Source organism: Pseudoalteromonas sp. S4492 (assembly GCF_005886115.1).
GTDB classification, from domain to species: Bacteria; Pseudomonadota; Gammaproteobacteria; order Enterobacterales; family Alteromonadaceae; genus Pseudoalteromonas; species Pseudoalteromonas gelatinilytica.
Genome location: NZ_PNCP01000028.1, coordinates 1 through 57,671, shown reverse-complemented (window position 1 = coordinate 57,671; position 57,671 = coordinate 1). Strand labels below are relative to the sequence as shown.

Genomic DNA, 57,671 nt, shown 5'->3' with positions numbered 1-57,671 from the left:
TAGTTAAAACCTATCACAACGATAGAAACAATCAGTTTTACCAAATCAAAACACCTTCATATAATGGCTGCAACAAAACGCCAATGCCATGGCGACTTATGAAGAGGTTTATTATGAAATTTAATCGCACACTGACTTTAAGCACACTGACTTTAAGCACACTTGCTCTTGCAATCAGCCTTCCGGCATCCGCTGCTACACTTACCAAAGACAATGGTGCAGCTGTAGGTGATAACCAAAACTCTATTACAGCTGGCCCGCGTGGCAGCGTTTTACTTGAAGACGTTCATCTAATTCAAAAACTGCAACGTTTTGCTCGCGAACGAATTCCTGAGCGTGTTGTTCATGCGCGCGGTACAGGTGCACATGGTGTGTTTGTTGCGAGTAAAAATCTTGAAGACCTAACCATTGCTGCGCCATTTGCACAAGCAGGCAAAGAAACAGAGGTATTCGTTCGTTTTTCATCGGTTATTCACGGTAAAGGTAGCCCTGAAACTCTACGTGACCCACGCGGTTTTGCTACTAAATTTTATACAGATCAAGGTAACTGGGACTTAGTGGGTAACAACTTACCGGTATTCTTTATTCGTGATGCGATTAAATTTCCAGATATGGTGCATTCATTAAAACCATCTCCGGTTGATAACATTCAAGATCCAAATCGCTTTTTTGATTTTTTCTCACATGAACCAGGTTCAACACATATGCTGACATGGGTTTATAGTGACCATGGAACACCAGCAAGCCTGCGTAAAATGGATGGCTTTGGGGTGCATTCTTATAAAATGGTCAACAAAGACGGTGACGTAAAATACGTAAAATTTCATTGGCTTAGCCAGCAAGGCATTGAAAACTTAAATGCTAAGCAAGTTGCTGAAGTACAAGGTAAAGATTTTCAGCATTTAACCCGTGATCTGTACCAAGAAATCAATAACGGTAATTTCCCGAAATGGGATTTATATATCAAAGTATTAGACCCATCTGAACTGGATGACTTTGATTACAACCCGTTAGATGCAACAAAAATGTGGTTAGGTGTTAAAGAGACCAAAGTAGGTACCATGACACTAAACCGTATGCCGGGCAACTTCTTCCAAGCAACAGAACAAGTCGCTATGGCCCCTGCGAATATCATTCCGGGTATTGAACCATCAGAAGATCGTTTATTACAAGGCCGTGTGTTTTCATATGCCGACACCCAAATGTATCGCCTAGGTGCAAACCACCAGCAGTTGCCAATTAACCGCGCCAAAGTAGAAGTGGTTAATTACAACCAAGACGGTGCGATGAACTTTGGCCATACTACTAGCAATGTGAACTATCAGCCAAGCCATGAAAACGTGCAAGAAAACCCAGTTGCTCGTAAGGCACAAACTAAGCTGGCTGGCTATGTTCAACAAGCAGCGATTAAAAAGCAGCAAAACTTTGCTCAAGCTGGCGTGTTATATCAAAGCTTTACTAAACAACAGCGTACTAACCTGATCAACAACTTAGCGGGTGATTTAGGGAAGGTAAAAGATAGCAAGGTAAAGCACATTATGCTCAGCCACTTTTACAAAGCAGACAGCGAATACGGTACGCGCTTAACCAAAGCCGTCGGCGGTAACCTAACAACCGTGAAAAAACTAGCAAACTCACTTTAATTCACTCTCCCAACCTTGATGAGGAAGGCATACCCTTCCTCTTTTTTAGGAGTTAACTATGCGTATTTTTGCTTTTCTACTGCTGAGCCTTTTATTAACAAGCAACCCAGTAAATGCTGAACAGCAAACCGATTCACAAACACAGTATCAAACCTTACTTGCCTATTATTTTGCTGCTGCGCGAACCGCAGAGAACGACATCATTGAACAATTTGTTGAGGCCGGATTACCAATCAACAGTGTTAATGAGAAAGGCTATACCGCGCTGATGATTGCCACTTACCATGGTCACAAACAAACGGTAAACCAACTGTTAGCATTAGGCGCCAATGCTTGCCTTGAAGATAAACGCGGCAACACCGCATTGATGGCCGCAATTTTTAGAGGTGAATTTAGCATCGCTAAAACGTTAATGAAACAAGACTGTGACACAGAGCATGCGAATAAAGCAGGGCAAACCGCCGAAGCATTTGCAGCACAATTTGGTCAACAGCATGTACTCGCTTTACTTACGCAATATAAGAAAGCGAAACAATAAAAAAAGCCCAGTGGGGAAACTGGGCTTTGAGCAGTGAAACAATGTTAGTCGAAGGACACTGTCACTGGGTTAGAACAAACAGTATCAGATACACACACTTGATATTCATAGCTTGGTAACTCAGCTTTACGCTCTACATCGCGATAGAAACCACGATCAGCGACTGTTTCAAGTAGTTCACCATTACGGTAGATGCTTACTTGATCAGCCACAGTTTGCCAGCTTAAATCAACACGCATAGTACCTAAACGCGTTTTGTTAGCACGTTTAACCGATAGCTCAATTTCAACATCAGATACCACAACCGTTTGCGTGAACGTATCTGTTTGACCTTCACTATCTGTCGCAGTTAACGTCACTTCATAGCTGCCTGCTTGTGCGTAAGTATGCATAGGATCAGCATCTGTTGATGATGCACCGTCACCAAAATCCCACGCCCAAGCAACGATATCGTCATTGCTATCTGTGCTGGTGTTAGTGAAAGTGACATTTAAGCCTGATGTTTCAAATGCAAAGCCTGCTTGTGGCGGCTGCGGGCTCACTTCACCAATGGCGCTAAACGTCAGTGACCAGCTGTTTAAAGTACCGGTATCAGCAGACAGTACGTCTTTGACATTAAGTACCCAATCACCTGTCGCAACTTCGCCATTAAAGTTAGCCAGCGAGTAGCTTTGTACTAAGTCATCTGCACCACCGCCAGACTGGCTGTGAAGTGTTGCCGTTGTACCTTGCGGCGACGTTAATGTAACGATTAAATCACCAATGTAAGTATGAGCAATATCAATACTTGCATCCGTTGAGAACACAGTAAGCTCATCAGCTACCGTAATCACTGAATCAATACCCGTGTCATTGTTATCTGGGATAGACACTGGTGTTTCATTTGAGAAAGTAAAGTCATTTAAGCCAACAGGGTTAACAAACAATGACGCACTGCTTTGTTTCGCTAACTCACCTGATGTAGCATCAACAACAAAACTATAACTACCCCATGCTGTTGCTTCTTGTGTTGGTACGGTAAGTGTAACTACATCACCTGGTACAGCTTCTGTTTGCGATAGTGTAGCGCCCGCTAAATCAGTTTGAAGAGCTAGGCTAACGACGCCTTCCCACTGGGCGATTGAACCGATTTCAAAGGTATAGGTTGCTGTTTCACCAGCGGTAATTTGCTGTGAACTTGGCGACACTGAAATTTTGAAGCTCGGTGTTGGATCAGCTTGCTCAAGCGCTTTATTTACATTTAAGCGGTTGCCAGATACTGTTTTGCCTTGCAGCGCTTCATTTTGGTCGCCGCTATTCATTAGCAACTCTTTAAGTTCAAGCGCTGATAAATCAGGGTTGATCGAAAGCACTAATGCAGCTGCACCAGCAACATGCGGTGTTGCCATTGATGTACCAGAATAGCTAGCGTAACCATTGCCCGGTACCGTTGATAAAATTGCACTACCTGGTGCGCCTAAATCAACACTTGTTAAACCCCATTGTGAAAAGCTCGACATGTTATCTCTGTTGTCAGTACTGGCAACTGATAACACGCTGTCATGCTCGTAGTTTGACGGATAGTGAGGGTTTTGATCGTTATCAACCGCATCGTTACCCGCTGCCGCTACAAATAGAATATCAGCTTGTTCACTTGCCGTAATAGCATCTGCCAGTGCTTGGCTAAAGCCACCGCCACCCCAGCTGTTATTTAACACACGTACATTTACGCCTTGGTTTTTAAGATCAACCATGTAATCGATACATTTAATTGCATCAGAAGTTGAACCCGTACCATCTGCACTTAAGAATTTACAACCCACGATTGATACTTCGTGGTTTACACCGACAACACCCGTGCCGTTGTTACCAGACGCACCGATTGTGCCCGATACGTGAGTACCATGGCCTTGGTCATCCATTGGATCACCTGAGTCGGTAATCGCATTAATACCGTGCACGTCATCAATATAACCATTACCATCATTATCGATACCATCCCCCGGGATTTCGCCAGGATTGATCCATGCGTTATCAGCTAAATCTTCGTGGCTATAATCAACACCGGTATCAATTACACCAACAACAACTTCGCGGCTACCGGTTGAGATTGACCATGCTTCAACTGCATCAATGTCAGCATCGACGACACCACCTGTTTGACCTTCGTTGTGTAAACCCCACAGCGACGAAAAATCAGGATCATTAGGTACACTCGCAATCGATACACGGTAGTCAGGCTCTACATATTCAATAGCAGCATGGTTTTGTAGACGCTTGATAGCTTCTTTGCTGCTCATACCTGCAATTTTAAATTTAGCTAAACGGCCAGACAAAATGGCTGAATAGTTATCATCGACGCCATCTTTGTTGATATCGCTGATGGTGGCTTTAACTAAGCTACGAGCATGGGCACGCATTGCAGCAGAGGTGCCTTTTTTATACATAACAAGTACAGAGTCTTCACTTGCACCAACGACGGTTGTTTTTGCTGGTGTGCTGACTTGTGCAGCACCTAAACATGGTAATAAGGCTAGGCTTAATACAGATAATTTAGTTTTCATATTTACTATCCATAATTAGTTGAACTGATCGAATCGCTATGACTCGACCACCAAAGCTCATTACTTCTGAATGATGAATATCACGTGGCATATTTCATAAATGGCAAATTGCAGATAACAGGCAAGAAAAAAAATGATGCTAAGTTTAAATCCATACTTTTTTGCTGATTGAATCAATAAAAATACGTCCAATTCACACTTTTTTGTGAAAAAAGCACCCTTAATGATCCATTAATATTTCTCCAACTTTTTTACTGCTTTTAAATAAAAAACCATACTAAAACCTATACAAACACACATAACCAATTGAAAATAAATAATTTATAAAAACCACAAAAACTGATGATTTTATATTATTCCAAATCTGTCTAAAGTAATTTCCTTGTTATTTGTATGACCTCATAGTCACAAATAACAACGTTGCTTCATTCACTTCTGATTGTTAGCTAACAGTTGAATATCACATAAATTAATCCGGCAAGGCATGCTGGTACATGGTTCTAAAAGCGAAAATAATAATTTTAGAGCTTTGATTAATAATAATTTAAAGGAAATAATCATGAAGTTAAGAAAGTCTCTACTCACCTGTGCAATCACTATTGCGTTAGGTTCAAGCTTCGCAGCAAGTGCAAACACAGATGATAAAGCTCAATCTAGCTCGGAGCTTGCAAGCCAAGTATCAACACTGGGTGTGTCAAACTCAATTACCCTAGATCAAGTATCGGTTACCGGTGTTGGTAACGAGGCGGTTATTGCTCAACAAGGTACAGGTCATCGTGCAGAAACAGTCAGTGTGGGTGATGGCAACATGGTTGAAGTAAGCCAAGCACAAACATCAAACTTATCTCTTATCTACAACACAGGTGACGATAATACGGTTTCGCACAGCCAAAACGGCACCATGAATGGCGCATTGTCTGAAACCGTTGGTATCGGTAATGCTATTCGCGTTGAACAACAAGGCGCTGGCTTTTTTGGTATTAATAATGAAGCAATTAATATCATGGTGGGTGATGAAAATACCGCAACTGTCACCCAAGGTGATGGCGGCCATTGGTTCTACAACTTTGACTTACAAGGTAACAGCAACACAATCAGCGCAGAGCAAAGCGGCTTACTAAATGAAGCAACGTTCAATGTAATTAGAGGTGATGACAACAGCATCGAAGTCATGCAAGAAGGTGTTTTCAATGCGTTTACCTCTGATGAAGTAATTGGCAACGGCAATGAAATTACTATTGACCAAACAGGTTTCTTCAACAGCGCTGAGCTTACTTCGCTGCATGGTGATTATAACGAAGTTGAGTTTGAGCAAGATGGTGACTCTAACAGCGCATTAGTTGCAGAAATCACAGGCAATGACAACGAAGTTAAGTCTGATCAAGAAGGTAACAGCAACAGCTTTGAGTCAGGCGTGATTGTTGGCGATGGCAATACATTATTGGTCAATCAAAAGCATGACAGCAATACTGCTGGCTTAGATGCTATTGGTAACGACAACGAACTCACTGCGTTCCAAAATGGTAACGGTAATGATGTGTACTTAGGTGCAATTGGCGATAGCAATGAATTTGTTGCTAACCAAATTGGTGACGCAAACAGTGCTCACGTTGCTAACTTCAATGGTAGCGACAATAACGTCGATATCGCTCAAGGCGGCAATGAAAACACGGTTCTAGTACAGTCTTCTTACCCAGACCAATCTCTATCTTCAAACGATAATGACATTGCAATTAACCAGTTAGGTGACCTAAACGAAGCTGCGTTAACGTTTGCAAGCGTACTTGATAGCAATAGCAACCAAGTCGCTTTCACACAAGTTGGTGAACTGAATGCAATCGACCTTATTATGGAAGGTAGCAACAACTCTGTAGATATTAGCCAAACAGGCTCAGAGAACTTGGTTGCAGGTATCGGTGAAGGTGCATTCTTGCTAGGTGGTGAGGGTAACTCACTGGTCGTTGTACAAGACGGCAACGCAAACCTTGTTGAAGGCTCTATGATTGGCTCTAACAGCACAGTTGTTATCACTCAATTAGGTGATGGCAATGTCGCAACTGTAACCCAAGAATAATCGCTTAAGAGGGAGCTTTGCTCCCTCATTCCACTATGAAAATAATAAACTTACTACGTATATGTTGCATCGTGCTTGCAGCTCAAAGTACGACTAGTTTTGGTGAAGATCTCGAAATCGATGGCTTAGTACTCGATAGAAGTATTAGCCGATTTGGTCATCAATTTTATTTTGAATTTGCCAACCTATGGCGCGACTTACCTTCAACAGCAGGTTTTAATATCGAAATAAAAGAAACGGTATTACCCAGAGCGGGGACTCGACTTGCCTTAAAAATGAATAACCAAATAGTGTACGTCACTTACTTAGGACGTCGCTTAGAGCCATTAGATGAGCGTGTAAAACAAGCCATGTATAGCGTGATGGATGCCATGGCACGCAGTCAAATGCAGCAATCATCACCCGATATGGCAAAAGATGGATGGTAAAATGAAATACTTAACAACACTAATAATAATCCTCTGCCCTCTTTCTAGTTGGGCAACCGAACTCGTTTATACCCCAATTAACCCAAGCTTTGGTGGCAGCCCACTGAATGGCAGCATGCTACTTAACAAAGCGCAATCGCAAAATAAACACAAAGCGCCGGTTGTAGAACAGACCTACGGGGAAAAATTTCAAGATTCGTTAGAGCGTACCTACTTAAATAGAATGGTACGAGAAATCACAGATATGGCATTTGGTGACGAAATCGACGACAGCATCTTTAATGGTGACTCGACCTTTATGACGGGTGATTATGAAATTCAAATTATCACCAGTACCAGTGACACAATCACCGTTAGAATTACCAACACCTCTGATGGCACAGTGACAGTAATTGAAGTACCGAGGTTTGGATAATGAAGACACTCACATTAGCAGCAATGGTATTACTTCTGTCGGGTTGTTCAGCAATGAGCAATTTAATTCCACCAAGTAAGCAACTGGCAGACTCTCTTGAGCCAACCGAAACTTTCCAGGCTTTACAAGCCCTTCCTCAACCAATGGGAAGCATTCCTGTGTCAGTGTACTCATTTCGTGACCAAACTGGGCAATACAAACCACAGGCAAATGTTAGCTCGTTTTCTACCGCAGTGACCCAAGGCGCCAACTCTATTTTAGTGCAAGCATTACATGAATCTGATTGGTTTATTCCGGTAGAACGCGAAGGTCTACAAAATATCTTAACTGAGCGTAAAATTATTCGCGCTGCGCAGGCCGAAAACGATAAGCTACCTGAATTACCACCGCTCACGACAGCTAAGATAATCTTAGAAGGCGGTATCATTAGCTACGACACAAATATCAAAACCGGCGGGATTGGTATGGAATACTTTGGGATTGGCGCATCAGAGTTATACCGTGAAGATGCAATCTCAATTTATTTACGCGCTGTTGATGTTCGCACAGGCCAAGTTTTGCTATCCGTTGCGACAAGCAAAAAAGTGCTCAGCCAAGAAATGCGCGCAGGCTTCTTTCGCTATGTGAGCTACAAGCGTCTTGCAGAAGCAGAAGCCGGATTCACCGACAATGAACCTATGAGTATTTGCGTCACGCAAGCAATTGAAAAAGCGCTTAGCGACCTTGTATTAAAAGGTATTAACAAAGGCATTTGGTCTGCAAAAGCAGTCTAATTTAATGAGTATATTATTGTGGCGCTGTACATCACAGCGCCCAATTTGAACTTTCTGCTTAATTATCCATCGAAATAAATACTTATAGCATTCAGTTAATTAAGTTTTATTTATGAAATGGATTACTTTCTCCAAATGCGCTTATTCTCTTATTGTTTTAGCCGCACTGATTACCCTAGTCATCACCATTGATAATTTTGACAGTTCAAAAAGTCTGCCAATTGGTTTTGTTTTATGGGGTATTTCGCCCTATTTATTAATGGCGTGGATGGTTGAACACAGTAAAACAAGAGTGACACAAATCGCCACGTTTATTGCCACTATTATGTGTGTCTTATTTGGTACTGTGACCATAGGTTCAATCTATTTTTCTCATGATGCACAATCAGCGCTGGTGTTTCTTTTTGCGCCATTATGGCAATGGCTAGGATTATTAATACTGTGTATTCCACTGTATTTTATGAATAAGGTCACATCTAAATCGAACTGAGTATCGAATAATGTAAGCTAAACGGAAACACGATTTTGAAGGCTGCTTGCTCGAAGCCGGTTTTTTAAGCATCGAGCAAGTGGCTGAATATTCTGATCAAACACTACCACTGGGATTAAACTGGCTATAGTTTGTCACTGTGTATTTTGTAAAGACAAACTCACTGCCATGTAATTTTGTGCCCAATTAGCCAGCTCCACGCGGTTACGCGATGCCGTTTTCTTGAATGCACTGTACAGATGGGTTTTAACTGTATGGTCGCTGATATTTAAACGCTCTGCGATATCTCGATTACTCGCACCTTGGGCAAGTAAGTGAATCACTGATTTTTCTCGTTTAGTCAGTAAGCTGAGGTCAATATCTGTATTTACCGAATCGTTACTAGCATTGAATTGGCTACGAGACATTGCTGACAGCATATGATTAAACGTAGTAGAAATACTTTTACGGCTAAAAAACAGCTCGCCATTGATCACTCTGACCAGCCCTGCAAAAATATCTTCAGGTGATTGATCTGCAAAAAACACCCCTTTAATGCCATTTAAAAGTAAGTTTTTTTCGCAAATTGCATTAGCGTCCGCATTAAAAATAACCACTAAATGTTGCTTAGCAAGTTGCACTAACTCAGCAGGTAATAAGTCTTTCCAATGTGCATCAGTGCTATCAATTAAATAAAGATTAAACTCTTCGCGCATAGACTCATGAGGCAAGCTTGCATCGACTTTCACACGCATAAAAAACGCATCGAGTATTTTAATTAAATATTGATAATTTTGACTGCGGTTTTGTAACCTTGGCTGTGTTTTTAGAAATACAGAAGTTGGTTGAATCATCTCATTTCTTCCTTGAAACATTTTATTCACAATACCCAATTTGGATACATGATTCAACCATTTATAAGCCTTTATTTTGGCAATTTACAACATTGCTAACCCATTTGGATGGCTAGATGCTTGAGTTAACAGAATGTAAACCAACTATACCGCATCTCCCCTTTTACAGCGAGTCATTGAGTAGTGTGTAAAAACGTGAAGTTACACCGTTTGTCCAACCAAACCCTTGCTGTACTGTGTATTCGCCACCACCTGCACGACTGACTAATTCGCACACATTATACTTTTCAAGCAGGCACTTATCCTCTGCAAAACGCATTTCGATCATACTCAGCCAGTTTTTCATGATCGCCTGTGCCTCGCTGACAAAGCCATACTCTGTTAAACCTTTTACAGCAAACCATTGCAGCGGCGCCCAACCGTTAGGACTATCCCATTGTTGTGGTGTACTACACAATGTTGTCACTAAACCACCGGGCTTTAAAAACTCACTCATCAGTTTTTGCTTCACCTGTTGAGCTTGTTGTACAGATGCAGCGCCTACAAACAAAGGAACAGCCATTGCCATCGAATCGACACTGCTTTGCTGATTAAGTCGAATGTTGTAATCACGATAAACACCCGCCTCAGAATTCCAACAATAGGTATTAATTGCATCTAAGCGCAGTGTAGCCAGCTCAGCAATTGATTGACTCTTTTGTTCTTCACCAAGTAACCGATAAAAACGAGATAATGTATGCTCTAAGTTATACAGTAAGCTATTCAAATCAACCGGTATGATATTGGTTGTTTCAATGCTTTTTAGATCATCATGATCGCAAAGCCAACGGCTACTAAAGTCCCAGCCAGACTCGCATGCCGCACGAATATGTTGAAAATAACTTTGTTGCTGCTCAGTTGTTAGCCCTTCAGCGTCATGTAAATCTTCTTTTAATGACTCTGGACGAGGTGTTGCTGCACTATCCCAATAGCGGTTTAAAATAGCCTTATTAGGCATTTTTACAACACGCCTAATAGCAGGCGTTTCACTGCTAAGGTCGTTACAGCCTTGCATCCAAAATTGATACTCAGCTTCAAGTGCTTTGACGGCGTTTGCCAGCCAAGTTAAATCTGCTTCATGTTTATATTTAGCGTCCCATAGCATCGCTATCATTAACGCCAAAACAGGTGGTTGCGAGCGGGAGCTATAATAAACACGGTTACCATTTGGAATACAGCCATTACGTTCTTGTAGGTCTATAAAGTTATTAACCATGGCTTCAATGGTGGCTAGGTCGCCACAATCTTCTAAACCCAAAGCTGTAAAATAACTATCCCAATAATAAATTTCTTGAAAACGGCCACCCGGCACAATGTAATCAAACTGCAAAGGCATTAGTGAGCTTGCTAAATCTGTATCAGCATTGCGATGCAAATGCGGCCATAGGTCAAGAATATACTGTTTAACTGATGTGGTATCTAATTTCGCAGTCGGAATAGACTGATCAGCAAACACAAAGTTCGACATCACAAATTCACGCAGCGCATCACCTTTTAAAGGGCCTACAAGTTGATATAACTCACAAGCACTTTGCCAAGATAAGTTTGGCACTGCATCGGCAAACATTTTTGAATCAGCAAACACTTCTGCTAGCTGTACGTCTTTAAATAATTGGCTATTAACGAAGTTCATGATAATCCCTTATTCTGCGCTTGAAGCCGCTTGATACTGTGGTTTTAGAGTGATTTTCTTAAAAACTGAAACGGTGATTAATAGCAAGGCTATTGGCACTAATGTGAGATAAAATGCATGCTGACCACTAAATTTATCAAATACAAAGCCCGTAATAATTGAACCTGTTGTTCCACCTAGTGCAGAGAAAACCACAATTAAACCTGTCATAGCAGCGTGCTTGTGCTTAGCAAGTGAACTCAGCATCACAGAGTTAAGTAACGGGTAAATCGGTGCCATAAAAAAGCCAATCAACGGCAGCATGTATGCTGCAAAAGGCACATCAAACACACTTTTCACTTGGCTACCATCAACATCGTGAGTCAAAGGCAGCACCAATAATACGAGCACACCCATAGCGACCAAGCAGCCCATTAATAAACTAAACCAACTAATAAACCTAAGTACTTGCCCTGCTACCAAACGACCAAGCGCTAACGCAGCTGCAAACAAACTAGCAAGTTGAATACTGACATCAACAGGCAATTTTAAAACTTGGTTATTAAAGGTCGGTAGCCAAGTGCCCACGCCTTGCTCTATTAGTACATACATAAATGCACTAACAACAAAAATAAGCACAAGGGGTTGGTAAGTCAGCTTTAACATATCTATAAAGTCATGAAGCTGCGATTGCTGATTAGTTTTTAGTTCTGGCGATTTTATTGGTGCCGCAAGCACAGAAACAAACGCCACCGCAACAATCGCTGCAAGCAAGTAATAAACATTCAACCAGTGGCTACTTTGCGGGTCATCAGCGTCTATAAATAACGCAAAAATCCAATAACCCGACAGCACACCTAGCATAAACACCCCTTCAATGGTGTTTAATAACGCTGAATGTTTATTTGCATTATCAGTCACTTGACCAATAACAGAGTAAACAGAGATTTTCATTACTGCAAAGCTACAACCAATTGCGGCAAAGAGCGCTTTTAATACCCAAAAGTCGGCAATGCTCGGAACAACCAAGCACATCACTGCAACCAGTAATAAAGCGCCAAGCATGGCAATTTTATAGCCTATACGAGGGATAAATGACGCCACTAAAAATGACACAATGGCAATACTAAGATCCTTAAATCCTTCAAGAACAGACGCCTGAGTTTTGCTTACATCTAAGCTATTGATTGCTTGTAAAATAACAGTGCCCACACTATTAAGCATAATAGCAAAGACAAAATAGCTGCATGCCAGCGCGATAGTTATTCTTATAGGATTCATTCACTTCAACCTACGATTATTTTTATTCAGTCTAGTTTAGCGCAAAACAAAATGCAAACGTTTGCATTTAAAATTACACATATTGCTAACATTTAATAGGCTTAGCGCTGGCTCGACTGCCTATTTACTAGTTCTATTTCAACAACTTGAGATTCTACCGACTGCCCTGCTAACTGGGCTAACAACTTTTCAACAAGAATAACTGAAGCGCGTTGAGTATTTTGTTTAATACTCGACAAAGAAGGATGACTGATATCTGCCATGGCAATATCATCAAAGCCCACGAGGGCAACGTCGTTTGGAATACTAATGTAACGCTCTTTCAGGGCTTTCATCGCACCAAAAGCCACCATGTCACTACATGCCATAATGCCATCAAAGCACAGCCCTTTTTCTACCAACAATTGGTTAATTCCTTTATATGCAGCACTACTAGTAATATCGATAGAAACCACGTGAGGAGTGGCTTTGGCTTCATTAATAGCATCTAAATAACCACGGTGGCGTTCACTAATTTCAGCGTGCCCAGGGTCACCTAAAAACAAAATATTTTTAGCGCCATTTGCCAATAAGTGCTCAGTCGCTAGGCGACCACCTAAATAATTATCGCTGCCAACAATTGGGTAACTGCTGGGTGTTTTTGGATCGCCCCACACAACTAGAGGAACACCAGCACTCGCTGCAGCTTCAATATTTGCTTGGCTTTTACCTTGGCCGACCACAATAATGCCATCGGCGCGGCGGCTATTAATAAAGTAATTTGCCCAATCATCGCTGGCCATAAACGAATTAGAAAGTAATAACTCTAAGCCAAATTTATTTAGCGCTAAATTTATTTCACCAACAATTTTAAGTAAGAAAGGGTCGTTAATAGACTGTTCTGTATCACCATCGAGGTTAATAATAACCGCAACAACATTGGTTTTTTGGGTGCGAAGGCGGCTAGCAGCCGTGTTTAAACTAAAGTTATGTTTTTTTGCTAACTGTTGAAGCTTGTCGCGAGTTTCCTTCTTTATCAATGGGTTATCATTGAGCGCACGGGAAACTGTCGACGTAGAAACACCGGCTAATTTAGCAAGATCAGCTAACTTTAATTTTCTATCATTCATGATACTGAAACACTGCTTTCCTTTAAAACATATGCTGGCAATATACCACCATTTTGACCAAATCGCTGCGCCAAAGAGCATAATATTTTTTCAGTAAGCAAAACAGACCAACTCACCCTGTGGGTAAAAAAAGGACAAAAAATTGAAAAAACAAATTGCAAACGTTTGCATAAATCTTTATGGTTTATAAAAGCAAGGTGTTAACAATTGCAAAATATTCGCTAATACATTGCTTTCAACAACATAAAAAATGGGAACACACAATGACAACTACATACACACGCAGTGCGCTAGCCTCTGCAATTTTGCTAGCTTTAAGTGGCCAAACAGTTATGGCCGAAGAGCAAACTGATCAACCAGCTAAAGAAAAAGTTGAACGTATTATTGTATCGGGTACACCTGCAGGTATTGGCGTACGTAAAATTGATGCTGGCTATGCAGTAACCAATATCGATGCAGATCAAATTGTTAAATTATCGCCAAAAAGTACCGCTGATTTATTCAAAGCCGTGCCGGGTGTGTGGGTAGAAAGCTCGGGTGGTGAGTCTGGCGCGAACGTATTTGTACGTGGTTTCCCTGGTGGTGGTGATGCACCATTCTTAACATTAAGCCTTGAAGGTTCGCCAATTTACCCTGCGCCTACTTTGTCATTTTTAGAAAACTCGTCGTTATTCCGTTTAGATGAAACAATTGAAACGATGGAGGCATTACGCGGTGGTCCAAACCCTGTTGTATCAAATGGCCAACCTGGTTTAACAACTAACTTCCGCCTTAAACGTGGTAGTGAAGATACCGAAGGTGTATTCAAATACACAACTTCAGATTACGACTTACAACGCATTGATGCCGTGGTAAGTGGTGAGATTTCGGATGATTTATATTTCATGGTGGGTGGTTATGTTAAAAGCTCTCCAGGTATTCGTGATGCTGGATTCACATCAGAAAAAGGCAGCCAGTTCACAATTAATATCACTAAAGAATTAGAAAACGGCACCATTAATTTATACACCCGTCAAACCGACGACCACGGTGCTTGGTACTTACCAACACCACTTAATGTTGACGGCGTTGACGCAAGCTACACGCAGCTGGGTACTTTAAATCGCCAAGCGACTATCTACACAGGCGCAAATAATGACGAGCAACAGATCGACTTAGGTGAAGGCCGTGGTTGGAAAGGTCATGTTTCTGGCGGTAGCATCAAACTTGAATTCGATAACGGTTGGAGCTTCACAGATCGCTTCAACATCACCAAAGGTGATGCAAACACGTACGGCTTAGTACCGGCAGGCTCTGCAACAACCGTTGGTGCGGTGGCTGATAACGGTGAAACAGCAACAGGTGCAGTAACTGGCACAGAATACGATGCAGACACAGCGGTTCAACAACTTGGTCGTTGGGTGGTATTAAAAGAAATTAGCGCATTCACCAATGATTTAGCATTTGCTAAAAAGCTTGATAACTTATCACTGGCCTTTGGTTATTACACAGCCAGCACATCAGCAAATGACTGGTGGAGCTTAGGTAACACAGCGTATCACGTCCTTGAAGCAGGCGGCGAAATGCTAGACGGCATCGAGTGTAATGCAAGTGTTGATGGTTGTGACTTCAACTACGATATCAACTCTACAGGCGATGCACGTACCAATGCCTTTTACACAACAGCTCAATATAAATTCAACGATGACTTTACGCTTGATGCCGGTGTTCGTTTTGAAAACCACGAAGTGGAATACTCGGTTGATGAAGGTCTTGATGGCGTAATCGATAAGTCTGTTCAATATGACGAAAGCAAAACATCGTGGACAACGGGTATTAACTACTCAATTAACGATGACATGGGTGTATTTGCCCGCGTAAACCGTGGTTACAAAATGCCTTACTTTGACGACTTCCGCGATAACTTTAGCGCATACGAAGGTGGTGAAAAGTTAATTAAAGAAGTAACACAAGCCGAGTTTGGTTATAAGCTATTAACTGATAGCACCGATTTCTATGCAACATTCTTCACTAACGAAGTAAAAGGTGACACCTTTGTTCGTCGCCCTGGTGTACCAGCTGAAATCTTAACCAACGAAGCATACGGTATTGAGCTTGATTATAACTACAACCACGAATCTGGTTTCTCAGTTAACTTAAACTCAACGCTTCAAGAAACAGAAATCACAGAAAGCCCAAGCAACGAAGGTAACGAAAGCCAACGTCAGCCAAAATGGCAAGTACGTGTAACACCAAGCTATGACTTTGAAGTAAGCGATATGTATGCAACCTTATACGGCACAATCTCAGCGGTTGATGATCGTTGGGGCGACAACGAAAACACTGTTGTGTTAGAAGGTTACGAAAAAGTAGACATTGGCTTAATTGTTGAGCCTATGGAAGGTATTAAAGTGCAATTAGCAGTTGATAACTTAACTGACGAGCAAGGTATCACTGAAGGTGACCCTCGTAATGCTGATGCACCGAATGGTCGTTACATTATGCCTCGTACTACACGCTTAAGCATTAGCTACGAGTTTTAAGCGATTCTCCCAAACCCCTTGATTGAAAGAATCAATACCCAAGCCACAGTGTTTTATAACCTGTGGCTTTTTTGTTTTACAATCAAGAACTGTAAGTGCTCTGCTAAAGACTTATGTGATTCAAGAATTAAATGCACACCTTCTTGCTGACTAGGCGTAGCGATTGCTGTGATATCCAAAAACAGAGTTTGCTGTTTCACACACACTTCAGAAAAAGCCTCAACTAGCTCGCTAGACTTTGCAGCCGCTCCAGCATAAATAGATTGATACGCGCCAACCTCATACACCGCCGGCGGGCTTAGTATCATTAGTTTGGGCAATTCGCGGTGCAAATAGTAGTTTTTTATATCTAAAATAAGTGCTTCGAGGGCATTGGCAATATCAGCAGCCGACAGTGCAAAACGGCGCTTTAAATCATTCGTGCCGAGCTGAATAACAATCACATCTAAATGATAAGCCGCTAAGTAAGGTTCTAAGTATTTAATGCCCAGTTTATCACCACTGAAAGGCGGGTCGTTCACCAGTGTACGATTGGGCTGGCCGGCTTCAATAACTTGGTAGCCGGCACCTAATTTAATACCCAGTAAACTAGGCCAGCGCTCATCGGCTGCAAAGCGCTTACCATCGACGGGCGAAATACCATAGGTGTTTGAATCACCGAAGCATAAGATATTCATTAAAATGGATTCAATGTGTAACCTTGTTGCTGCAACTGTGCATGCGCCGTCATTGCCGATAACGCCATTTGCACACCAGGAATAAGCTGTTGCTGCTTTACCTTCATGTGCGTTGCAGACTGCCCACACACATACACAACGGTATTATGTGCCAACAATTGTGAGATCAATTGCTGATTTTTATTGTCACTGTCAAAGCGCTGTTTATAAAAACTGTTTTCCAGTACATCAACACTTGCGCCACCATGCACAACTAAAGCAAGTTGAATGTTCTCAGGCTTCACACCATGGGCTATATGCATATTAATGAACCGGGCTAATGAGTTCATTTTGTTATTCTGCGCCCCTTTTTCTGCCGCATCAGCGACATCAAATGCCACTTTGAACACCGTTTGATCAGAGATTGGCGCATGGTTTGGCACATCATAATAAAAACCAAAACCTTTGATAGCAGGCTCAGCTTGCTCTGCGTGACTAAACGAAGATAATAAGGCTAAAGATAAACCTAACAGTGTTGATTTCATAAAAGTTCCTGTTGTTTTTTACTCTAGCCTACCTTGTTTAAACCCGTTTAACTAGCATCAATATGTTGGTGCGCTTTAAAGGTCATGCCTAAGTAATTAAAGGTGTTTTTAAACATCTCGATAAACGCGTTAGGTGCGTGTGCAGATCCTGCATTTGAGAGCAATGAAAACTGCTTTTCACGCAGTGTTCTCAGTTTTGGCCTGAGTGTTTCATCATCCATGTAATCAGTGATCCGGTCTAAAAATGCTTTAAACTGCGGTGTGGTGTTATACCAATACACTGGCGATGCTAGTACCCAGTGTTGATAATTCAACAGCGCTTCAAATACCGCATAAAAATCATCATTTATATATTGCTTATCGTAGCAATAAGGCGAGATAACATAGTCATCTAGACATACTACATCGCCGCCATATTGCGCTTTATAATCATTAACTTGTAAGCTCGTGTTACCCTTTTTTCGCGCACTTGAATAAATAATTACCGTATTTGTTATTGGTTTTTGTTGCATGACTATCACTCCTTTTTTATGATGTGCGCAGCGTAAAACCTCAAGCTAACTTTAGGTCAATACCTTGGAGAAAATTATGTCAGATAAGAAACTTATTGATGCAAACCTAGCGGTTGGCTTTGTGGCAAAACGCAGTGGCGTAAAAGTTTCAACCTTGCATTTTTATGAGTCGAAAGGACTTATTCGCAGCTGGCGTAATAACGGTAACCAGCGCCGCTATAAACCCGATGTATTGCGCCGAATTGCCGTTATAAAAGCTGCGCAAACCATGGGCATAACTCTTGAAGACATTAAACAAACGTTAAGCACCCTACCCGAGCAACGCACACCCACTAAACAAGATTGGGCAGCTCTTTCAAAAGTCTGGCAAACGCAATTAGATGAACGCATTCAATACATGCAACGATTGCGCGAGCGCGTTAACGGTTGCATTGGCTGCGGCTGTTTATCAATGGCTAAATGCCCTATCTACAACAAAGATGATTATTTAGGTGAAGAGCACAGCGGCGCTGTGCTGTTAGAAAGAGATTAAAGTTAAGCTTTGCTCAGCTCACACATACCGTAAATAGCAAACGTATGCTCAGGCGCCTCTTCTATCTGAATATCAACTGTTTGTGGGCTGTTTGATAGATCGCAAACAAGATCGCCAAGCAACCCTTTAAGGGTATTACTATTTTCATGAATTGAAATACTTGTATACCAAAGCACAATACCTTCGGGAGTGCCATTTTCAAGGTAGATATGTTGAATAAGCGAGTCATTATCAAACATATTTGCAGGTTTAGCTGTTCTTATTAGCTTTTCATCAAAGCGAAAGCGGCCATTCTCATCTGTTATCGTCTTATCAATGTATTCTTTACCATAAGTAAGCGAACGGATTACTTTTTGTTTTGCCACCGGTTTACCATTATCTAGTAAAACCCCTTGAACTGGAGCAGATAACAAAAAATCACTTTTATTGAACAAACCAAACATGCCTGCGAATACCTCAGTTGAAGTAAAAAGAAAAATAGCGATAAATGCTAACCTAACAAAGTTCACTACCACACGGCCTCTCTATTTACTTGGCAATCTACTGGATCTAAATAGGGTTTTAGCTCCTCAGGGAATCCATGTTTTTCGGTTATGTCTTTATCAATTTTGAAGTAATGCTCTATCGATTGATATAAGTGAGTACCAAGCGGGATGGATGTATCCATAAAGGTCATGGCTGTGGCATATGCCAGTGAATCCCATTCACGATTTGAACCACCAACGTAAAATGTTGGCTTAGTGAAGCGATAATGTTTAGGGTATTTTAACGGCACCATGAGTGATACAAACACACGTGAGCCACCACGGGCTGAGCCGACATTACGCTGATTTGCGCCATAGCAAACAATGTCTTCGTAAGGTAAGTAAAACGGTTTTCTAAATAAGGTATGTGGTGTTTTTACAAGGCCGGTATGGCGATTAAAGTAAAACTTATCTCGGTGCGCTAATATAGCGCGATGTTTATGCATGTAAAAACCGACAATAAACATAGGTGCATATACAGCAAATGGTACCCATCGGTAGTCTCCCCACACAAAACCAATAACAACTAAATCAGCGAATAAAAACATTACGGCTGCGACCATTAGAAAGAAGCTTAGAGCAGTAAATAAGTTAGACCACCCTCCAAACCATGAAATAGCAAGTTGTTGCCCATCATTGCGAACCCAATGTCCCTCAAGTGTTGAGCCACGATTAGGGGATTCAAGCTCTGCAGTATATTGATCAGTAAAACGCTTACTTTTAAAGGTACGAGTTTTAAAGCTGCAGCCATTGAGTGCTTCTGCTTTTTTTAACCGTGTTTCATAACTGTCTTTATGTAAGTAGTCTCTTGGCAGTTGTTCGTTATAGGTTTGTCTATCCTTACGGTATTTACTTTCGTTTCTAGTTCGCTTTCTTATTTCAGCCGCTTTTTCAGGGTTATCTCTTCTAAACTCTTCTCTTCGAACCACCGCCTCTTCATCTAAGGCCAACTGTTTAATGGTTTTATCTTTAGCTCTTGTTGGGTCTCTACCAGGGTTTTCGGCGCACCACTGGTTAATTGCGTTAATACGATTTTCTCTTTTAATTTTTTCTCGTTCTTCAGGGGTTAAACCGTCGTTTTGTTCAGCAATATAGCGTTTAAGCTCCTCATCACTAATAAGATTATCAATTAAATCATCCAGCTTGCTTGATTTTACTGAGCCTTTATCATCACTATTCATTGTCATTGCTATCTACATTCCTTGTTTTAACCATTCCACTTTAAATATCTCAGACCCTAAACACCCACTGCTTTTTTGCTTACTTCGTCGAAGGTAATTTTAAGAGTGCTGTTTTTGCAAAACTGTTAACGTATCATTGGCAATGCAACTTTAGCCTTTTCACGGAAAGCCGATAAATAGCTGAAGTGAAAGGTGTTTAAGTTTATATTTCCACGTTAATTGCTCTATGCGCTCAGGCTCGGCTTTCCAATGTAGCCAAGGTTTAGTTATTTCCTCCTGCTTTCTACCTTTAAGCCAATCAAAAGGAAACGCTTGATTCAGAATTTCCTCTTCAATTTCTAATTGCTGTGAAAACGAAAATGAGGACCAAAACTCATCAGGCCGATTATTCCTCTTATCAAATTCAGCTGTAATGGGGTCTAAATGGCGGTGTTGTTCATATACCGGCACATCAGGTAACGGCTTACTTAAATCCATAAAGCGCACATAACACTCCCATAATAAATAACAATGCACAGGATTGGCTGAAAGTTCGACAACTGAACCAGTTACAGTTGTTTTAGGGTACTTATCTTGGTCTATATGGCTAATTTCTGGAAAGTAATTCATTACACCCGGCGCGCCCATTTTCGAGGTTAACCTGCAAACAATCTCTTCCCATTTAAAGCAACAGTTACCTAAGTCATCACGCCCTTCACAACCGGGAATATCAAAAGTGAACCCGACCGTTTGGTTTTGCCTGTCAAGGTACATCATCTTATCAGGAATATATCTAGCCGTTATTGGTAGTAAATTTAAGAAGAATAAGTTCCAGCAAAAGGTAACGAGTGGTATCCACCACTGAAAACGTTCACCTTCATCATAAAGTGGGATTGATAAAATACTAATTAATGTAACTAAACTTAATACTGCACCAATTGCCATTGGTCCAAATAATATGGCTTTTATAGGGTTATTGCCACAAGGCACTATTTTATATTGCTCTTTTTTATTTGCGTAAATGCGCCTATCTTGATTTAGCCAACGTCGGAAAAAACATAATCCTCTAAATTCGCTTCCTTCATTTATTATTCGGTGCGCTTCAAAAAAACGATTAAACTTCGTTTTCTTCGGCATTATTCCAACACCAAAGTAATTATTTTTTTTCATCAGATTCCTTTGCTTTAACAAGCCGAGGTGGTACATAAAAACTACAACTAAGATATTTTTATTATCAATACACTTAACCCAATACTATGCATCAAACTATCTTTTAAGGTATTCCTATAAATAATTGTAGTGCTAAGCGCTTTGCTTTGTATTTCCATGTCAGCTTTTCTATACGCTCGGGCTCACCTTTAAAATGCAACCAAGGTTTAGTGATTTCTTCGTTAGGTGTCGCTCTAAGCCAATTAAAATGCGCAGCCTCTTTATTGAATTTTCGCCAAATTTCGACTTGTTGAGCAAGCGAAAAATCACTCCAAAACTTATCGGGTCTCTTATTATGCTTGTCAAATTCAGCAGTTAACTCATCAAGATGACGGCAACTTTCATACTCAGGCACATCAGGCAATGGTTGATTGCTATCCATAAACCGAACTACACGTTCCCAATATAAATAACAGTTCATCGGGTTATTTGAGTTATCAGGCACTTGAACTGCTATTTTAGTCTCAGGGTATTTATCCTCATCAATATGACTAATAAAAGGCACAAACCCCATTACACCTGGGCGCGTTGCCACAATATCAAGATGACATACAATATCGGCCCATTTAAAACAACAATTACCCAGTTCATCGCGCTCTTCACATCCAGGTATGTCATAAGTAAAGCCGACTAACTGTTTTTTTCTATCAAAGTAGATTTGTTTTTTGGGGATATAACTCTCTGTTATTGGCAATAAATTAAGAAAAAACAGGTTCCAAGAAAAAGTAAGTATCGGCACCCACCAATGGTAAGGTTCATCCGAATATGTCATCACAATACAAGATAATAATAGTAACAAACTTAAAACAAAGCCGATTATGATTGGACCAAAAAGCAAAGCTCGAGTAGGACTATTCCCACACATTTCTATTTTAAATCGCTCTGGATGTTTTTGAATTACTGTTTGCTTTCTTGCAGGTAAATCATATAAATAGCATAAGCCTTTGAACTTCTTCTTAAGACCATTTAATCTCTCAGGGTAAAAAAAACGATTAAATCTCGTTTTTTTAGGCATGATATCAACAGTTAAGTAGTCATTGTTTTGCATTACTTTCCTTATGCAATTGCTAAATCAGGTGAGACATTTTCAATTGGCTTTTCAAACGCATCAAAATCTACCGGTAACGTTAGACTTTCGTTGTAAATAAGTGTTGCTGTTATTTCAACATTAAACACCCACTGCTATTTGCCTTAATAAAGCTTCACTATCACACGGCTTCTCTATTTACTTGGCAATCGACTGGATCTAAATAGGGTTTTAGCTCCTCAGGGAATCCGTGTTTTTCGGTTATATCTTTATCAATTTTGAAGTAATGCTCTATCGATTGATATAAGTGAGTACCAAGCGGGATGGATGTATCCATAAAGGTCATGGCTGTGGCATATGCCAGTGAATCCCATTCACGATTTGAACCACCTACATAAAAAGTGGGCTTAGTGAAGCGATAATGTTTAGGGTATTTTAACGGCACCATGAGTGACACAAATACACGTGAGCCACCGCGGGCTGAACCGACATTACGCTCATTTGCGCCATAGCAAACAATGTCTTCATACGGTAAGTAAAACGGTTTTCTAAACAAAGTATGCGGGGTTTTTACAAGGCCAGTATGGCGATTAAAGTAAAAATTATCTCGGTGCGCTAATATAGCGCGATGTTTCAGCATATAAAAACCGACAATAAACATAGGTGCATATATAGCAAATGGCACCCATCGATAGTCGCCCCACACAAAACCAATAACAACCAAATCAACGAAAAAAAACATTACGGCTGCGACCATTAGCAGGAAACTTAGAGCAGTAAATAAATTAGACCAGCCTCCAAACCATGAAATAGCCAATTGCTTACCATCATTCTCTACCCAATGCCCCTCAAGTGTTGAGCCACGATTAGGGGATTCAAGCTCTGCTGCATATTGATCCGTAAAACGCTTACTTTTAAAGGTACGTTTTTTAAAGCTACAGCCATTAAGTGCTTCTGCTTTTTTTAATCGTGTTTCATAACTATCTTGATGTAAATAGTCTCTTGGCAGTTGCTCATTATAGGTTTGTCTATCCTTACGGTATTTACTTTCGTTTCTAGTACGCTTTCTTATTTCAGCCGCTTTTTCAGGGTTATCTCTTCGAAACTCCTCTCTCCGAACCACCGCCTCTTCATCTAAGGCGAGCTGTTTAATGGTTTTATCTTTTGCTCTTGTTGGGTCTCTGCCAGGGTTTTCGGCGCACCACTGGTTAATTGCGTTAATGCGGTTTTCTCTTTTTATTTTTTCTCTTTCTTCACGAGTTAAACCGTCGTTTTGTTCAGCAATATAGCGTTTAAGCTCCTCATCACTAATAAGGTTATCAATTAAGTCATCCAGATTACTTGATTTTACTGAGCTTTTATCATCGCTACTCATAGTCATTGCTATCTACATTCCTTGTTTTTAACCATTCCACTTTAAATATCTCAGACCCTAAACACCCACTGCTATTTGTCTTAATAAGGTTTTTGTTAATCGCTTCCAATAAGGCGTTGTATCAGGCTGATTTAAGCTTTCGTCAATTGGCAATTTTTCCCAAGGCTTAGTGATTTCTTCGTTTGCCCAGCGATTAAGGTTAGTAAGTGAGCTATATTCAAATTCATTTAGAGCAATATACTGTTTAAATTTTTGTGACGCTTCGATTGCGCTGGCATTCATTTTTGCGAATCTATACGAAATAGACATTGATATCCTTATCTTTCAATGTTGCCCTAACAGTCAGTATTTACAAATCAATCATTAAAAATGAGGTGAATTTTTGCCACGCTGTTTTGCCAAACTTAATCTCACTTTCAGGTTTTATATTTTCTGCGTATTTCCAAGGAAACTTAAAGATTTCAGGTGGATTGAGCTTTTTGATTGGCTTACCCATCAGTAAATTATCTAGTTGCTCCTCATTATCAAACTCTTTACTTAACTTCAGGGCTTCTTTGTTCATTTGTTTAGCGAACTTGCGCTCAACACGGTACCAAAAATATTTTGGACGACCATTCGCTTTATCAAACTCTGCAGTTGTTTTATCAAACTCTCGATAATATTCAAATTGTGGGATATCAGCTAAAGGTTTTGTGGTATCCATGAAATTTTCAATCAGTTCCAACTCACAAAACACATCATAAATATAAGTTGGGCCTGTATAATCAAACAGTTCATCTTTTTTATAATGCAGTAGTGTAAAGCCTCTAAATGGGAAACCACTATTAGGGTTATGCACGACACGATAGTGTGCATTAAATTCATCATATTTTAAGCCAATTAACTCTTTACCATCTGAGCTAGGAACCTCAATATTACCACTTGATCGATTAAAAAATGTTTGTAATTTTAATTTTTTAAATAATCGACTTTTTCTTAAAAAAATACTAACTAACTTTGAAATTAGCCAAACTAAGAAACAAATTTTTATGAGATCAAAACTAAGCTTCTCATTTCCAAGTAACCATGCTAACAGTGGCATACTGATTAATAAAAAGATTACAGATAAATGTATATATATCCAAGCTACAATTAAAGAGGTTTTCCAGTTAGTTGGTGTTCCACCAATACCTAGTTTTAGGTGTGTATTGTCTTTTGCAATAGTATTATAAGCTCTAATTGATTCCCCATTTCTATTAAGCCGATCACTCTCTAATTGAAAGTCACTCCAAGCATTCATAACGCATTGTTCTTTTGGAAAAATAGGCATCTTGCTTTGTTCTTTACAAAAATATGAATTCCTTTCTTCAATAAATCGCTTTGATACTATTTTTTTTCTACCCCCTTTATAGCAACCATCTAAGTACGCCTTATACATATTCTATCTCCTTTATTATCCATGCTTTATCTGGCTGCTCACCTTTATCCCAGTCATTACGTTCATCACTATCTACATAGGGCAAGGTCACATTATTATCTAAGCGATATTGAACTTTTACTTTCCAATCAACCTCAAAATTTTTTGGCCACATAGACAAAATTGGTATTACATATTTATATCCGGTGATCGAGCCTGACTGAGTCTTTTCTTTTTGGGTGATTTGCCAGTTTTTATGGTCTCGGCGAAACTCTTGTTCAAAATGAAGGACTCCTTCATCTTCAATCTGGTAAACTTGAACAAGGATCTCTGATTGCCCTAGTGCAAAATTTGGTGTGTCTACATCAATGATTAGCTGGCAGTGCGCACTATTTAGCCTGTGGACCGATAAGTTCACGCTAGGGCTCATTATTGTTCCAACTAACGAGGCATAGCACTCTTTTGAATTTTTGTCCCACTTTTCGTAGTTACCAGTACATCGATCGGCTACATCCTTAGCAAATGGGCCATTCTTAGCCCACGTTTCTAACTCATTATCCGTAACTAAAATTGCAACTACCGCAACAATAAGACCTAAAGCGATAATTGCCCACCCCAATGGTGTAGTAAATAGAGCAACACCCAAATAAATAAAACCAGCAATAGCAATAGCGCCACTTAATGCATGAAAAAAGGCCGCATCCATATCATTTTTTTGTACAGACTTTATAACATCCATTGAAGTCACTGTAAGAGTTATAACAATCCCTATAACACCTAAAACTTTTGATAGGGTTGTTCTTGTAAAATATAATGCTCTTGGTTGATTCATTAAGTTTTTAAAGGATGTACTTCGCATTGTTCCTATTTCAACCATAAGGGCTGCTAAACTTTGGATTGTATTTACAGAGTCAATAACAAATTTACCATCGACTTTATCCCCTGCCTTAAACTTCTTGATCATCTCATTGGCATTAAACATTTCAAATGCCAACATAACCATAGGTAAGTTATGCTCTAAAACACGTAATCCCTTTAATTTAACAGTATCAACCGCACCTAATTTAAAGTTTGGATCGTCATAGTACATTGCATATTTATGTGATTTAGGCACAACCACTAGTTCACCGTCTATTGAGTCATAGCGACCAATAAGATCATGATAATCAGTCCAGTTTTTAGGATTAAAATAGCCTTTATTACTACCAAAAGCTTTTGGATCTTCAGCGGCGATGACTTTGTTATCGCTATCTAAAATAGTCACTGCGTGAGGGGGAGGATTTTTCACGTTTTCTCGTAATTTTGCGCGCCTCTGTTGCCTGTTAAGTTGTGTGCGCTTATAGTTTGTCACAGCGATTACCGAAGGGTTATCACCGAGTACAGCACCGGCTTTCTTTATATGTAGGTCTGCAAAGTCACTAATTTCTATTGCTTTATTGTATGACACCATTAAGTTTCTGAGCTTTACCATATGCGGTTTTAATACCCCATTTTGATACTGGCTAGCTACACGACCCCATGCACCGGTTAAATAACCAACTGCGTCTTTTGCTTTTCCGAAAAACTCTTTCAACCCTTTATTTGCTAATAAGCTTTCTTCCTCTTTTTTCTCTTCAATGAGCTTTTTATGGATCCGCTTAAACTCTTCAAACCTAAACTTTGCTTCTCCATTATTCTTCTCATTTTTAAGCTTCTTAAGAACAACGCTACCGGGCTTAGTTATGTCATAGTGCTGTTCGGGGATCATAAAGCAATCAGACATCCAATTGCTTTGTTCAAATGTAGTTTTTAAAAACTGTTCTATAGAGCTAACCGCTCTTTGCACATTTTTTTTACGTGTTTTTTCAGACTCGAGTTTCGCATTCCAAGGCCTGAAAACACCGGTGGAAATATCATCAATACTCAGAATATTTAATACATTTGTGACGAAATTAAAACCAAATAGGTAGTCAACATCCTCTAAAGCCACCCAGTCATTCATAACTGGAGCCATGCCTATATAATCTGTTTGGTATTTAGATAGTGGGCGTTCTTCGTGGTTATCTTGAATAAAATCAACAAATTCCTTTTGTGCTACTGGTAATAACATTAGGAGTCGCTCAAGCTCAGTACTAGATAAATATTTTTCTAGGTACTCTTTATCTATATGTTTTGCACCACTTCTTAAAAATTTTGCGCCTGATGATTGATCTTTATAACCCGGTTTTTGTGTTTTAATTGGCACAGACGACATGCGATGTGGAAAGAAATAGTGATCTTTCATTACCTTTTCATGCAAGTCTTCACTGAACATAGCTTGGTAAGCTAACACTCCGGAATCATAGTGCTTCTTGCTTGTGAGCTTTTGATTTTCAATTTGTAATTGTAAAAAAAGAGATTGGCACTTATTTAATAACCCTAAGGCTATACCAGCAGGATCATGAATAAAAATTTGCTTTTCATCATCAGCCTCATCTAGATCAATACGTTGGCAACGGGCAGACCTTAATCTATTTGCTAAATTTTGATCTTCAACTTGAGTTGGCGCTTTTGCGTTAGCACCTCTTTGTCTGGGGTCATCTTTATACAAACCTCCAAGGCTCACGATATACTGCCACGACCATTGCACGACTGAGTATGCAATCTCTACTGTAGGGGTTTCTAGTGCGCTAGGCTCACAATTAAGTCCATTGGTCTTTTTGGGAATAATAACGGTCTGAGTTCGTATGCCAGATGCTTTACGCTCGTTTTTACCAAACTCACGACCTAAATCAATTTCTGATAAACAACCATTATCTACTGCTGCAATTTCTCGCCATAAATGACCATTTACAAATATATAGTAAAAACCATTAGACTCAGATACAGGCCTGCCATCCTCCCCTAGTATTTGAAATTGTGCGGATCTAGCCTTTGATTTATCAAGAGATGGTTCTGTAAATAGCTTTAATTTTACGTTTATAAAATTAGGTTTATTCTCATCATCTGGCGGATTTTCTAAGGTATATGACTCTGTATATCCAAGCGGTAGTAATGAACAGCCATCAATGCCTTTAATTTCTGAATCTAATTTAAATAAGCCCATTTTACTCACCTGCTATGAAATTAATCGACGAATTTTCACCACTAGAATGGCGCTTATCAGCGATTGATGATCGTTGTTGTGATCCACCTTTAGAAAGCACTATTTGCCCTAGTGTCGCATCGTTGCAATCAACGCCTTTCACTAGTAGAGAAGCTTCATTCCCAGTACCAAGATCTTGTAAACTATCCCTAACTTGCACTCTAAGTCCCCTTGGTGCGGGGCCGCCAGACTGCATAAGTGGCATGGGTGGGGTATTTTTATTATTTGATATCATCGGGTCGCCTTGGCGAGCCGCAGGCTTGCCTTCAATCATTACGTTAAATGACCCCATGATAAATTCGGCTTTACCGTCGTTCGTTCCGCTAGCGATACCTTTTTTATCACCTGGAGAGTCACCCGAGCTTTGAGAAAAGTAACTTTTTACATTCGCAGCACCTTGACCATTCACTTTGACTGAACTTGCAACAGAGGTAACATCACTTGATTGGGCTTTATTGCCGTAGGGAATAGGCACAACACTGGTGCCAATTGTGGTTAAACACACATCGATTGTTGTTAACTTACCACCGCTATCTTGATGCACAGCGGTACGGCCATTAATAAGCACATTTTGCCCAGAGACTGTAGCGGTTTGCGGTGCCTCTGATTCTGTATCTTTAACTAATTGCTGCTCTGTACCTGCTTGCCAACCTAAATGATTCGACACTAAATCTAAAAAGGCACGAGGGTTATCGATTGGTTTGTTAACGTCCATATTGGTCTGCGGTTCGTTCCACGGCAGAATTGGCTGGTTTTTCTCGTTATCCCATTGTGGTGGCGGAATAATGTAATCTGGAATAAACCGATTAACCAGTTCACCAAGTGTATGCTCTCGGTACTTGGGTCTGGCTATTTCATCTAAAAAAGCAGATTCGCCTTCAGAGCGGTCCGAAAAAATGGCAATACCATTGGCTTTGCCAAGTGCACCGTTGCTTCGTGCACTATTGGTTAGACCAAGTAATGTCGGGTTATTATGGCGCCATGTAACACTGCCGCCGCTTCGTACGTCAGCAGTGAGTGCGTCTATGTCGTATTGTACGCTGCCTGATTCTTTGCCAGCCATGGCATTTATATATGACATTCGCTTTCACTCCTTGAAATCTTAAATAGCTGTTCAGTTGGCTGATTGAACACCACAAAAACGTGTTCAGTGTCAGCCATCAGCGGGTTATGCAAATAGCTTCCAGCTAATGCAAATGCCGCAGATTGGTTTGCCACGCCTTGATAACCCAGTACGGTATTTAGTTCGGCAAACTCTATTAGTTCGTCATCATTTTTATAGTGCTTTTGGGTATAACTAAACCACTGTTTTTGCCATTCATACGACTGCATGCCAGCAAAAATAAAGGAGTCACTAACCTGTATGTTTGCCCTTTGAAGCTGAGTAGGCATTGACTCATCAAAAGTCGTGGCTTTTAAACAACCTTGTCTGTGTACCAACAGTGCATAGCCACCTTCGCCATAAATTACGCCGCTAGGGCCATTTACAACTTGTACTGTGTGGTGTTTGGCTTGCTCAGAAACGTATTCAAAATCATTACACGAATCAACGGCAACTACGAGGGTATCGAGGTCGGTTGCTTCGAGCTGCCAATCGCTTACCTGCTCAAAGGCTGGTGTTTGCTCAGGCATTGCGTTAGTCAATAATTCACTTAATGTGTCATCATCAATCAGCGGCTCGCCATTACTGGCGTGCGGTAATATAAACTGAACTTTATTGACCCTAAATGAACAACAAAGTTTTTTTAACTCAATATTTTCAATAACATGAGACAAAATTAGCAAGCAACGAGTTTGCCTATCAAACCCAGCAAGCTCAGTCAGTTCTACAAATACATAAGGGGCATCTAAACTAATATCACAGCGGATCAGCGCTTTGCTTGGCTTTGAATACAACATTTGGTTTGCCACCGATGTATAAAAACTTTCGGTATAACACCCTGCGGCATTAACATGATAAAGAGTATCAAACTGCATCGTTACCTCCCTGCTCAGCTACAATTATATTGCTGCTACTTGCCACATTGTCACTGTTGATATGTCCGCGCCATAACAGCGAAAAGCACTGTGCGTCCGAATCAATCACTAAGGTATCGCAGTGCATGTCGATATCATGCCTCGTTAACGTATTAACCACTTGTACTATTGGCTTAAGCACAGGAAGCTCTACTGTTTGTTGTTGGCCATATTCTTGTAATGGATATAATCCGGTTAACGAAAACGCCCAGCCTTTTGTAAACACTTGCTTTGTTTGTTGATCTGCCGGGGCTGTATTATAAAAGTTGCTAGCCAATGACGTTTTGAACGGGTACTTACCAGCCATGAGCGCTTGTTCGTCAATCTCTGGCATTAATTCTATACGCGGTGACCAATGACTCGGAATTGCCGAAAAGCCAGCAACACTTACTTGATGACTTGGTTTTCTTAATACCTCGTTGGCATATTCTATCGCAGGTAAAGGCTGCCCTATTGCGTGCTTGTTTTTCAGTTTAAAGCCAACACCTATAGGATTTTCGAGGCTGTAATCGCTTTGATCATGATGTGCTTTGCCCCCAAACGAACGGCTATAGCAAACAGCTGTTGGCGTAATTGGGCTAGGATCTGTTGCGACAGGGCCAAGCAGTGAACGGCGCCATTTACGTTCGCCAGTAAGGCGTAATCGCTTTTTAATTATTGCTGTGTCGTTTGCAGCTAAACCTAGCTCAACCTCAATAACACGCGCAGTTTTGCCCTTTGGCGGGTACGCAGTAAAGTTGCCATACACTTCGAAACCTTGCTTAAATGCCACTTGTTCATTCACTGCCACCAGCGGCTCGCTAGTCGGATCACCGCTATATTCGTCGGCCATGACGATTTCAACACACGGTTCCATTAAGCTAGTATTGCCTTTTTCATCAAACTCAAAGCTCTGTTTTACCAAAACAACATGAGACGCAGTGCCATCTGCTTGCCAACCTTCAAACACGCTTGCTTGCCAAGGAGTAAAGTTATGCAGCATGTTGTGCTCCTGCTATTAACTTTTGCCACTGAACTGCTGTTTGCTGAGTATGATAAAGACCACAGGCCAGTGTTAATTCAAACTGAGGGGCAAATACTCGCTGTACAATCTCGCCTGCCAATTCTGCTAAGCCTTGCTCTGGCTGCGCTTTTGTAAAACTCACGCCTTTTAAAACACACTCTCCTTTGCTTAAAGCCAGTGCTTGCCTAACATGCTCTGCATCATGCAAGTTTATACCGGCTTGCACATGATGCTGATTTTGCGTGCTTACCAGTGTTAAGGCTTCTGCTTTTGCAAGTGGTCTATCTGTTAACGTTAGCCAAGCCTGATAAGCTGCTTGCTGTGTTTGCGCAACGCCCATAAGCTCTATCACCAATACCAGCGCTGATTTATACACAAAGTGGCTTAATACGGTTTGGCAAAATTCTGGGTGCGCTTTACAAAATAAAGCACAAGGCTCATGCCAGCGACTATCGCCAAGCAGCCCCGCTAATTGTAATAACTGCGCTTTTTGTGAAGGCTCACTGGTACTCGAAAACACTTTAAATACCTTATCACTAAGGCTGTTATCGCCTTGGCAATAGCAATTGACTAAAGCGGCAAATACCAAAGTAAAATCAGTATGAGCGAGTGCTTGTTGTAACTCAGCATCATTTAAAGGCTGCGAGAACAAAATAGTTTTAAGCTGCTGCGGTAATGACTCTTTGCCCTCTAGCACTGTGGCTCTGAGTGCTTTTTGTTCTGGGATAGACCAATACCTAAGTTGCTGCGATAACAAAGTATAAACAGGCAGAGCTTGCTGCTTTTTAAGCGCTAAAAAATAGTCACTGTTATCTTGCTCAGGTGCAGCCATTAAACGTGTTGCGCAAAGCGCAAAAATGGCGTGCTGGTCGCTCGCTAACGCGATCTCACAAAAATCATCACAGCTAAGTTCAGCAAGGTCATTAAAGCTGTTCCCATTGAAGTAGTCGCACGGTGACTGCTGCTTAAGCGATGCCAGCACATAAAGGTGATTAAGCACTTGATGCTCTAACACTTTTTGTCTTGCAAGACTATACGCCCCTGACGCAAGTAGCTTTTCACGGTGCGCCATTAAAGTGGTAACGCGCTGTTGATGCTGTTTTAACTTAGAAACCGCTGCAAACATATTAATTAAGCCTAATCGGCCAACCTGCCAAGGTAAGGTCTTGTTGGCTATTTGCAGTAATATCTTCGCCTTCAAGCACGATAGTGCCATCGGCAAATACTTCGATGCTGCCCTTTGCGGTTTGCAAGCTAACGCTTTGCTCTGCGGCAATAATAATATGCCCTGCTTCGTTGCTAATGTGAGCCGCCGGAGATTGTTCAGGTGCGGCTAAAAGTGCCGTTACAATCACACCTTGCTCACTGTGTAGCACCACAACTTGGCTACCTATTTTGCAACACGATACATGGGCAGCTTGCAAAGCAACATCAAAACGAATGTGATTAATAACCACGCTCAAAGCTTTACCCTGAGGTGACACTTCACTGACCTCTGCGAGGCTTTGTTGCTGATCAAATAACTGAGTTACTGTGGCTGTCATTTTCAGTCCTTGAAATTAGTTATTACTTATTGCATTGCCTTTAATAGCAATGTTTCTAGCCGATAGAGTGATATTGGTGGCATCGATAGTTAAATTACCCGCAGCATCAATCTCTAAACTTGCACCACCTTGGCTAAGCTGGATAGAGCCTCGACCTTCGCCTTTGATGGTGATATTTGCCCCGCTAGAGAGGTTCAAATCACCATTTTGCGCTTGAAACTCAAGGTTGCCATCGACCGAGTAGACACTAAAATCTTGCTCACTTTGCAAGTTAAGTTCTTGCGCTGCTTTCAGTTCGCTACTGCCATCAGTCGCTTCGATACGGGTATCGGCATCAGACTTTAATGTTAAGTCAGCCGCAGCCGTTACCTTAATATCACCCTCGCGTGTTTGAACTTGTAGGGTGTTTTCAACACGATTAGTAAAATCGTTGGCAGCGGTAAAAATGGCGTCATTTTCAGCAACAAACTGAAGGTTCTCTTTGGCTGAAATTTTGACGTCACCTTCCACTGATTTGAGTGTTGCTTGATGGGCATTCTCGGTGGCATCTAACAACAATTGGTTTTTATTTTCTTTATTTGCAAGGCTAATTTTTTCTTCACCGCTTTTGTCATCCATGATCAAGCTATGCCCAGCACGGGTAACAAGCTTATTCTCTGTCGGATTTTGGCTGGTAACCGGGTTTGGGCAGCTCTGATTATAAAGCGCGCCTAAAATAATCGGCCTATCTAAGTCGCCATTTTCACCGGTTACTAACACTTCGGTGCCCGTCGTTAACGGAAAATGCATACCATGGCCACTGCCACCATATTGCTGTAGTAAGCGCGTTGGGCGGCTTTCTTGGCCTTCACCGTCTTGGTTAAACGGTAAGCGCACTAAGTAATTGCCATCGTCGTCAACCTCTTGCTCAATGGTGGCATTAAATGTTGCAAATACACGACGTGCAGGAGACAGCTCAGCTCTAAACTCAACGGATGCAGGCAATAAATAGGCTTGGTTTTTATAGGTTAACCCTTTAACTTGCGAGCCATATTCTACTGCCGCAGATTGGCTGCCTTTGTGATCAACACGCGTAATTAAATACAGCCCTTTATGATCAGGGTGGTCATACACTGTCAACAACATACCGGGTCTTAAGGCACGGCAATCAGTATCAATAATTAATTGTTCACGCTGACAATCAAAGGCTTGTTGACGTACTTTAGCCAGCGAATTACCTATATTGGCATTAGGAAAGTTATCTGCATAATGACTATCATCACCAAACCCTGGGTAACTGGTATTATTTGCGGTCGACACATTTAAGTTACCTTGGGCTTTGTAGTTGTAATCATTAAGCGACACACTTTGTGGATGCAGCTGTGCTTTACGGCTTATTGCAAAAATGGTTTCGCTATTTCGAACTTGCCCTGATGGCGGCACATAGCTCAGGCTTACATCATCACATAAGGACGAAAAGTCTTTACTGCTATTACATACTTTGAAGGTGCAATCACCCCCTGTTTGCTCTACAAAACCATACACAAAGCCATACTTACGCATCAAACGCGTAACAAACTCATAGTCTGTTTCGTTGTATTGAACCGTCATTTCAAGGGTTGGGCCCGACGCTTGAATACTAAACTTTTGCATTGGAAAACCAGCTTTAGTAAATACGCTTTTTACTATGGCAGCTGGATCCATCATGGTGAAAACACGGTTAGAGTGTTGGTGCTTCAACAAGGTTAAATAAGAACTCATGGTCAGCGTATAGTGATAACCCTGATGGCTTTGCCCATGTGCAGTAAAAGCACTGATGATCCCAGAAATCGTGCGGTCGCTCATTGACCACACTAAATTGAGCTTGGCATCTTTACCTAACAGCATCTCGGCACTGAGGTGCTCTTGACTTAACACTTGAATAGAAAAAGCAAAGTCTTCACATAGGCTGTCATTGCTTGATTCAAAATCGGTCACCGAAACCATGCCATCCGGTAACCCTTGCACGCTGACACTAAAATGACTGGTGTTGGCTTTTAGTTCATTTAGGCTATCCATGAATCCCATTGTTCAAATCCTTTATGCTTGGTCCGCAAAGGTTGCGGTAATTTCATCATTCTCATCAACAGCTAGAGTGAGAATATCTGGCATGTCATCCTCTGCCATAAACTCTAAAATTGATTTCGCAATGCCTGGCAATATTTGCTGCTCTATCACCGCATTTACCATGCGCGCACCACTGTCTGATAACTGGCACTGTTCGGTCAGTTTGTTAAGTACGGTTTCATCAACACGTAGCTGCATTTTGTGATTATTCGCTAAACGCTTGGCAATACCGTCTAGTTTCAAACTGACAATAGATTGCAGTGCCTCTTTATCGAGCGCTAAATAAGGAATAACTTGCATACGCGCTAAAAGTGCCGGAGCAAAAAATTGCAGTAACTGCGGCTTAATTAGCTCTGTTAGTACTGTAATTGAAGGAACTTGCCATGGGCTGCCGTCTTCATTCAAAGGGGCTTGTTCATTATTCAATGCTGCGTTGATTTGGTCTTGATTTTCAATGTCGGCATGTTCATCGTCAGTCGGTTCAGTTAAATCAATGACATTAGGTGGCGTGCAAGCATCAATAAGCTCAGCAGATCCTAAGTTTGAGGTCATGATGATCACGGTATTTTTAAAATCGATTTCGCGACCTTCGCCATCGCGCATACTGCCACGCTCAAAAACTTGGTAGAACATGTTTAGTACATCTTTATGTGCTTTTTCTACTTCATCGAGTAAAATTACCGAGTACGGACGCTGCCTAACAGCTTCTGTTAATACCCCGCCTTCGCCGTAGCCAACGTATCCCGGTGGCGAACCTTTAAGCTGCGATACTGTATGCGCTTCTTGATACTCGCTCATGTTTATGGTGGTTAAAAACTTTTCACCACCAAATAGTTGCTTAGCTAAACATCGTGCTGTTTCGGTTTTACCCACCCCAGAAGGGCCAGCTAATAAAAACACGCCAAGCGGCCCATACTCATTGCTTATACCTGCCTTACTTACACGCAATGTTTGGGCAATTTTCGCAATGCCTGACTGCTGACCGATCACTTCTTGGCTTATGGCTTTTTCAAGGGTAATCAAATTGCTTATTTGGTCTTTCACCATCGCGCCAACAGGTACGCCTGTCCACTGAGAAATAATTTGCGCGACGGCATCGGCATCAACTTCACTGTAAAGGCCATTATCTTGGGTGTTCTGTTCTTTTAGCGTTTGTCGTAAGTTAAGTAACACAGAGCTATCTAATTCATTTTGCGAATTAGCTTGCTTAAACTCATTGATTTGGCCTAATGTCGAAATTTGTGACTCACGCGCGCTCGTCAATGTTGCTAAGTTGCTCTGCGCTGCATTTAGTTCTTGTTGTAAGTGCAGCAATTTGTCCATATCAACCGCCAAACCTTGCTCGCTTTCTGCTGCAATGCTTTGGATACGTGTTTCAAGGTAATTAATGTGCTCACGCTCAGCTTCAATGGCTGCAGGATCAGTCGCAAACGACATTCGAACTCTTGCCGCAGCGGTATCTAGCACATCAATGGCTTTATCTGGTAGTTGACGACCCGTGATATAACGTGACGACAAGACCACTGCAGCTTCTATAGCATCATCAGTTATTTGAATGTTGTGATGTTGTTGATACTTATCTTTCAAACCCGCTAACATTAGTTGAGCTGCTTGCTCCGTTGGCTCATCTACTTTAATAAGTTGAAAACGGCGCTCAAGTGCAGCATCTCGCTCAAAGTATTTTTTGTATTCACTCCACGTGGTTGCAGCGACTGTGCGTAACTCACCTCGGGCAAGCGCAGGCTTTAGCAAGTTAGCCGCATCACTCATACCAGCATCGCCACCAGCACCAATTAATGTGTGGGCTTCATCAATAAACATGATGATAGGGGTGGTTGAGTTTTTTACTTCATCGATCACAGTTTTTAAACGGCGTTCAAATTCACCTTTAACCCCTGCACCGGCTTGCAATAGGCCCATATCTAACACCAGTAATCGTACACCTTTAAGATCATCAGGAACCTGACCATCAACAATACGCTGAGCAAATCCTTCAACTACTGCCGTTTTACCTACCCCTGGCTCACCCACTAAAATTGGATTGTTTTTACGACGACGGCAAAGCACATCAACCATCATGCGAATTTCGTCATTGCGACCAAGCACTGGGTCAATTTTGCCTTGTTTCGCTTTCTCGGTAAGGTCTTCACAATACTCATCAAGAGCACCACCTTGACCACTTTGCTGCTCAGCAGCAGTATGCTGAGCACTTTGTTTTGCCTGTGGATTTAATCGCTCACTTGAGTTTTGGCAAAGCTTATCGAGGTTTTCAGCCATAAAACGGGCGTCAATTTTTTCAAGTAACGCAGGCAATTGCAGCACAGGGCTGTATGGCAATAACTCAGTTAAAGCATCAATCAACGCAGCACCAGTGATCCAGTCACTTTTGTGCTGCACATTTGCACTTAACCAAGCTCGCTCAAGCCATTCATAAAGTCGACGAGAAAAAACAGGCTTACTCTGGTTACCCGCAGGTTGGCGGTTTAAAAAGTCGAGCAGCTCATGCCACACTGCGTCTTGATTAATATTAAAAAAGTGAAAAATATGCTCTAAATCGCCGTTACTACCTTCTTCCATCAACTTAATTAATAAATGTTCAGGTAACACTTCATAGTGACTACGACTGCTTGCAAACCCTGCCGCTGACTCAAGTGCTGTTGCAGTATGGCCATTTAGTTTGTCGATAAGCTGCTTTATGCCTTTTGCATCCATGTTGTTTTCCTTAAATCCTGATTACTTTTAATGTTGATATTGTTGATGTGTGTAACTGTGCACGCTGATATTTGCTTCAGCGCATCCTAAATAAGAGTTGTGACCGAGTAGCAAATCGTTTTGCCCTAAGGCTTGCTCTGTTACTGCTTGATTAGCCACCTTAATTTGACAAATCCATTGCACATTACTAGGTAAATGAGTGCTTAACATGGCAGCCATTTTCTTGCCTTGTGAGTGCTGAGGATTAAGCGCTATCGCGGTATCAGAATCCACAGGACCAATCACTATGGTCAGTACGCTACCACTGACTAATACGCGCTCGCCAAGAACCGCTGACTCGCCTAACACCATCTGTTGATCTTGACCAAATGAACTTGGCGAGTCTATTTGTTGCCAATTTGCACGGGTGTCATCCACAGTCAGTTGCTCAACCTCTAGTGAGTGGCGAAGTAATTGCGCTAAACCCGCAGCGCTGGTTTGTTTTAAACTGGCGATACCGCACTGAACTTTTTGCTCAGTTTTGGTTGATAAGATGGCTTCGATTAAATGGTCGAATTGCTCTGCACCACGGCCTTCAACATTGATGTGCGACTTTTTCCATGCTTGAAACAATTGGCAATAAAGCACATGATTAAACATGTCTAAAAACTGCCTTACTCGGCCCCCACTTTCTTGATCACTTGCCGCCTGCTCGAGTAAATAATGTGGCATAGGTGCATCTACACCATACAAGCCTAAAAATGATGTCGACAAACTTAATCGGCCACGGCCAAGGTTATCTAATTCACAGCTGCGAACATCCGTGGCAGGAAAGCCAAGTTCTTTATAAGGCTTAAAGATAACTCGCTCGCTAATCCCTTTTTCAAGTTCTAAAGGGGTTGCCCAATGTTTTTCAATTAGGCTCATCGCCTTAAACAAATTAAACTGCCAAGGAGCTGCAATCAGCTTTTCTATTGGTTCAGGTAACTTTGCCCAAACAGGGTGATTTATTGACTCGTGCATATTCATAACTGATAACTCTTGCCCGGTTCAATTTCCCAGCAGTGGGTTTTATAACTTGGAATCGCATTGACTCGGGTCTGCACGCTCTCGTTAATTGGCGCATACATTAGAAAGAACTGATGCAGCATATTGCAAAAGTGGTATAAGTCGGCATCACAAACAAATTTGCTTTCATCAATATCAATCAGTACATCAACACCTTTAATAAAAATGCCACGCTTAATTTGACTAATCGGTGTTGCGGTAATTTTTTGAATGCTATCAATACGTAATCGGTTTTCAGCTTTTTGTGACCAATCAAATAATACCAGTAAGCGTTTTAATTCGGTGACTTGTGTAATCTGTGAAAACTTCACATTTAATAGGCTTATCAACTGCCAATGCTTTGGTTGTTCAGGGCATGGCAAATAGTTAGTCGGGCGAATTACATTTTCTACATTGGCAATGCTTGGCATATCTGGGCCGCCAATGTTTAAATCGCCCTCTTGGAGTAACTGCCTTGGCCAACCAGCATTAAAAACGGTTAAATCAACCGATAAGGTTTCTTTTTCTTCTTCAAGGTTAAATGGCAGCTGTAAATAGTGGCACGGCGCAGCCCCGCCCACATCTTTCGTTAAAACGGTAAACAGTTTCTTTTCGTCTTCAAATACGCTTTGATATCTGGGGGTGTAATCATACGATTTGCCACTTAACGAGTTGCGTCCTTTAACCTCATTAACGGTGTAACTGAAGATATGATCTGTTCTGTTTTGATCAGCGGTGATCATATAATCAGTGCGGTTTGACTCTATGCGTATTGGCTCTGCAGGTTGTGCAAACAAATTAATAGCTGGCACGCAATTGAGTAAAATATTATCGCGGCTTAATTGATGACCCGGCGGTAATTTACTACTGCCTCTAAACACTAGCTCAAATCGATCAATATGCTCAGGTAAGGTCAGATCTTTTAAACCATCAAAGCGCATAAAGTAAAAACGGTCTTTCGCGTTAAAGTAGTCTAACAGCAGCGCATAGCCCGGATGGCTTTGTTCTGCATGCGGTAATAAAGCGCCATCTATATCTAAATAAGTAGCACTACAACCTTTTACTTTTAACTTTTTATTATGTTCAAAATGCGAGGGGCCAAAATCAAGCTCTGTAAACTGCTCTGCTGTTTTTAAAAGCTTAAACAAAGAACTACATAAAGGCGTATCACCACGTAAGTAAAACTGTAAATTTGCAAGGTCGTAATTTTTGCGCTCACCTTGGCAAACAAAACGTAGGCCAATACGTAGCTCAGACCCTAAATGCGACTCTTGATAACGCACATGCTCAACATCAAGAGGACTAACTTGTAGGTCGTGCGTTGTTGTAAAGGTGATATGTTTTTTATCAACCACTGACTTATCAGCGCTTAGCGTCAGCCCTTTTTCAATAAGATGTGATTTTTGCATTGCTAGCTTAGGGCTAAACTTTACAACCGTGCTTGATGGGTAATAGCTCAATAATATAGGGCATAGCTGACGCAGCACTTGCTCTGAGACCTCAGGAACAGACTCATCTAAACGCTTTTGCGTATGCGCAGTTAAATAGGCAACACCTTCTAGTAGTCGTTCAATATGGGGGTCACGATCTTTTAGCGCATCGATATTTAACATGCCTGCGTGCTCAGGGTAATGCTGAGCAAACTGTTTGCCGGCTTGGGTTAATAAGCGCATTTGTGCATCAAAATACTGTTGCATTGAACTATCCTTTTACGCTGAATTAATCAAACTGCTTGGCATGCTCTGCCACATCGGCTTTACCACCCGACTCAAATCGGGTGTTAAGTTTGATACATTGTCCTGAGGTTAAAAATGCTTGTATATCAAGCCTAATCACGCAATTTTCTTCACGAATTTCCATAGGAATGACATTGGCATAGCGAACTCGTGGCTCGTATTTTTCTATCAATTTTTTAACTTCAAACGCCAAGGTGTGCTGTGAATACGGAAGGCCCTCGTAGATATCTTCGACATCAGGCAACCCATAATCGGCCAAATGTTTTAACACGCCACGACGCGCATTAAGTAATTCATTTAGATGTTTGCAGACACTGTTTTGCTCATCAGTTTGAAAACCTTGATGACCATTTCGTGTGACTGGTTGAGTTAAAAAATCGAATAACGCCATAAACTTACCTCTAAGAAAAGGATATGCTTTCGCATATCCTTTAATTTTGCTGACTTATCGACCTTCAGTCCAAGAGTCAGAGAACTCGATGTTGCCATCAAGGTAAGTCCACGTAATGCGCTTATAACGTAGGCTAACTGTTTCAAGGTGCGGGTAACGCTCCTTGTCTAAGTCTTTTACGTTATGCATTGTTGGTAGAATTGAGGTGATTTTTACATCTTCCAACTTGTGGCAGAAATATTCACGCTCGGTCCCTGTGTCATCAATACGGTACCATTTAAGCTCAAGTTGCTTAAGTGTTTGACCGTTTGAGCACGCTTTGTACAGGTATGGTGTTGCTGCATCAACCGCTTTTGTAATAACAAAAGGTTCGTGCTTACGAGTACCTGTTAATTCGCCTGTGTCGTTATCTGTAGGAATGCGAAGTTCATGATCAAAGTGTAGGATCTCAATTGAACCTTCACGCTCTGCAACAGTTACAGAACCTTTGATGTCATTACCTTGGTCATCCTTTAACCACATATACGCTGGAATTGCCATTTCATTATTCTCCTTTTAGAATGAATTGTTTCCTGTTTAATGGCATAGGCATAAACAACCTTGTTTATGCCCCCCAAAAAGCCCGATGCTTCATGCCACTGGGGAACATGTCCCAAGTTGGCTGCAACCAACTTGGGGCCATTCTTTTACACCAACCAGCTACTCACCAAATTGACGTCTTTACACAGCCTGCTTAAATCCGTTTCATCGGCGGCTTGGCAGTTCATTTTTCGCCAGGCATTTGCCCAACAAGCGCAAGGCGAACATCAATACCTTCAACTTGGAAGTGCGGCACAATGTAAGTGCTCACGCGGTAATAACCTGGGTTACCTGGGATCTCAGATACCGTTACTTTTGCATCTTTGAGCGGGTGTGTTGCAATTAACGACTCATCTGGGTTATTCATCTTCGTTACCAACGCACCAAGCCAATCGTTTAGCTGCTGCTCTAGCTCATGACGAGGTTTGCTCGAACCAATATTTTCACGCTGCAATACTTTTAAGTAGTGAGCAATACGCGATACTAAGAAGATATAAGGTAAACGCGAGTTAATACGGGCGTTTGCAGTTGCTTCAGCTGTTTCAAGTACTTGCGGTTTCTGGGCACTATTTGCCGAGAAGAAACACGCAAAGTCAGAGTTTTTGTAATAGCTAAGAGGAATAAAGCCTTGGTTAGCAAACTCAAGCTCTTTGGTCTCTGAGATAAGCACTTCTGTAGGGATTTTAGTTTCAGAGCCCTTACCAGCTTCAAATGAATGCAAAGGTAGATTTTCAACTTTACCACCTGATTGCGGGCCGCGAATATTCACCGACCAGCCATTATCATGGAAACTACGAATAATATTGGCAGCAAATGCAAATGTTGCATTACCCCATAAATAGCGCTCGTGATGCTGACTGTTCACATCTTCTTGGTAGTTAAAGTTACGAATTGGGTTTGTTTCACCATACGGTAAACGTAGTAAGAAACGCGGGAAAGCAAGACCAATATAACGAGAGTCTTCTGACTCGCGGAAGTTTTTCCAACGTAAGAATTCAGCACGCTCCATATAAGAGCCAATATCTTGAATTTTAGATACTTCGTCTAATGACTCTTTTAAGAAGAACTTAGGACCTACGCTGCCCATAAATGGACAATGCGCCGCTGCCGAAACGCGCGAGATTTCTTGGAGTAGTGAAACGTCTGGCGCTGAGCAATCAAACTCAAAGTTAGACACCATAGTCGATACAGGTTCGCCCCCAGGGGTATCATAATCTGATGTGTAAACATGCTTATATAACGCTGATTGTGTTGTATCTGGCGCTTCTTCAAAATCATCACGCAATGTTTCTTTATCAACATCGAGCATTTCAATTTTAATATTCGCGTTATTTGGCGTGCGGTTAATTAAATAACGCAGTGAACGCCACGCTGATTCTACTTTTTGAAAATCAGGGTGATGTAAAATTTGATCCAACTGCTGCGAAATAATGGTGTCTACTTTTGCAATATAATCATCAAGCAACAGCTTATCGATGCGAGTTACCGCTTCGCCACTGGTACCCGCCATATCTAAAAAGACATTAATAGCGGCAGTAAGGCGCTCATTCGCACGTGTTTCTGCTAGATTACCTGCATCTCTAAATGTATCTAACTTGATTTCATCGCCTACAGGGGCAATATCAACCATGTTACATAAGTTTTCATAAGTTGATAATGGCGCTTGCTCTACCGTGTGAGCAGCTACATTTAATTGTTCTTGCATTGACATAGCGGCGTCCTTATTCCGTCACAGGTTGTTTTTCGTCTTCAGAAGCAAGCGGCGCTATTTCATCTAGCTTCGCTTTTAGCTCATCAAGTTCTGGTTGGTTTTGTAAAACACGTTCCAACTCTTTTCTAAGTGATGAGTTATCAAGAAGGTTTGACTTCAAGTCACGTAACAAATTACGCATTGCCATCATTTTGTTTAATTCAGGCACCTGTGCAGCAACCTGCTCTGGATCAAACGATTTAAATGAATCAAACTGCAAATTAACATTGATATCACCGTCGCCTTTAATCTTATTTGCCACCTGAAAGTTCGCTTTTGGCGCGATATCTTTCAGTACTTGCTCAATGTTATTTTTATTGATCGTCACGCGTTCGCGCTCAGCAAGTTCTTGGCTATTCTGACCATTAGAATAGTCACCAATAACCAGCATTTTTAAAGGCAATTCGCTTTTTTGTGATGCCCCATCAGTATCAAGCTCTAACGATATGTTGATCCGAGCTCGTGGGATCTCTTTTTGAAATGTATCTGTCATGTTTCTTCCTTTGCAGTTTGTTTGTCTAACGACTAAATTCCAATTAGGCGTGTTACACCCACGCTATTGCTTGAGCCGGGTTTGTAACCATCATTCGCTGACTAATTTGCTTAGCAGCTAAACTCATGTCATCACTCTCTGTCTGAGACAAATTGGCGTAACATTGCTTGGCGAAACGCCATACTTCCATGCAAAACTGTTGTTGCCACTTCGCTAATTGATAAGTTTCAATTTGCTCGAGTAATTCGGTTAAAATTGCCAATGCGTGCTCATAATGTTCTGCTTTAAGTAACAACTTAGCTTTAAGCAATTGACTTTGAGCTTGGTCGAATCCAGTTGGCGTACTTAATTGTGCAACCAAGCTAAGGGCTGCACTTAACTGCCCTTTTGCAACTTGCTCGCTTAAGGCTATGTAATGCTCGTCAAATGGATTTGCTTGCACTTGAGTTGTTTCATTTTGCGAAGCATGTGAATTGGCAATGTCTAATAACGCTTCTTTGTTCTGTGGGCTGCATAACCCCGAACCATCGTCATATTTTAAATTGGTTAATAACGGAAATTGACTGACTAAAGAGACTAGCTGTTGCTCTAACCACTGTACTAATTTTGCTTTATTTAGCTGTTTCAGCGCTGACAAAGTAAGCATTTGCAGATTCAAATTAAACTGCATAGCGCCTTCCATAAACAAACCCTCAGCAAGTAACAATGCTTGCTCTGCTTGTTCAGTTGCCAGTGCGTTTTCAATGGGGGCGAAGGCAGCCGCACGCGGTGCTGGCAGTCTTGTTTTGCCATTTTCATTGGCAGGTAACGCTAATCCAGACCAACGTGCTGCACGCGAGAGCTTTAACACCCGTTCAATGTTGTTTTGTTCTTTATCAAAATTAAGCAGCTCACGAATTGCTGCTAGGTAAGCACTATCGCTGGCAATGTCAGCCACTTTAGGTGCAGTGGTCACTGGTTTTGCCTGAACAACTTGTTGCGCTACGGGCTCAGTCGTTGGCTCGCTGACCACTTTTGTCTGGTGTGTTTCAGGCTCTGCTTTAACTTCTGGTTCTGGCTTAGCGACAGGATTGCGAATTACTTGCTCTTTTACCCACTCATTCAGAGTTGATAAAGGCCCTGAGTCAGCATCAAGTACAGGCACTGAAACCTGATTATATTCAGCTAACACAGTCTCTAATTCAGCCCATTGCTCAGGGCTAGATGATTGAGCTTGGGCGATTCCTTTTAAGCGTTCTTGCTGCTGTAAAAACCACGTGTTAACCGCACAACGCATACGTGCTTTTAAAGGGTGAACCTGTTCACTAAACTGGCTTAATAGTTGATTAAACAGTTTTAAAGAATGAGTTAAACCCACCACGCCAAACTCACTGGTAGCCGCAAGGCACAAGTAGCTCACTATACGTAAATCTTTACTTTGGTTTTGCAAAAGATCGGTGGCTTGAATAAACATGACTTTAAAATCAACTTCGCCCACACCTGACGATGAAGCTTTAAGTGCTTTAAAGGTTTCTTCGTATTTTAGATCTTCACCACACGCTAGCCCCGAAAGTGGCTTACTAAGCTCTTCAAGCCACAGCTCCCAGCTGTTATGGGTATGCGGATTAACTACACTCATGCTTTGCACCACCTTCTGAGCGCATCGTAAACACTCACATTGTCCATATCAGCAAAATTAAGGCTGTATTCGCTCGGCACTTTGTCTAGTGACAGATTTACTAAATCAATAATGTCTTTTGACTTATCCTCAGCAAGCCACACTGAACCAAAATAAGAGGCCGGTACAGGGCGGCAAAACACCGTTAGGCTCGGTTGTGAGCTTTCATTTCCTAGCTGGTAAAAGAACCAAGGTTGCCAATTATGATCGGCAACGATCGAAGCAATTAAATGTAGCCAAAAACCTGCAACTAGGGCACTTTCGTGACTAAAGTGTGGCATGGGTAGACGAATACCAAATTGTGTACGTAGGCAACCTCTATTCGCAATCGACTTTAATACCGCTGAAAGCTCTTCAATTAAAACCGCTCGGTGATGAATGTCGTTGATCCCTAAATGCTGCCAAACCACACTCATCGGAATACTGCGTAATTTATCAAGCTCTTGATTTAGATTTGGCTGCTGCTTTAATGCATCAGCCACTTTACTATACGATTTAGCTTGCTCAGCCATCGCATCAATTGAATGTGCTTCAACGATGCGCTGATTAACCCCTAATAGGTGCTCAATAACATGACTTGCATATAAAAATAGAAAAGCAGGGTGACGTTTGTAAGTCTCAAGTCCGCTATGGATAAACGAACTAAACGGGTAAAAACGACCACTGCTATCAGTGCTTGGCTGTAAAACACCTAACAAACTACTGTCGTCACTATTACCAGATACAAAAAATAACGAAGAAACACCATTTAATGCAGTTGTTTTACCGCCAATAACACCTCGGTTTATATGCGCGAAACCTTCTTGCAACCAATGGTCTAGTGCTACTGATTCCCTAGAAGATATATTTAACTTTACAAAGTCAGGCCTAACAGGTGTTTTACCCATGTACCCATAGGTAAACTGCTTAACCAGCGTTGGCGACTTTTTCTTGGTGAACAAATTAAACATACTTGCCCCTATTGAACCGAGGCTCTACTTGCTTGCGCAAGTTGTGGCTTAGGTGCAAACAACGAATTAGGCAATGCAAAAGAGGTCAACATGTACTTTGAAAAAATACCGCTATTGCGACCAGACTTTAATGAGAACTGGACTGTTAAACTTTGCTCTGATTTATCAACTAATTCCCAGGTAGCAAGAAACTCTGTACCCTTAATCCATTTCACATTTGCTTCGTTAAGTACTTTTAATAAAGCCCATGGACCATCTTGCTCAATAGTGACTCTTCGTCCGGCGTTATCTAAACCATACAAAATAGCTTTTTCTGCTGCGCCTCTTCCTGGCCATGAGAAATTACGCCACTCTTCCGGTTCATTTCTATAACGATAACCTTGCTCAGAGAAACCTAAATACGTTTCGCGAATGCCTTTTTGTGGAACAGGCATCATTTGGAAGTTAAAACCAGCCGCGTCTGAGCCGTTCAAGAATAAAGAGCGTGTTACTTTATTTGCTTTTGTTAAACCGTCTAATAACTCTTGATTAAAGCCAATCCCCACACCGTTCCATTGCTTTTCTTCCCATACACCTCGGCGTACTTTCATGAAAGGTTTAAGTTGGCTATTAATAAAGTTCCAAAGCACCCCAGTTTCACTATTTAAGAACTCAGAAACATCGGCAATAGCAGCATCAGGGCCAGTCAAATTGAATGGGTACTTGCCAGCAATGCTGTTGCTATACATGGTATAAACTTGGTTTTCCCACTCTTCATTTAACTGGCTACGTGCTTTTGCCATGATACTTGCAATACCTGACTGCAATGGCGCTTTGAATAGCACGTCAAGCGTGTCTTTTGTTTCTGGGTCTAGCGCTCGAGTTTGGCTTTCTATAATGATCCAAGACGATTGCAATGCATTATCTTGGCTATTTCCAGACAATAAGTCTTGTACAAACACCATTGCTTGCGCATCATCTTCATTGCTAGCAGCCATCGCTTTTATATCTGAGTGAATGCTGCTCAAAGAACTAATGTACTGACTCATATAATCAGACATCTGCTTATCTTCATCATGCTGCGAGAAGCGACGCAAGTCAGCAAAACGCGTTTCAAGTTCAGGGGCTCTAACAGTACTAACTTGAGAAAAATCAGGGCGCTCTGCAACTTGTTTTGCTAACTTTCCTTTGGCCACTTTTTTAGCCGCCGTATCTGTTGCACCAGAAAGAATGGTCGCTATTTTGTCGTTGTTTGCACTTACAGCAGATGGTTTATCTGCAACAACGATGTTGTCATTCACCAACGTCATCAGATCAATGAGTGGTCCATCAGTAGACGAAAGGCGAGCAAAATTAATACTGGCATCATTTAAATCCCTAAAAGTAGGCACTTTTATACTGTTCAAAAACGCAAACCATGTATTGCCATAGTCTTTGAAGTAATAACTACGCATTGCTTTTGCCAGTGCATCAGCTTGCGCTTCATCAACCGCATTTTGACCGCTTTCATTACTTGTGCCCATTACCCAATCACCAGAGAATACCAGTCGAGAAATACGTTTAATTTCTGGATAAACATATTCTTGCCAACCTGCATTGGTATACACATAAGGAATGCTAAAGTTGCTTTTCAGTACATCGCGATTTTTCGCAGCCATAAACTGTTTAAGCTGAATCGCTTTTTTACGCTCAGCAAAGCTACTAATAATTTGTTGATATAGAGGTTCGGCTTCTGGTTGTGTGTTCAGGCTATTTCTTGCATTCAGTACAGCCGTTTCATTATTTTGCCAAAATAAAATTTCACCTGGGTTTTCTAGATCTGTGCTTATGTTCGCTAAATATAAATCAACTAAATCGTTTAATTGTGAGGTGATCGGTGAGTCAGCTTGAGCATCAATCTCAATGTTAAAGTGCTGGCTAATAAAACTAAGTATCTGCTGCTTGGCAAACTCATTGTCTTTGTGTTCAGGGTGAGCACTTAACATCAGATGTAATTTCAAAGCATCGTAATATGCCTGACGACTTGCTGCGCGAGCATCGGCATCATCTGCTGACCAAATAGCTTCAAACTCTTTCAGCTGCGCAAGCGTTTGTTTTTCTGCAGGAAGGGTGATCAACTGATTTAATTGATTAAACAAAACCTGCGAAACACTAGTTAGAGTTTCGTCACCCTCGTAAATGCCAAAAATGAAATACCATGGCAACTGCTTTTCATAATTATTAAGCGATTGATAATGTTCAAATAAATCAAGCGTAGCTGCAAGTTTTTGCTCATCTTTTGCTTTATTTACATTCGCTTCTACAATCGCTTTTACACGGGCTTCACCTTGATTCAACAACAACTGGTTACTGGTATATGAAGTAATGAGTAATGCTGTCACGGCGGCAATACTTGCCAAACCTGAAGTCACTGTTAAACCTTTTAACCAGCGGCCAACCAAGCGCTTTTTGCGGTTACCACGAGTTAGGTCTTGCAACTTGAAAATCACATCATTAAAAACACGATTGATAAAGTAGCTTTGCGTAATGCTTTCTTGTTTTTGCTCAACAACGACAGCACCAAATTGATCCCTTACCCCATTCGTAATACGTTCAATTGGTGTGCCCTCTTGCGTGCCAGAGGTAAAATATACACCAGCAAACCAAGGAACCTCTTGATACGGGTTGGCTTTAAATAACAAGTTTACAAACTCAGTCAACTTTGTTGATGCTGACTTAAATTGATTCGGGAAATCTAAAATTAACTGCTTACGGTGTTCATTACGTTCGCGAGCAACCTTGCTCAAACGTTGCTCACAAAGGCGTTGGTATAACTCCTCCATGCGCACTTCAAACATTTCAGCCGGATCATTTTGTTGATCTTCACTAATATCTAGTAAATAAGCACCAAACACTTGCTCGCGTTCTTTTTCTGTTAAGTCATTAAAAAATGGCTCAAAGCCGCTGATCAAGTCTGTTTTGGTGAAGGTTATATAAACCGGGAAGATCACCCCAAGTTGAGTAATAAGCTCTTCAATACGCTCACGAACTAATTTTACGTGTTGACGAATTTCTTCACTGTCTGAGGTTAAAACATCTGCAACACTAATCGCGACCATCACACCATTAATAGGCAGTTTAGGACGATATTTTTTGAGCAAGCTTAAAAAAGATAACCACTCTTTGTTTTCAGATTGCTCTGTTGTGTAACGCCCTGCGGTATCGATCAGAATTGCTTGATCTGAAAACCACCAGTCACAGTTACGCGTGCCACCAAAACCTTGGATGTGCAGTTCATTTGAATTTGAGTATGGAAAATGCAAGCCAGAGTTAGCAAATAATGTACTCTTTCCAGTGGCTGAAGGACCAATGATCATATACCAAGGTAGTGCATACAAAGCTGTATTACCACGGTATCCTGCGCCAAGATGGGAAGCTTTTAACGAGCTTAATGCTTCTTGCATCTTTTCTTTTATTTCATCAAGTTCAGCACTTGAACCCGCATTATGGCTCGCAAGTTCAGAGGCTAGCTTATCGCCCGAACGCTTTGTCCATAACCAACGGATAAAAATAAAAACGATAAAAACAGCTGTTACCGCAGCCATCGCGATAAGCTTTTTATCTGTCGTGTCTAAACCAACGATTCGGCCAGCAAACCAAATAATACTGAGCACAGCAATTAAGCCAATTAACTGCCCTGTTGCTCTTGATGACACTAAGCCCAGTAAAAAGTGCACTAGGCCGCTTTTGTTCACTCTTCCTTGCATTACTTTTCCTATCGAGTCTCGTTGGTTTTACTTAATTGCGTAAGTACTTCTACTTGATTATCTATACGTTGGCTGCTCTGAGTTGCTTGCTTGTTAATAACAAAATGAAAACCAGCAAAAAGCGAAACAATCGATGCCAAGCAAATTGATAAAATCACCCAATAAGGAATGTTTCGGCCTACCTTCATTGCAAACCCTTCAAGTGGCGCGCCATTATCAGATAGTTGCCCTCGTGGAGTACCGCGTACATCTTCTATTTGCGCACGTACATCAACAATTAAGGCTTTAAGTTGCTCAATTCCTTTCACTTTGTAGATACCCTCAAAGCCAAGTTGCAAACAAATGTAATACACTTCTAATGCTGCAAACTTTGGCTCACCACCGGTACGAAGTTTTGCTAATCGCTCAAAAAACTCTTCACCCGCGCGATTATTACCAAAAAACTCAAGCTGTAAGGGTCTCGACATCCAATCCATTCGAAAATGCGCGCCAGAGCTCATTACAAATTCATCACACATTGCAGTCAGGGCAAACTTAACTTCTTGCATAACACTGGTTGTTACTTGCTGGGTATAACAATTACGTTCAAACTCATCAAAACTCGTAAGTAACTGCTCTCGAAAATCGTTTAGTTCAAGATCTGTCGATTGCTTTAACTTTAAAGGGGCAAGCGCGTTTATCACTGGCGCAATACAGGCGATTAGATCAAGTTCGTTTTTTGCTTCTTGCATTGTCTTGCGTCCTAATTTCTTGCCACTGTAACGATTTCGACTTGCGCCGCTTGTAAGCCAAATGGAATAAATAAACTAAGCGATTGCTCTTCGATAATTTGCTGCCAAATAAAACCATGAGCCTCTAAACGAAAGTATTCATAGCCACTTTTGATAGCTAGTTTATTAGGTGGTCGCTGACAATGTGTTAACTGCACGCCCGCAAGAGCCGATGCAATCATAATTTCGAGCTTTTCAGTGGCGCCAACTTTGACCTGATCACTAAACGTATCAATCCACTTGGTATCTTCAGATTCAAAGTAAACGGCCAAGTAGAAGTCGTTATTATCAAAAATGGCAGAATCAATGGTGGCAACCTGATAAATGGCGTTCGATACTTTCTCAAGTTTAAGACCTGCCATTTTCTTAGGAACAACACCCTCAAGTAATTTACTCAATAAAATATCTAAGGTGCCGAAGACATGAGTCAATTGCTTATGCTGATAAGGCGGGATTTGACTTACTAAATCACTGTGCTCGAACATCGACACAGAGCTAATTAAGTCAACAAGCTCGCAATATAATCGCTCTGGATGAACTAGTTGCAAACTTTTTAAATGGTCTAAGCGTTTTGCTGATGGTGCCATTGCATTTAACAGCAAAAAGCTATTCATTTCGTTAGGTCCAAAATCAGTAACTGAACCAAAGTTCTTTCTGCGACCAAGCAACACGTTCACTTTTGCATTTACCAAGTTCGCCGTTCTATTAAGCAACTCGGTTAAATAAAACGAGGCTTGTATCGTTAATAATGGCGGCACAAACTCTTTGCTGACTTTAAACGAACCGTCTTCAGCGCGCATAATTTTGATACAAGCAAGCGTATCAAAATACGTTTTTACATCGTTATCTGTCAGCAAAATATAATTAGGTTGTGCAATTAACACTTCACGGTTTCTTGCTGCATCGTGGTGATCACTAAACTCAATGTAATCTGCTTGATAGGCACTGAGTTGGCCACTAGTTGCATAACCTTCAATGTCGCTGACAACTTTATTTGCAGCAATCGCTAAATACACAGTGACTTCATCTGTATCGGCAGCTAATTCAAGCTTTAGTTCTTCGTGATGTTGACGATCAAATTCAAGTAAACGCCCATTTTCAAGAATCGCTTTAAAGCTGATCACCTTTAAAATACCGCGAGCGAGTGCTGATTCATCAATAGTGAGGTGGTGCAAACCAAAGGCCAATGGCGAAATCAAGCCTTGTCTAACAATCTGATTTTGCTCATGGTAGTCATCAAATAACTGAAAATGCTGCTGTGCTAGCAACACGCCTTCAGCCCATACAGGTTTCATTGGCCCTTTAATGTTCATTACTCAGCCTCGTCTTCATCTGGTAATTGAACTTCGTTGTTTGTAATCAATACATCTAACGATGTAGATAATTTAACGGGCCCGTCACCGAGCGGGTAGAACGTTTTCCATTTATCACCTTGGCGATCTCTAAAAAGGGCGACAATGGCAACAAAACGCGCATTTTCTGCTTGTTCAAATTCTATTTTTGTTTTCTCAGCGGGGTTAATTGTTTTTTCTTCTACGGTGATCAACGTATTTGACAGAACTGACTTATCTGATTTCCACAAATCTTCAAACGTAGCTGTTTTAAAGCTCTGTATATCCGAAAGTTGATACACTCTGAGTACCACAGGCAAAGCTTCATCAAATTGGTTCAAATTAAGATTATCTGTCGCAGTGATATCTAGCTCTACATTTGTACTCATACATGCTGTTAAAGACATAAACAAAGTAATTAGCACTGCCTTTTTAATTGCAAAACGCATTCAAAACCCCATTGATTTATTAGATTAATTAATTTTTACAAAGAACTTCTTCGTAAACAGGACAGATTACTCGATTAAATCGCATTGATGCGCAATCGGACCATTTATGACTATTGAATATTTTAGGAAAAATACCTGAACGTTTATTTTCTTGATTATCAACAGCCAGAGACTTAATAACCACATCATCTACAGAAGATATTATTTTTGTATTTAGTACAATCAACTCATCAATATAAGCACTAATATCTTCTTTAATTAAAATGATTTTACCTTCATTTTTAGGTGGACTATTCAGGAAAAAGAAAAACTGATCGATCACCGACGCTGAAAACACTCGATGTGCTGGAATACCGGTCTGATCAAGTAAGGAAGAGATACTTTTAGTAAGAGACCAAGCCAAAAAATAAAAGTTATCGACTTGATTTATAAATAATTTTTTATCCACAAAATCATCCTTGATTAACCAAAAAAAGTACAAAGCCATGTCATACTTTTGGTACATTAGTCCTTAAAACGGGGGCATAATACAAACATCCTTTCAAAAAAGTCAACTCAATACAGCTCAAAAATAAAACTAATTTCGAATTAATATAAAAACTAATAAAAACGTATTAATTGGAATTTAATGGCATTATGAACAAAATTATGACGCAATTATTACGATTACAATTATTCTATTGAATATTGATTAATAAGTGTGTATTTTCCCCTTTCTTGCTACAAGACTTAGTTAAAAAAGGACAAGGATGTGTCTAATTCTCGACTATTAATTGATGTAAATAACATAACCCTAAATGTCACTCAGGTAGATGGTGTTGAGCAATTAAATCAAGGGTTTGAGTTTATTCTCATTGGTGAATCCAGCCAGCAAATTCTTTTAGAGCATCTGCTTTTACAAAGCGCATTAATTACATTCGTTAATAAAGATAATTTTTTTCGCCACCTAGCAGGGATCATTTTTGAGTGTGACAATTTAGGTACATTCAAAGGTAAATATCGATATAAAATAGTTATTAAAGATAGATTGAGTACATTAAAAAACATTACAAAAAGTAAGGTTTTTATTGGCGTTAATTTAAAAGATGTTATTTTTTATTTAGCAGGCCAAGCTGGCTACTCTCCAGGGCAAATTGATTTTCGTGTCGGCTCGTCATTGCCAGCGCTTCCACAGTGTGTGCAAGCAATGGAAACCAACTGGCATTTTCTACAACGCATACTAACCCAATTTGGCTTGTTTATTTGGTTTGAAACAAAAAATAACATTGAACTGTTAGTGATCAGTGATAGTAACTTAAACAGCCCATATTTGCAGCGCGGTGTTGTATCAGTCAAAAACTCGGCCGGTATGAATAACGATGAAAATACCGCTTATGTTGGCTTTTTTAACAGCCAAGTACATCATTCTATTTACAATGATCGCACTGACTGCGTGGCCCATGGACAATATTTAAAGGTCGCAAGTAACAGTCAATCTTACTTTGAACCATGCGCATCAACACCCAGTGCCGCCTCATTACAAGCGCAAGATTTCAGTAACGCGTTAGCCTCTCTTAATAAAACAACGCAACTAGTGGGTAATGTATGTGATTTATTTGCGGGTAGCTCAGTTGCAATTGACGATCAAACCGGCACGGGCAGTAGTGCTGATTTACTGTGTGTTAGCGTGTATCACAGCAGTGAACAACCTAATGACGAAAATAGTCACCAAGGTTTAACACGCTATAGTTGTAAAGCCCAATTTATCGAACGTGGTACGCCTTTTAAAGCCAAACCTTTGCCACATCAAGCCAAACCTATGGTCTTTCCGGCTAAGGTAGAGTCTTTAACGACTTCTAGTTTCATTGATGATTTAGGTTGCTACCGTGTGCGAACTGATTTTGACACAACAGCAAGGCCAATTGCGCAATCAAGCCAAGCAATTCAGCAACTTGCTTTATACGCATGTCAAAACCAACCTCAGGCCACTGGCTGGCACTTCCCCCTTGTTGGTGGTTCTGAGGTACTTATTGGCTGTATAAATAACGACCCCAACAACACGTTTTTAATGGGCTTTGCGATGAGTGAATCGCAGCCAAGCGTTGTCACCGCTGCAAATAATACGCAAAACAGGCTGGTCAGTGCAGCGCAAAACGAGCTGCAGTTTGATGATGACAAGCAAGCACCTAAAATCATTTTACAAACCTTAGCCGGTGAGCACTATCTTGAGCTCAATGCCAAAAAATCAGGCCGCCAATTTATAGAATGGATAAGCCAGCTCGGCACCATTAACTTACATGCAGGTAAAGACCTCTGCCTAACAACTGAGAACGACAACATTCAGTTTGTGATTAAAAATAATCAGTTTATTGATGTTAAAAACAATGTTTCGCTCAGCACTCAAAACCGCGATATCAACATGCAAAGTGCAGGTAGCCAAGCATGGCAAGGAAAAAACACCCTCATTGAATCTCGTCAAGCACTGTCGATGGTAAGTGGTCGCTCAGTTAAAGCTTTTGCGCAAAGCGATATTCAGCTTAAAACTAGCTCAAGTGACTTAACTATTTCGGCCCCCAATGGCTCAACATTTTTGCAAACTAACCAGTCAATCGCGATTACAGGCTCAGGCCGTGGTGATTTAATTCTCCATAACGAAGGCGGCGAAATTAAACTCGACAGTCAAGGAAATGTTGAGATTATTGCCACCGATGTACTCACCCTCGATGGCACATTTATAAATTTTGATGGCCCCGTTGATTACGATATTGAAAGCCCAAGTACAGCGCGTGCACAAAGCCTTAATGTGAGTCGTGCGCCTGCTATTTCATCATTTGATTTGGCTGATAGCTCACTCGATTCTACTACACTATGCACACTAGACTTAAGCTATTGCTACCTAGATGGCAGTGCTGAAGACAATATTCGTTACTCGCTTATCGATAGCCTTGGCCATGAGCACACCGGCTCACTCAGTAATGGCAAAGCGCAACTAGCCAACGTGCCGCAAGGTCAAAGTCAGGTTCGTTTTATTGCTTCATCTGATGACGACGAACAGCGATTAGTTGCACTGCGTAATGAGTTTAAGCAGACCCTAGAAGCAATGCTAAATGAAGTTCGACAAAAAGCGGCCATTGAAGATGCCTTGTTTGAACAAGAAAGCCTATTTAACCAATACATGATAGAGCTAGGTGCAAATGCCACTGGTTTTTATCAAGGTGCAAAGTCACTTATTGAGGGCGTAGCAGACCTGATCGTACTCGGTATTGATATTAATATAAGTGTGTACTCTGCTTGCTTTAGAATTATAGAAGCCATTGCTCGCGGTGATAAAGAAGCCGTTAAATATGAGCTAGAAACAATTGTTTCTTTCTCACAAAAATCAGCCCAATCACTTACTCAAGCATGTGAGTTACTTTACATTCTACTTGATGATGAACAAACCCGCTTGGCGCTAGCGCGTTTCCCTTACGAGTATATTGATGCCCACTCACACGTAGAGCAAGAACGATTAACAGGTATTTTGGCATTTGAGGTCGTATTAGCACTGCTCACAGGTGGCGTGGGTGCGGCCGCTTCACTGGCAAGTAAATCACGGTATTTAGCAAAAGCAAATAAAGCACTGACTCAGATTGCCGAAATTGTTAAACGCAGGCAGCTAAATAAACAGTTATCACACGCTGTGACGGCTGAACATCCGACTGTTTCAGCCAAAATAACCAAACCAGATACACAGTTACAGCCAAGTAAAAACCACGCTGTGGCGACGCATGTATCAGCAAAAGACCATGCTGAATATTTATTACTCACTGAATTATCTGACGATATGCGCGGCAATTACCGCGCATATACCAACGGTGAAGGTAAAGTCATTATTAGCCGCCTTGATGGCAAAAAGCCCCCTAAATTACGTTACGAAAATGGTAATTTAGTACCCGTGTCGGACCAAATAAATGTGTTTAACAAAATAGCGCAAAAATTAAAGATAAATCATGCTAATTTAAGTGACAACGTTAAACAGCGACTCAAACAGTTTGAAGCTGCACGCAATCAAGCTGTCGCCAAGCGTGATGCCGCACTTCTTGCCGGAAACGCCACTGCATTAAAAGAAGCGCAAAGTGCCATGCGCTTAGCCAGTGAAGCGCTGGGCGAAGAAGCCGCGCGCATTTATGTGAAACAAAATTACCCAGATGCCACACCACTGGCAAGCAAACTCCCCGGCAAAGGCAAACAAGGCCAATTTGACCAAGTGTATATAACAGAAGACGGTAAAGTATTAATTATCGAAGCCAAAGGCGGTAATGCCAGTTGGGGTAGTCGGAGTGCTGGTAAAGATAGAGCCCAGCAAGGCTCTGAAAAGTATATGAATTCGATAATTGACAATTACACTTCTAAGCTTGATACGCTAACAAAAGACCCACGCTACATAGCAGGCGATGAAGATTTTGTGAAAGAGGTTGAGGGCATTCAAGATATGCTGGATGAGTTTAACATTGCAAAAAGAAGGCAGAATATTGAATATATTGGGGTTCAACAAAAAGCCAATGATGCAGGGCTTATCGAAGTTATTGACGTATCGATTTTTGATATAGGATTTTAAGGAATAAATAAAATGATTGAGAGCCATTACAGCTTTGCACAAGTAAGCTACGACCGAACCATAAAGCTATATAATAGATTGCAAGTCGATGAAATTGAAATGATACAGAAAAACCCTGGGTATCAAATGCACTTTAGCTTTAATACAAACTTAATCAACACATTCCCCATGGAAGCGATTCAAAACCCTAATAGCTACCATGCTTGGCTCTATGTTATTCGCGCTTCGCAATTAGGACATGGTATTTTCCAAAGCAATGCCCATGACGGCCAACCTTTCCCTTTCTTTTACGATGATGAATATTTAGAAGTAACTGGTAAACGCGACCCTGAACATGCTGAGCACCCCGTGTGGCTACTTGCTTTGTACAGCAGTATTATTGCCCGTAACCATGATGCCATCGCTTACTTAACGGCCATCGACAATGATGTGTTTAAAACAGCTAATTATGGTAATCAACTGAGACCCTTTGATTATGCACTGTCTGACTTACTCAAAGGGTTATTTAACCCTAGTGCCGACTTAGCCCCTTTAATCGA

General features: G+C 41.1%; 46 protein-coding genes and 1 pseudogene. 11 read left to right on the top strand and 36 right to left on the bottom strand.

The annotated features are described in order from the left end of the window. The first annotated feature begins 113 nt into the window (after positions 1 to 113). Both CWC28_RS08830 and CWC28_RS08825 read left to right on the top strand, forming a co-directional pair. Positions 114 to 1,643, top strand: coding sequence for a catalase (locus CWC28_RS08830; RefSeq protein WP_138625006.1), 1,530 nt, complete (start codon positions 114 to 116; stop codon positions 1,641 to 1,643). 58 nt (positions 1,644 to 1,701) lie between these two features. Next, positions 1,702 to 2,181: an ankyrin repeat domain-containing protein gene (locus CWC28_RS08825; RefSeq protein ID WP_105181755.1), complete on the top strand. Its 480-nt coding sequence runs from the start codon at positions 1,702 to 1,704 to the stop codon at positions 2,179 to 2,181. 44 nt (positions 2,182 to 2,225) lie between these two features. Here CWC28_RS08825 and CWC28_RS08820 read toward each other — a convergent pair whose 3' ends face one another. Beyond that, positions 2,226 to 4,724, bottom strand: coding sequence for a S8 family serine peptidase (locus CWC28_RS08820; protein WP_138625005.1), 2,499 nt, complete (start codon positions 4,722 to 4,724; stop codon positions 2,226 to 2,228). Between the two features lie 559 nt (positions 4,725 to 5,283). Between CWC28_RS08820 and CWC28_RS08815 the strand changes: the two genes are divergently transcribed. From CWC28_RS08815 to CWC28_RS08795, 5 genes are all read left to right on the top strand, one after another. Beyond that, a complete protein-coding gene (locus tag CWC28_RS08815) occupies positions 5,284 to 6,798 on the top strand; it encodes a curlin (protein ID WP_063701303.1) in 1,515 nt (504 codons plus the stop codon). A 35-nt stretch (positions 6,799 to 6,833) separates the two neighbouring features. Continuing rightward, entirely contained in the window at positions 6,834 to 7,226 is a 393-nt protein-coding gene (locus CWC28_RS08810) for a curli production assembly/transport protein CsgE (protein WP_105173628.1), read from the top strand. Further along, the gene (locus tag CWC28_RS08805; RefSeq protein WP_138625004.1) at positions 7,216 to 7,641 is read left to right on the top strand and encodes a curli assembly protein CsgF; all 426 of its coding nucleotides are present in this window, start codon (positions 7,216 to 7,218) and stop codon (positions 7,639 to 7,641) included. The genes CWC28_RS08810 and CWC28_RS08805 overlap by 11 nt, the downstream gene beginning before the upstream one ends. Further along, positions 7,641 to 8,414 carry a CsgG/HfaB family protein gene (locus CWC28_RS08800; RefSeq protein WP_138625003.1) on the top strand — a complete coding sequence of 258 codons (774 nt, stop codon included), beginning with the start codon at positions 7,641 to 7,643 and terminating at the stop codon, positions 8,412 to 8,414. The genes CWC28_RS08805 and CWC28_RS08800 overlap by 1 nt, the downstream gene beginning before the upstream one ends. A 112-nt stretch (positions 8,415 to 8,526) precedes the next feature. Then, complete coding sequence (locus CWC28_RS08795) at positions 8,527 to 8,904, top strand: hypothetical protein (protein ID WP_138625002.1); 378 nt, start codon at positions 8,527 to 8,529, stop codon at positions 8,902 to 8,904. A 134-nt stretch (positions 8,905 to 9,038) separates the two neighbouring features. On the opposite strand, the gene CWC28_RS08790 is transcribed toward CWC28_RS08795, so the two are convergent. From CWC28_RS08790 to CWC28_RS08775, 4 genes are all read right to left on the bottom strand, one after another. After that, complete coding sequence (locus CWC28_RS08790) at positions 9,039 to 9,737, bottom strand: helix-turn-helix transcriptional regulator (RefSeq protein WP_138625001.1); 699 nt, start codon at positions 9,735 to 9,737, stop codon at positions 9,039 to 9,041. A gap of 163 nt (positions 9,738 to 9,900) precedes the next feature. Continuing rightward, positions 9,901 to 11,409 (bottom strand): trehalase family glycosidase, encoded by a 1,509-nt coding sequence (locus tag CWC28_RS08785; protein WP_138625000.1) that lies wholly within the window; start codon positions 11,407 to 11,409, stop codon positions 9,901 to 9,903. Positions 11,410 to 11,418: 9 nt separating this feature from the next. After that, complete coding sequence (locus CWC28_RS08780) at positions 11,419 to 12,669, bottom strand: MFS transporter (protein ID WP_063528058.1); 1,251 nt, start codon at positions 12,667 to 12,669, stop codon at positions 11,419 to 11,421. A gap of 101 nt (positions 12,670 to 12,770) precedes the next feature. Next, positions 12,771 to 13,778: a LacI family DNA-binding transcriptional regulator gene (locus CWC28_RS08775; protein ID WP_063701328.1), complete on the bottom strand. Its 1,008-nt coding sequence runs from the start codon at positions 13,776 to 13,778 to the stop codon at positions 12,771 to 12,773. A gap of 263 nt (positions 13,779 to 14,041) precedes the next feature. Here CWC28_RS08775 and CWC28_RS08770 point away from each other — a divergent pair, with 263 nt between their 5' ends. Further along, the gene (locus CWC28_RS08770) at positions 14,042 to 16,300 is read left to right on the top strand and encodes a TonB-dependent receptor (protein WP_063701331.1); all 2,259 of its coding nucleotides are present in this window, start codon (positions 14,042 to 14,044) and stop codon (positions 16,298 to 16,300) included. 53 nt (positions 16,301 to 16,353) lie between these two features. On the opposite strand, the gene CWC28_RS08765 is transcribed toward CWC28_RS08770, so the two are convergent. From CWC28_RS08765 to CWC28_RS08755, 3 genes are read right to left on the bottom strand one after another with little or no spacing between them, the layout of a single operon-like run. After that, positions 16,354 to 16,977, bottom strand: coding sequence for a GDSL-type esterase/lipase family protein (locus tag CWC28_RS08765; RefSeq protein ID WP_138624999.1), 624 nt, complete (start codon positions 16,975 to 16,977; stop codon positions 16,354 to 16,356). Next, the gene (locus tag CWC28_RS08760) at positions 16,977 to 17,501 is read right to left on the bottom strand and encodes a DsrE family protein (protein WP_138624998.1); all 525 of its coding nucleotides are present in this window, start codon (positions 17,499 to 17,501) and stop codon (positions 16,977 to 16,979) included. Before CWC28_RS08760 ends, CWC28_RS08765 begins: the two co-directional genes overlap by 1 nt. Positions 17,502 to 17,548: 47 nt before the next feature. Next, on the bottom strand, positions 17,549 to 18,013 hold the full coding sequence (locus CWC28_RS08755; protein ID WP_138624997.1) for a flavodoxin family protein: 465 nt from the start codon (positions 18,011 to 18,013) through the stop codon (positions 17,549 to 17,551). Positions 18,014 to 18,089: 76 nt separating this feature from the next. Between CWC28_RS08755 and soxR the strand changes: the two genes are divergently transcribed. Beyond that, positions 18,090 to 18,545: a redox-sensitive transcriptional activator SoxR gene (soxR, locus tag CWC28_RS08750; protein WP_054562542.1), complete on the top strand. Its 456-nt coding sequence runs from the start codon at positions 18,090 to 18,092 to the stop codon at positions 18,543 to 18,545. Between the two features lie 2 nt (positions 18,546 to 18,547). Here the strand turns inward: soxR and CWC28_RS08745 are convergent, their stop codons facing one another. From CWC28_RS08745 to CWC28_RS08610, 28 genes are all read right to left on the bottom strand, one after another. Further along, on the bottom strand, positions 18,548 to 19,054 hold the full coding sequence (locus CWC28_RS08745) for a DUF6795 domain-containing protein (protein WP_138624996.1): 507 nt from the start codon (positions 19,052 to 19,054) through the stop codon (positions 18,548 to 18,550). After that, the gene (locus CWC28_RS08740; RefSeq protein ID WP_249324956.1) at positions 19,054 to 20,256 is read right to left on the bottom strand and encodes an SKP1 family protein; all 1,203 of its coding nucleotides are present in this window, start codon (positions 20,254 to 20,256) and stop codon (positions 19,054 to 19,056) included. The genes CWC28_RS08745 and CWC28_RS08740 overlap by 1 nt, the downstream gene beginning before the upstream one ends. Positions 20,257 to 20,409: 153 nt before the next feature. Beyond that, the gene (locus tag CWC28_RS08735) at positions 20,410 to 21,399 is read right to left on the bottom strand and encodes a hypothetical protein (RefSeq protein WP_138624995.1); all 990 of its coding nucleotides are present in this window, start codon (positions 21,397 to 21,399) and stop codon (positions 20,410 to 20,412) included. 103 nt (positions 21,400 to 21,502) lie between these two features. Beyond that, on the bottom strand, positions 21,503 to 22,486 hold the full coding sequence (locus CWC28_RS08730; protein WP_063700011.1) for a hypothetical protein: 984 nt from the start codon (positions 22,484 to 22,486) through the stop codon (positions 21,503 to 21,505). A 160-nt stretch (positions 22,487 to 22,646) separates the two neighbouring features. Further along, the gene (locus tag CWC28_RS08725) at positions 22,647 to 23,846 is read right to left on the bottom strand and encodes a dolichyl-diphosphooligosaccharide--protein glycosyltransferase subunit 2 (protein ID WP_249324955.1); all 1,200 of its coding nucleotides are present in this window, start codon (positions 23,844 to 23,846) and stop codon (positions 22,647 to 22,649) included. Positions 23,847 to 23,897: 51 nt separating this feature from the next. Then, positions 23,898 to 24,149: a hypothetical protein gene (locus CWC28_RS08720; protein ID WP_138624994.1), complete on the bottom strand. Its 252-nt coding sequence runs from the start codon at positions 24,147 to 24,149 to the stop codon at positions 23,898 to 23,900. A 40-nt stretch (positions 24,150 to 24,189) separates the two neighbouring features. After that, positions 24,190 to 25,257, bottom strand: a complete 1,068-nt coding sequence (locus CWC28_RS08715) for a hypothetical protein (RefSeq protein ID WP_063704456.1) — start codon at positions 25,255 to 25,257, stop codon at positions 24,190 to 24,192. Continuing rightward, a complete protein-coding gene (locus CWC28_RS08710) occupies positions 25,250 to 28,300 on the bottom strand; it encodes a hypothetical protein (RefSeq protein ID WP_063704454.1) in 3,051 nt (1,016 codons plus the stop codon). The genes CWC28_RS08715 and CWC28_RS08710 overlap by 8 nt, the downstream gene beginning before the upstream one ends. Position 28,301: 1 nt before the next feature. Further along, entirely contained in the window at positions 28,302 to 29,420 is a 1,119-nt protein-coding gene (locus CWC28_RS08705) for a DUF4150 domain-containing protein (protein WP_138624993.1), read from the bottom strand. Further along, positions 29,408 to 30,316, bottom strand: a complete 909-nt coding sequence (locus tag CWC28_RS08700) for a hypothetical protein (RefSeq protein WP_063704449.1) — start codon at positions 30,314 to 30,316, stop codon at positions 29,408 to 29,410. Before CWC28_RS08700 ends, CWC28_RS08705 begins: the two co-directional genes overlap by 13 nt. Beyond that, entirely contained in the window at positions 30,306 to 31,337 is a 1,032-nt protein-coding gene (locus CWC28_RS08695; RefSeq protein ID WP_063704447.1) for a DUF2169 family type VI secretion system accessory protein, read from the bottom strand. The genes CWC28_RS08700 and CWC28_RS08695 overlap by 11 nt, the downstream gene beginning before the upstream one ends. Beyond that, entirely contained in the window at positions 31,327 to 32,559 is a 1,233-nt protein-coding gene (locus CWC28_RS08690; protein ID WP_240494371.1) for a hypothetical protein, read from the bottom strand. Before CWC28_RS08690 ends, CWC28_RS08695 begins: the two co-directional genes overlap by 11 nt. Beyond that, on the bottom strand, positions 32,486 to 32,902 hold the full coding sequence (locus CWC28_RS08685) for a hypothetical protein (RefSeq protein WP_063704443.1): 417 nt from the start codon (positions 32,900 to 32,902) through the stop codon (positions 32,486 to 32,488). The genes CWC28_RS08690 and CWC28_RS08685 overlap by 74 nt, the downstream gene beginning before the upstream one ends. Positions 32,903 to 32,917: 15 nt before the next feature. Beyond that, positions 32,918 to 34,939 carry a type VI secretion system Vgr family protein gene (locus tag CWC28_RS08680; protein WP_171038299.1) on the bottom strand — a complete coding sequence of 674 codons (2,022 nt, stop codon included), beginning with the start codon at positions 34,937 to 34,939 and terminating at the stop codon, positions 32,918 to 32,920. A 21-nt stretch (positions 34,940 to 34,960) separates the two neighbouring features. Beyond that, positions 34,961 to 37,699: a type VI secretion system ATPase TssH gene (tssH, locus tag CWC28_RS08675; RefSeq protein ID WP_138624992.1), complete on the bottom strand. Its 2,739-nt coding sequence runs from the start codon at positions 37,697 to 37,699 to the stop codon at positions 34,961 to 34,963. 27 nt (positions 37,700 to 37,726) lie between these two features. Next, positions 37,727 to 38,707, bottom strand: a complete 981-nt coding sequence (tssG, locus tag CWC28_RS08670; RefSeq protein WP_063704436.1) for a type VI secretion system baseplate subunit TssG — start codon at positions 38,705 to 38,707, stop codon at positions 37,727 to 37,729. Then, the gene (gene tssF / locus CWC28_RS08665; RefSeq protein WP_055197340.1) at positions 38,704 to 40,422 is read right to left on the bottom strand and encodes a type VI secretion system baseplate subunit TssF; all 1,719 of its coding nucleotides are present in this window, start codon (positions 40,420 to 40,422) and stop codon (positions 38,704 to 38,706) included. Before tssF ends, tssG begins: the two co-directional genes overlap by 4 nt. Positions 40,423 to 40,444: 22 nt before the next feature. Next, positions 40,445 to 40,852, bottom strand: coding sequence for a type VI secretion system baseplate subunit TssE (gene tssE, locus CWC28_RS08660; protein WP_054554066.1), 408 nt, complete (start codon positions 40,850 to 40,852; stop codon positions 40,445 to 40,447). 54 nt (positions 40,853 to 40,906) lie between these two features. Beyond that, positions 40,907 to 41,392: an Hcp family type VI secretion system effector gene (locus tag CWC28_RS08655; RefSeq protein WP_054554067.1), complete on the bottom strand. Its 486-nt coding sequence runs from the start codon at positions 41,390 to 41,392 to the stop codon at positions 40,907 to 40,909. Positions 41,393 to 41,615: 223 nt separating this feature from the next. Next, positions 41,616 to 43,142, bottom strand: a complete 1,527-nt coding sequence (gene tssC / locus CWC28_RS08650) for a type VI secretion system contractile sheath large subunit (RefSeq protein WP_063704429.1) — start codon at positions 43,140 to 43,142, stop codon at positions 41,616 to 41,618. Between the two features lie 10 nt (positions 43,143 to 43,152). After that, entirely contained in the window at positions 43,153 to 43,674 is a 522-nt protein-coding gene (gene tssB, locus CWC28_RS08645; protein ID WP_054554071.1) for a type VI secretion system contractile sheath small subunit, read from the bottom strand. Positions 43,675 to 43,726: 52 nt separating this feature from the next. After that, positions 43,727 to 45,292 (bottom strand): TssA family type VI secretion system protein, encoded by a 1,566-nt coding sequence (locus tag CWC28_RS08640; RefSeq protein WP_138624991.1) that lies wholly within the window; start codon positions 45,290 to 45,292, stop codon positions 43,727 to 43,729. Continuing rightward, positions 45,289 to 46,281 (bottom strand): type VI secretion system-associated protein TagF, encoded by a 993-nt coding sequence (gene tagF / locus CWC28_RS08635; protein WP_055197346.1) that lies wholly within the window; start codon positions 46,279 to 46,281, stop codon positions 45,289 to 45,291. The genes CWC28_RS08640 and tagF overlap by 4 nt, the downstream gene beginning before the upstream one ends. An 8-nt stretch (positions 46,282 to 46,289) precedes the next feature. Next, positions 46,290 to 50,006: a type VI secretion system membrane subunit TssM gene (gene tssM / locus CWC28_RS08630; RefSeq protein ID WP_138624990.1), complete on the bottom strand. Its 3,717-nt coding sequence runs from the start codon at positions 50,004 to 50,006 to the stop codon at positions 46,290 to 46,292. An 8-nt stretch (positions 50,007 to 50,014) separates the two neighbouring features. Then, positions 50,015 to 50,737: a type IVB secretion system protein IcmH/DotU gene (gene icmH, locus CWC28_RS08625; RefSeq protein WP_054554075.1), complete on the bottom strand. Its 723-nt coding sequence runs from the start codon at positions 50,735 to 50,737 to the stop codon at positions 50,015 to 50,017. Between the two features lie 11 nt (positions 50,738 to 50,748). Then, positions 50,749 to 52,089: a type VI secretion system baseplate subunit TssK gene (tssK, locus tag CWC28_RS08620; protein ID WP_063704423.1), complete on the bottom strand. Its 1,341-nt coding sequence runs from the start codon at positions 52,087 to 52,089 to the stop codon at positions 50,749 to 50,751. After that, positions 52,089 to 52,556 carry a type VI secretion system lipoprotein TssJ gene (gene tssJ, locus CWC28_RS08615; protein WP_082389302.1) on the bottom strand — a complete coding sequence of 156 codons (468 nt, stop codon included), beginning with the start codon at positions 52,554 to 52,556 and terminating at the stop codon, positions 52,089 to 52,091. Before tssJ ends, tssK begins: the two co-directional genes overlap by 1 nt. A gap of 28 nt (positions 52,557 to 52,584) precedes the next feature. Then, complete coding sequence (locus CWC28_RS08610) at positions 52,585 to 53,004, bottom strand: hypothetical protein (protein WP_055197462.1); 420 nt, start codon at positions 53,002 to 53,004, stop codon at positions 52,585 to 52,587. 303 nt (positions 53,005 to 53,307) lie between these two features. On the opposite strand from CWC28_RS08610, the gene CWC28_RS08605 reads away from it, so the two are divergent. Together CWC28_RS08605 and CWC28_RS08600 are read left to right on the top strand one after the other, a co-directional pair. Further along, on the top strand, positions 53,308 to 57,132 hold the full coding sequence (locus tag CWC28_RS08605) for a contractile injection system protein, VgrG/Pvc8 family (RefSeq protein ID WP_138624989.1): 3,825 nt from the start codon (positions 53,308 to 53,310) through the stop codon (positions 57,130 to 57,132). A gap of 12 nt (positions 57,133 to 57,144) precedes the next feature. After that, positions 57,145 to 57,671: pseudogene (locus CWC28_RS08600) on the top strand (immunity 49 family protein); the annotation flags it as partial.

What these genes read in the sequence shown, in the direction of transcription:
- CWC28_RS08830 (WP_138625006.1), top strand. Translation starts at nt 114, where the DNA reads ATGAAATTTAATCGCACACTGACTTTAAGCACACTGACTTTAAGCACA.
- CWC28_RS08825 (WP_105181755.1), top strand. Translation starts at nt 1,702, where the DNA reads ATGCGTATTTTTGCTTTTCTACTGCTGAGCCTTTTATTAACAAGCAAC.
- CWC28_RS08820 (WP_138625005.1), bottom strand. Translation starts at nt 4,724, where the DNA reads ATGAAAACTAAATTATCTGTATTAAGCCTAGCCTTATTACCATGTTTA.
- CWC28_RS08815 (WP_063701303.1), top strand. Translation starts at nt 5,284, where the DNA reads ATGAAGTTAAGAAAGTCTCTACTCACCTGTGCAATCACTATTGCGTTA.
- CWC28_RS08810 (WP_105173628.1), top strand. Translation starts at nt 6,834, where the DNA reads ATGAAAATAATAAACTTACTACGTATATGTTGCATCGTGCTTGCAGCT.
- CWC28_RS08805 (WP_138625004.1), top strand. Translation starts at nt 7,216, where the DNA reads ATGGATGGTAAAATGAAATACTTAACAACACTAATAATAATCCTCTGC.
- CWC28_RS08800 (WP_138625003.1), top strand. Translation starts at nt 7,641, where the DNA reads ATGAAGACACTCACATTAGCAGCAATGGTATTACTTCTGTCGGGTTGT.
- CWC28_RS08795 (WP_138625002.1), top strand. Translation starts at nt 8,527, where the DNA reads ATGAAATGGATTACTTTCTCCAAATGCGCTTATTCTCTTATTGTTTTA.
- CWC28_RS08790 (WP_138625001.1), bottom strand. Translation starts at nt 9,737, where the DNA reads ATGATTCAACCAACTTCTGTATTTCTAAAAACACAGCCAAGGTTACAA.
- CWC28_RS08785 (WP_138625000.1), bottom strand. Translation starts at nt 11,409, where the DNA reads ATGAACTTCGTTAATAGCCAATTATTTAAAGACGTACAGCTAGCAGAA.
- CWC28_RS08780 (WP_063528058.1), bottom strand. Translation starts at nt 12,669, where the DNA reads ATGAATCCTATAAGAATAACTATCGCGCTGGCATGCAGCTATTTTGTC.
- CWC28_RS08775 (WP_063701328.1), bottom strand. Translation starts at nt 13,778, where the DNA reads ATGAATGATAGAAAATTAAAGTTAGCTGATCTTGCTAAATTAGCCGGT.
- CWC28_RS08770 (WP_063701331.1), top strand. Translation starts at nt 14,042, where the DNA reads ATGACAACTACATACACACGCAGTGCGCTAGCCTCTGCAATTTTGCTA.
- CWC28_RS08765 (WP_138624999.1), bottom strand. Translation starts at nt 16,977, where the DNA reads ATGAATATCTTATGCTTCGGTGATTCAAACACCTATGGTATTTCGCCC.
- CWC28_RS08760 (WP_138624998.1), bottom strand. Translation starts at nt 17,501, where the DNA reads ATGAAATCAACACTGTTAGGTTTATCTTTAGCCTTATTATCTTCGTTT.
- CWC28_RS08755 (WP_138624997.1), bottom strand. Translation starts at nt 18,013, where the DNA reads ATGCAACAAAAACCAATAACAAATACGGTAATTATTTATTCAAGTGCG.
- soxR (WP_054562542.1), top strand. Translation starts at nt 18,090, where the DNA reads ATGTCAGATAAGAAACTTATTGATGCAAACCTAGCGGTTGGCTTTGTG.
- CWC28_RS08740 (WP_249324956.1), bottom strand. Translation starts at nt 20,256, where the DNA reads ATGACAATGAATAGTGATGATAAAGGCTCAGTAAAATCAAGCAAGCTG.
- CWC28_RS08735 (WP_138624995.1), bottom strand. Translation starts at nt 21,399, where the DNA reads ATGAAAAAAAATAATTACTTTGGTGTTGGAATAATGCCGAAGAAAACG.
- CWC28_RS08730 (WP_063700011.1), bottom strand. Translation starts at nt 22,486, where the DNA reads ATGCAAAACAATGACTACTTAACTGTTGATATCATGCCTAAAAAAACG.
- CWC28_RS08725 (WP_249324955.1), bottom strand. Translation starts at nt 23,846, where the DNA reads ATGACTATGAGTAGCGATGATAAAAGCTCAGTAAAATCAAGTAATCTG.
- CWC28_RS08720 (WP_138624994.1), bottom strand. Translation starts at nt 24,149, where the DNA reads ATGTCTATTTCGTATAGATTCGCAAAAATGAATGCCAGCGCAATCGAA.
- CWC28_RS08715 (WP_063704456.1), bottom strand. Translation starts at nt 25,257, where the DNA reads ATGTATAAGGCGTACTTAGATGGTTGCTATAAAGGGGGTAGAAAAAAA.
- CWC28_RS08710 (WP_063704454.1), bottom strand. Translation starts at nt 28,300, where the DNA reads ATGGGCTTATTTAAATTAGATTCAGAAATTAAAGGCATTGATGGCTGT.
- CWC28_RS08705 (WP_138624993.1), bottom strand. Translation starts at nt 29,420, where the DNA reads ATGTCATATATAAATGCCATGGCTGGCAAAGAATCAGGCAGCGTACAA.
- CWC28_RS08700 (WP_063704449.1), bottom strand. Translation starts at nt 30,316, where the DNA reads ATGCAGTTTGATACTCTTTATCATGTTAATGCCGCAGGGTGTTATACC.
- CWC28_RS08695 (WP_063704447.1), bottom strand. Translation starts at nt 31,337, where the DNA reads ATGCTGCATAACTTTACTCCTTGGCAAGCAAGCGTGTTTGAAGGTTGG.
- CWC28_RS08685 (WP_063704443.1), bottom strand. Translation starts at nt 32,902, where the DNA reads ATGACAGCCACAGTAACTCAGTTATTTGATCAGCAACAAAGCCTCGCA.
- CWC28_RS08680 (WP_171038299.1), bottom strand. Translation starts at nt 34,939, where the DNA reads ATGGATAGCCTAAATGAACTAAAAGCCAACACCAGTCATTTTAGTGTC.
- tssH (WP_138624992.1), bottom strand. Translation starts at nt 37,699, where the DNA reads ATGGATGCAAAAGGCATAAAGCAGCTTATCGACAAACTAAATGGCCAT.
- tssG (WP_063704436.1), bottom strand. Translation starts at nt 38,707, where the DNA reads ATGAATATGCACGAGTCAATAAATCACCCTGTTTGGGCAAAGTTACCT.
- tssF (WP_055197340.1), bottom strand. Translation starts at nt 40,422, where the DNA reads ATGCAACAGTATTTTGATGCACAAATGCGCTTATTAACCCAAGCCGGC.
- tssE (WP_054554066.1), bottom strand. Translation starts at nt 40,852, where the DNA reads ATGGCGTTATTCGATTTTTTAACTCAACCAGTCACACGAAATGGTCAT.
- CWC28_RS08655 (WP_054554067.1), bottom strand. Translation starts at nt 41,392, where the DNA reads ATGGCAATTCCAGCGTATATGTGGTTAAAGGATGACCAAGGTAATGAC.
- tssC (WP_063704429.1), bottom strand. Translation starts at nt 43,142, where the DNA reads ATGTCAATGCAAGAACAATTAAATGTAGCTGCTCACACGGTAGAGCAA.
- tssB (WP_054554071.1), bottom strand. Translation starts at nt 43,674, where the DNA reads ATGACAGATACATTTCAAAAAGAGATCCCACGAGCTCGGATCAACATA.
- CWC28_RS08640 (WP_138624991.1), bottom strand. Translation starts at nt 45,292, where the DNA reads ATGAGTGTAGTTAATCCGCATACCCATAACAGCTGGGAGCTGTGGCTT.
- tagF (WP_055197346.1), bottom strand. Translation starts at nt 46,281, where the DNA reads ATGTTTAATTTGTTCACCAAGAAAAAGTCGCCAACGCTGGTTAAGCAG.
- tssM (WP_138624990.1), bottom strand. Translation starts at nt 50,006, where the DNA reads ATGCAAGGAAGAGTGAACAAAAGCGGCCTAGTGCACTTTTTACTGGGC.
- icmH (WP_054554075.1), bottom strand. Translation starts at nt 50,737, where the DNA reads ATGCAAGAAGCAAAAAACGAACTTGATCTAATCGCCTGTATTGCGCCA.
- tssK (WP_063704423.1), bottom strand. Translation starts at nt 52,089, where the DNA reads ATGAACATTAAAGGGCCAATGAAACCTGTATGGGCTGAAGGCGTGTTG.
- tssJ (WP_082389302.1), bottom strand. Translation starts at nt 52,556, where the DNA reads ATGCGTTTTGCAATTAAAAAGGCAGTGCTAATTACTTTGTTTATGTCT.